Here is a 56,486-nt window from a genome sequence, read left to right as displayed (position 1 = left end):
TTTCTACAAGATCGAGACGAGTTATATCCACGACACGCGCGATCGCACGACCTTCGCCACCCAGGGGCGACGCCACCGCATTGGTCTGGAACTGGCCGTGCCCGGCAGTGATCGGGAGTTCTACAAGCTGACCTATTCGGGCGAGGAGATCTTCCGCCTGTCGGATCGTTATTCCTTCAGTATCTCGGGTGGAATTGCCTACGCGGATGGCTATGGCGGCTCCGAGCTGCCGTTCTATGAACGGCTGTTTGCCGGTGGTATTCGTTCGGTGCGTGGTTACGAGGACAACCGCCTCGGGGATCAGCGCGAGCTGCGCGAATTCCGGGACGAGAATGTGCCTGCGACGCGCGACTCCAATGACGACCCGTATGGCGGCCGCTTCCGTACCACGATCTCAGGGGAGTTGTTCTACCCGCTGCCGTTCGCCGCCGATAACGACGCGGTGCGGATGAGCACCTTTGTCGATGCCGGTAATGTGTTCAACGATCCGGGCGACTGGGACGTCGGCGAGTTGCGGGCGTCCGCTGGCTTCGCGATAACCTGGTTCTCGCCGGTGGGGCCGCTGAGCTTTAGCGTGGCCGAGCCGCTGAACGACCAGCCGGAAGACGATATTCAGCGCTTCCAGTTCCTGCTGGGGGCGTCCTTCTGAGCGCGAGGAGCAAGAACATGAGTCAGCGCAGTGGGACCATGAAGGGCGGCGTCTCCCTGGTGCTGTCCGCCGTGCTGTTGTTGGCGGGCTGGCTGGCCCTCCCGGCCCAGGCCGGGGCTCAGAACGTGGCATTCGTGACGATGAACCGCATCCTGGAGGACTCGCCGCAGGCCGAGCAGGCCATGCGCGAGCTGGAGCGTGAGTTCTCCCCGCGTGACGCCGAGCTGGTGGCCGAACGCGAAGAACTCCAGCGCATGCGTGACCGGCTGGAGCGCGACGGCGACATGATGAATCCCTCCGAGCGGGCCGATCTGGAGCGGGAGTTTTCCCAGCGGTCGCGTGAGTTCCGGCGCGCCCAGGAGAGCTTTAGCGAGGACCTGAACGTTCGCCGTAACGAAGAGCTGTCCCGACTGCAGCGGCGGATCAACGATGCGATTGTGGAACTGGCGCGCGAACGCGAGATCGACGTCATCCTGACCGAACGCAACGTGCTCTACGCCAGCGACCGGGTCGACATCACGGACGATATCCTTGCCGCAATGCAGCGCGACGACTGAGCGGGTGATCACCGCCGGAGACCTCGCCGTACATCTGGGCGGCGAGCTCACCGGGCCGGCCGAGATCCCGTTGCGAGGGCTGGCGACGCTTGCCCGGGCCGGGCCGGCGGATGTGTCCTTTGTTACGAATCCCGATCGCTATCGCGATGCCCTGGACTCTACCGAAGCGGGCTGTGTGTTGGTCCCCAGGGTGGGTGCCAAGTCGGTGAGCACGACAGCGCGTGCCTGGATTGCCGTCGATGATCCCTACCGCGCCTATGGGCAGGCGTCCCGCTGGTTTGGTGCCGGGCGCCGATGCGGTACTCCCGGTGTTGACCCAAGCGCGCGAGTGCATCCTGACGCACGCCTGGCCGCTGATGCGGAGGTTGGACCGGGCGTGGTGATTGGCGCCGGTTGCCGTATTGGTGCCGGTGTGGTGATTGGCGCACACAGCGTTCTGGGCGCGCGAGTTGAGGTAGGGGAGGAGAGCTATCTCTATCCTCGGGTCAGCCTGCTGAACGGAGTGCAAATCGGCAGACGTGCCATCATCCATAGTGGCGCGGTACTGGGTGCCGATGGGTTTGGATTCGCAAGCGGTCCGGATTCCACCTGGGAGAAGATCGAGCAGTTGGGGGATGTGCGCGTGGGCGATGATGTGGAGATTGGTGCCAACTCCACTATCGATCGCGGATCGCTGGAGTCCACGCGGATTGGCAACGGGGTCAAGATCGACAACCTCGTCCATGTTGCCCATAACGTTCAGATTGGCGACCATACGGCCATAGCGGGTTGTGTGGGGATTGCGGGCAGCGCACGCATCGGGGCGCATTGCGCCATTGGGGGCGGGGTCGGGATTCTCGGTCACCTGGCGATAGCCGATCGGGTGACACTGCACGCGATGACGCTCGTCACGCGCTCGATTGATCAACCAGGGGAGTATGCGTCCGGTGTCCCTCACCAGGAGGCCCGGTTGTGGAATCGCATGCTGGCACGGCTGCGTCGGCTCGCCCGGACACGGGATGCATGAAACCCGCTTGTGTTGGAGTCGTCCGTTGGTCTCGGCTCATCAGAATCAGCAAAAAAGGAATGCCGCGTGGATGACTTCAATGTCCAGGAGATCATGCGCTATCTGCCGCATCGATATCCGTTTCTCATGGTCGACCGGGTGCTGGAGTGGGAGGCCGGCGTCTACCTGACCGGGATCAAGAACGTCAGCATCAACGAGCCCTATTTTCAGGGTCATTTCCCGATCAAGCCGGTGATGCCCGGTGTCCTGATCCTCGAGGCGCTGGCGCAGGCCACGGGTCTCCTGGCGTTCAAAACCGAAGAGGCGCGCAACGAGAATCAGGACAAGCAGCAGCTGTACCTGTTTGTCGGCATCGACGAGGCACGTTTTCGCCGCCAGGTGGTACCCGGCGACCAGCTCCACCTGCGTGTGGATCTCAAGCGCACCATGCGCGGCATCTGGCGCTTTGACGCGGTCGCCCGTGTGGGCGACGACGTCTGTGCCACGGCGCAGCTGATGTGTTCCGGGCAGGAAATCCCCTCGTGATCGACCCTCGGGCTGACGTACACCCGAGCGCGGAGCTGGACTCCTCGGTCGAGGTCGGGCCTTTCAGCGTGATCGGTCCGAATGTGCGAATCGGGGCCGGTACCCGCGTGGGTCCGCATGTGGTGATCCGCGGCCCGACCGAGATCGGTCGCGAGAACCGCATCTTCCAATTTTCCTCGATCGGCGAGGAACCCCAGGACACGACCTACAAGGGCGAGCCGACGCGGCTGGTGATTGGGGATCGCAACGTGATCCGCGAATCGGTCACGCTGCACCGGGGAACGGAGAAAGGGCTCGGGGAGACCGTGATCGGTCACGACAACCTGATTATGGCCTACGTGCATATCGCGCACGACTGCACCATCGGCAACAAGATCATCTTCTCCAACGCGACTTCGCTGGCGGGTCACGTCGAGATTCAGGACAACGTGACCCTGGGTGGCTTTACCCTGGTACACCAGTTCTGTCGGGTGGGGACCTTTGCCTTTACCAGCATGGGCGCGGCGCTTAACCGTGACCTGCCGCCCTACTGCCTGGCCAGTGGCAACTACGCGCGGCTGATCGGGATCAACAAGGTCGGGCTGCGGCGCAATGGCTTCTCCAACGAGGCGATCCAGGCGCTGCATCGGGTCTTTATCCTCGGCATGCGTGGTCGCGCCGGCCGCGAGCGCCATCTGGAGACGATGTTCGACGAGACCGAGGTCCCGGAAGTGCGCAACCTGATCGGGTTCGTGCGTAACAGCCAGCGCGGCATACTTCGTGGCGGGCGGCCGCACTAGGGAAACGCTGATCCCCGAGGCCGGATTCAACCTTGGGACAGATGCCCCTGGCTGAGCAGTTCCTGCGCCATCTCGGCGATACGGCGGTCGGCCCCGCCGTCTCCCAGGCGTTCACGGATCGAGGCGAGGGACTCCCGCATCGCGCCGAGCCGTTCCGGGTGCCGCAGCAGGTCGAGCGCGTCTGACGCCAGGCGTTCGGGGTTCGCCTGGCGCTGAAGGTATTCCGGGACCAGTCGTTCCCCCGCGACGATGTTGACCAGGGCGATATTCTCCAGGCGGACCAGTCGCGAAAAGACCGCGTGGCTAAGCCCCCCCATTCGGTAGAACACCAGCATGGGCGCCTGGAGCAGGCCGGCCTCGAGCGTGGCCGTGCCCGAGGCAATCAGCAGCAGATCGGCGCCCGCCATTAGGGCGTGTGCGCCTTCTTCCCCGGAGACAAACGATGTCGGCAGGCCGTCGCGCGGCGCCAGTGCGTCCAGCCGTGACGAGTCCACACCCGGGGCCAGCGCGACCGCGAAGCGCAGCGAGGGATCCTCCGCGTGCATCCGTCGCGCGGTTTCGAGCAGAAGCGGCCAGTGGCGCTTGAGCTCTCCGCTGCGGCTGCCGGGCAAGAGTCCGACCACGCGTTCATCTTCGGCAACGGCGATCCGTTCCGCTAGCGGTACGGTCGGTTCCTGGACCCGGTCCACCAGTGGATTGCCGACGTAGCGCACCGGGACGCCGGCACGCTCGTAAATCTCGGTCTCGAACGGAAACAGCACCGCCATCGCATCGACGCACTGCTGAATCCGGCGGATTCGCCCGGATCGCCAGGCCCACAACTGGGGGCTGACATAGAACAGGACCGGGATACCCAGGCGTCGTGCATGTGCCGCCAGGCGCAGATTGAATTCGACGTAGTCGACCAGGACAAGCAGGTCCGGACGGTTGTGCTCCAGGTGGGTACCCATGCGCCGGAACAGTCGGCGCAGGCGCGGGTAGTTCACCAGGACGTCGACGAGCCCGACGACCGCGAGTTCCTCGACATCGATCAGCGTCTCGACACCCGCGTCGCGCATCTGGGCGCCGCCCATGCCGGAGTATCGGACTTCGGGCTCCAGGATCGCGAGTTCGCGTACCAGCCCGGCCCCCAGGGCATCGCCGGAGCTCTCTCCGGCGCAGATGACCACGTGGCGTCGCATGGGGCCGGGTCTGTCTCGGCGCTTAGGCGAGGGCGCGCCGGATGGTGTCGCAGATCATCTCGATCTGGCCGTCCTCGAGCTCGGGGAACACCGGAAGGGACAGGCAGCGTGCGGTGACGGATTCGGTGACCGGAAGACTCGCAGGCAGGTTCGGCAGATCCGCGAAGGCTTTTTGCTGGTGCAGCGGGACCGGGTAGTAGATCGCGTGCGCGATCTCGGCCTCTTTCAGGGCTTGCATGATCGCGTCACGGTGATCGGTCAGAAGCGTGTACTGGTGGTAGACATGCGTACCGATACCGTCTTCGTGCGGGGTCTGAACTGGCAGGCCCTCCAAGCCCTTGCGGTAGCTGGCGGCGACGCGCCGGCGCTGGGCGTTGTACGCGTCGATGTGCGGCAGTTTCACCCGCAGGATTGCCGCCTGCATCTCGTCCAGGCGGCTGTTGTAGCCCACCTCGTCGTGGTAGTAGCGCTCGCTGGACCCGTGGTTGCGCAGTCGCTTCAGGGCCTCGGCCGAGGTCGGGCAGCTGGTGGTGACCAGACCGCCGTCGCCGAAGGCCCCGAGGTTCTTCGAGGGGAAGAACGAGAAGCAGCCAAAGGCATTGGCGGACCCGGTCTGCGCGCCATCGATGGCGGCGCCAAAGGACTGGGCGCAATCCTCGACGATCAGGAGCTTGTGGCGTTCGGCGATGGCCTGCAGGCGTGGCAGGTCGGCCGGCTGTCCGAACAGGTGCACGGGAATGATTGCCTTGGTGCGTTCGGTGACCGCCGCTTCGACCCGCTCCGGGTCGATGTTGAAGGTATCGGGATCGATGTCCACGAACACCGGATCGGCCCCCACATAGCGAATTGCCTCGGCGGTGGCGATGAAGGTGAATGGCGTGGTGATCACCTCGTCGCCCGGGCCGATGCCTGCGGCGGCCAGGGCCAGATGCAGCGCATCCGTCCCCGAGGCGCAGGTGATCGCATGCTCCACTCCGAGATAGCGCGCCAGCTCGTCTTCCAGCGCCTGGACATTGGGGCCCAGGATGTAGCGGGCCCCGGCCAGGACCTCCTGCAGCGCGGCATCGATTTCGGGACGCAGGCTCTGGTACTGGCGCTGCAGGTCGACCATCGGGATCACGGCTTGACTCCTGTGCGAGTGTTTTCGAGGTGGCTGTGGGGGCCGTCGGCCTGGCCCATCACGTTGAGGTTCTGATAGACGAGCTTCGTGATTTGCTCGGCGGTGGCCAGCGCGCGCTGGCCGTCGCGGCCGCTGACCACGACCGGGCCTTCGCCGCGTACGGCGGCCACGAAGGCGCGGATCTCGGCGAGCAGGGCATCGGCCTCGTCGAAGACGCTCTCGTCCCGGTGGATCTCCGGGGCACCGGTCTCCGGATCGGGCGCGCCGATGTGGTTGAGCGACAGGATGCGGTTCTGAAAGTCCACCGAGGCATAGGCATGCGACTGGAAGATGCGCATGCGCCGCTCGGACTTGTTGCTGACGCGCGAGGAGGTGACGTTCGCCACACAGCCGTTGGCGAACTCCAGGCGGGCGTTGGCAATGTCGATGTCCTGCGTGAGCACACGGGCGCCAGAGGCACGGACCTCGGTTAGCGGTGAGTCCGTCAGGGACAGGATGATGTCGATGTCGTGGATCATCAGATCCAGCACGACCGAGACGTCAGTCGCGCGGGGCTTGTAGGGCGCCAGACGGTGCGATTCGATAAATCGCGGATGCAGCGGATCGTCGGTCAGTCGGCGCAGGGCGGCATTGAAGCGTTCCAGGTGCCCGACCTGCAGCACGACCCCTTTGGCCTCGGCCAGCTGGTTCAGGGCCTCGGCCTGCTCCAGCGTCGCGGTGATCGGTTTTTCCACCAGCACATGGCACCCGGCGTCGAGAAAGTCCCGCGCGATGTCGTAGTGAAGGGTGGTCGGCGCGGCGATCGAGACCGCATCGACCTGGCCGAGCAGTTCGCGGTGATCGGTGACCGCGGCGCAGCCGTGTTCGGCGGCGACACGCTCGGCGGTGGCGGCGTCGGCATCGGCTACGGCGACCAGTTCGGTCTCGGGCAGGGCGGCGTATTTTGCGGCATGCCATTTGCCAAGGTGACCGACGCCGATCGCGGCGCAGCGCAGGGGATTCTGAGACATGGGCGGGCTCGAGGTTCGTGGGGCGTGTGCTAGGATTTCCGGCGCTATTGTAACGGATCGCCCGGACTGCGCATGTCCGCGATCCATTCCCGCTATTGTCCAGGGAAACACGGGTTTCAGTGTTCCCTTGGTGTCCAGGCCCGATCGGGGGTTCGATGTCCGCAAACAGGGTGGCAAACGCTTGGGTCGCGGGCGTCGACGAGGTGGGACGTGGCCCACTGGCGGGGCCTGTGGTGGCGGCCGCGGTGATCCTGCCGGAAGGTTTTGAGGCACCGGGACTGACCGATTCCAAGAAGCTCTCGGCGCGTCGCCGGCAGTCGCTGGATGTCGAGATTCGCGAACGCGCGGTGGCCTGGGCGCTGGGGCGAGCCGAGGCGGCCGAGATCGACGCATTGAACATCCATCGCGCGACCCTGCTGGCGATGCAGCGCGCGGTGGCCGCATTGTCGCAGGTGCCCGATCACCTGCTGGTCGATGGGCGCTTTACGCCAGAGGGCCCCTGGAGCGCCGAGGCGATCGTCGGCGGGGATGGCTCCGTAGCAGCAATCAGCGCGGCCTCGGTCATCGCTAAGGTGGCGCGCGACGCGGAGATGACGGCCCTGCACGAACGCTATCCCGACTACGGCTTTGATCGCCATGCAGGCTACCCGACCGCCTACCATCGCGACGCGCTGGCGCGCCTCGGGCCGTGTGCAGAGCACCGTCGCAGCTTTGGACCGGTGGCGCGGGCGCTGGCCGCTGTTACGGGGGAAGGGGCATGAGCAGCGAATGGCACGACCCCGGCTTTGTGCACCTGCGGGTGCACTCCGAGTATTCGCTGATCGACGGGCTGGTGCGCCTGAAGCCGCTGGTCGCGGCGGTCGCGGAGAAGGGCATGCCCGCCGTCGCGGTGACCGATCACTGCAACCTGTTCGGGCTGGTGAAGTTCTATCGGGCGGCCATTGCCCAGGGTGTGCAACCGATCATCGGGGCTGATCTGCTGGTGCGGGACGCCCGTGCCGACGGGAGCGTGGCGCGCATAACCCTGCTGGCGCAGAACGACCCCGGCTACCGCAACCTCACCCGACTGATTTCGCGTGCCTGGCAGGAAGGGCAGGAAAAGGGCATCCCCAGGATCGACGCCGAATGGCTGGACAGCGCGGCCGAGGGCCTGATCGCCCTGTCGGGTGGCATCGATGGTCTGTTCGTGAGCGGCTCCGGGGTGGCGCGCGCACTGACCCAGGATGAGCTTGGCCCCTGGCTGAAGCGTTTTCCCGGGCGCTTCTATCTGGAGCTGACGCGCACCGAGCGCCCGGGCGAGGAGGCCTGGATCGAGCAGGCCCTGACAGCGGCGGAGCAGTTCGATCTGCCCGTGGTGGCGACCAACGACGTGCGCTTTCTCAAGGCCGAGGATTTCGAGGCCCACGAGGCGCGTGTCTGCATTCATGACGGCACCACGCTGGATGACCCCTCGCGTCCGCGGCGCTACTCGGAACACCAGTACCTTGCCAGCCCGGAGGAGATGGCGGAACGCTTCTCGGATATCCCCGAGGCCCTGGCAAACTCGGTGGCAATCGCGCGGCGCTGCAGCGTGAGCCTGACGCTTGGGGAGTCAGTGTTGCCGGATTTCCCGGTACCGGAGGGATACACCGTCGAGGATCACCTGCGGGAGACCTCCGCGAAGGGGCTCGCGGCACGGCTGGAACGTTTCCAGTTCGCCGAGCGTTCGGAGTACGACGAACGCCTGAAGCTCGAACTGGACGTGATTTGCCAGATGGGTTTCCCCGGCTACTTCCTGATCGTGGCCGACTTTATCCAGTGGGCCAAGGACAACGGCATCCCGGTGGGCCCGGGGCGTGGCTCGGGCGCGGGTTCGCTGGTCGCCTATGTGCTGGGTATTACGGACCTGGATCCATTGCGTTATGAGCTTCTCTTTGAGCGCTTTCTTAACCCCGAGCGCGTCTCCATGCCCGACTTCGATGTCGATTTCTGCATGGAGAAACGCGACGACGTGATCGACTACGTGGCCGAGCGCTACGGCCGCGACAAGGTCTCGCAGATCATCACCCACGGCACTATGGCCGCGAAGGCGGTCGTGCGCGACTGTGGCCGCGTACTGGGTTATGGCTACGGCTTTGTCGACCGTATCGCCAAGCTGATCCCGTTCGAGCTGGGCATGACCCTGGGCAAGGCCCTGGCCGAGAGCGAGGACCTGAAGGCGCAGTACGACCAGGACGAGGAGGTGCGCGGGATCATCGATCTGGCGCTCAAGCTCGAGGGACTTACGCGCAACGCGGGCAAGCACGCTGGTGGGGTGGTGATCGCCCCGTCGGCGCTGACCGACTTCTCGCCGCTGTACTGCGAAGACGATGGCGGCTCGCTGGTGACCCACTTCGACAAGGACGACGTCGAGGCCGTGGGGCTGGTGAAGTTCGACTTCCTCGGGCTGCGCACGCTGACGATCATCGACTGGGCGGTCGAGAACGTGCGCAAGATGGACCCGGAGGCCCGCATCGACCTGGATGCGGTCCCGCTGGATGACCCCGACACCTTCAAGCTGCTGAAGGCCTACCAGACCACGGCGGTGTTCCAGCTGGAATCGGGCGGGATGAAGGATCTGATTCGGCGCCTCCAGCCGGACAGCTTCGAGGACATCATCGCGCTGGTGGCCCTGTACCGGCCGGGCCCGTTGCAGTCGGGGATGGTGGACGACTTCATCGACCGCAAGCACGGTCGCGCGCAGGTGGAGTACCCGCATCCGGATCTGGAGCCGATCCTGCAGCCGACCTACGGCGTCATCCTGTACCAGGAGCAGGTCATGCAGATCGCCCAGGTCCTGGCGAACTACACCCTGGGCGGCGCCGACCTGCTGCGCCGTGCGATGGGCAAGAAAAAGCCCGAGGAGATGGCCAAACAGCGCCAGATCTTCATGGAGGGCGCGCTGGGGCGTGGGGTCGAGGAGGGGACCGCGACCTACATCTTCGACTTGATGGAGAAATTCGCCGGCTACGGCTTCAACAAGTCGCACTCGGCCGCCTACGCCCTGGTCGCCTATCAGACCGCCTGGCTAAAGGCGCATTATCCGGCGCCGTTCATGGCGGCGGTGCTGTCCGCGGATATGGACAACACCGACAAGGTCGTGGGCCTGATCGAGGAATGCCGGAACATGGGCCTGAAGGTCCTGCCGCCGGACGTGAACCAGTCGGACTACCGCTTTACCTGCCCCGATGCGCAGACGGTGGTCTATGGCCTCGGGGCGATCAAGGGCGTGGGTGAGTCTGCGATCGACACGCTGTTGAAGGCACGCTCGGCGGACGGGTCCTTCCACGGGCTGATCGACCTGTGCCAGCGCGTGGACCTGTCCAAGCTCAACAAGCGGGTGCTGGAGACGCTGGTGCGCGCGGGTGCGCTGGATGCGATCGGTGCGAACCGCGCGACGCTGCTGAACGACATCCCCACGGCCGTGGCCGCGGCGGAACAGACCGAGCGCAATGCGAGCCTGGGTGTGGTGGACCTGTTTGGCGATCCGGCGGCTGCGGTGGTCCCGGAGAGCGAGACCCTCCCGGAGATGGAGGACGACGATCGTCTGCGCGGGGAGAAAGAGACGCTCGGCCTGTACCTGACCGGACACCCGGTCGAGCGCTATCGCGCCGAGCTCAAGCGGTTGACGGGCAGTACGTTCGCGGATCTGGAGGCGAAGCTGGAGCAGCGGCCCGATGACAGCGGCCAGCAGGGGCGACGCGGGCGCCAGGAGACCGTGCGCATTGCCGGCCTGGTCGTGGGGGTGCGGGTGCGCAACACGCAGAATGGGCGCATGGGCATCGCGACCCTGGATGATCGCAGCGGGCGTGCCGAGATCGTGCTGTTCAACGACGACTTCACCACCTACCGCGATCGGCTGGAGCCGGACACCCTTCTGGTGGCCGAGGGGACGGTGGCGCTGGATGACTATGCCGGCGGCATCCGCATGCGGGCCCGGGCCGTGTACACCCTGGACGAGGCGCGGGCGCAGTGGGCGCGCGCCCTGCACCTGTGCCTGGAGGGGGTGCACGCCGAGCAGGTGCAGAACCTGCGCGGCCTGATGGAGGAATATCGCGATGGTCAGTGCCGAGTCCACCTGTGCTACCGGCGGGATGATTTCGAGGCCGAGCTGAGCCTGCCCGAGGCCTGGGCCATTCGTCCGGACGAGCGGCTATTGCGCAATCTGCAGCAGAGCCTGGGCCCGGGTTGCGAGGCCCAGGTCCTGTACGGCCGTTGATTCGGTCGGCATCTACGCAATTGGGCGTTGTGACCAACAGCCCTGAGCCACCGCATGTCGCTGCACATCCGCCTCGGCCGGTCTCGAACGGGCAGCGAAGTGCGGGGTAATTGGTTACAATTCCGCGCCTGACGCCCATCTTTCCGACGCGGGACCCTGCATGAATCCGGATTTTCTCGACTTCGAACAGCCCATTGCCGAACTGGAAGCCAAGATTCGGGATCTGCGCTATGTGGGTGACGATGCCGAGGTCAACATCCAGGAAGAGATCCAGCGGCTGGAGGAGAAGTGCCGTTCGCTGACGGAGAGCATCTTCGCCAAGCTCACCCCCTGGCAGGTGGCGCAGATGTCGCGTCATCCCAAGCGCCCGTACACGCTGGACTACATCCCGCAGTTGTTTGACGAGTTCGAGGAGCTGCACGGTGACCGGACCTACGCGGATGATCCGGCCATCGTGGGGGGCGTGGCCCGCCTCGACGGGCGCCCGGTAATGATCATCGGCCATCAGAAAGGTCGCCAGACGCGCGAGAAGGTCTACCGCAACTTCGGGATGCCGCGCCCGGAGGGCTACCGCAAGGCCCTGCGGCTGATGGAGACGGCCGAGCGTTTTCGGCTGCCGGTCCTTACGTTCATCGACACCCCGGGTGCCTATCCGGGCGTGGGTGCCGAGGAGCGCGGCCAGAGCGAGGCGATCGCCCGCAACCTGATGGTGATGGCGCGGCTGGATACCCCGATCATCGCGACCGTGATCGGCGAGGGCGGCTCCGGCGGCGCGCTGGCGATCGGGGTCGGGGATGCCACGCTGATGCTGCAGTACTCGACCTACTCGGTCATCTCGCCGGAAGGCTGTGCCTCCATTCTCTGGAAGAGTGCCGAACGCGCGTCCGAGGCAGCGGAGGCGCTGGGCATTACCTCGCAACGGCTGCACGATCTGGGGCTGGTCGATCGCATCGTCTCCGAGCCGCTGGGCGGGGCCCATCGCGATCCGGAGACGATGTCGGCACACCTGCGCTCGGCGCTGCTGGAAACCCTTGATGGCCTGGAGGCGCTGGACCCGGCCAAGCGGCTGGATCGGCGTTACCGCCGCCTGATGGACTACGGTGCCTTCCAGGAAGCCACCTCCTGAGACACCGGGCCGGGTGGGGGATCACACCCACCCGGTGATGGTCGCCATTCGGGCCTTTTTGCAGGACCACCCGGACTTCGCTTCTTTGCGCGTCGCCTTTAGCGGCGGCCGCGACTCCTCTGTATTGCTGCACGCGCTCGCGCGACTGCGCCCTCAAGGGCTTGAGGCCTGGCATGTGAATCACGGCCTGCGACCGGATGCCGATGCGCAGGCGGCGTTCTGTGTGCGTGTTGCCGAGGCGCTGGATGTAGCGCTGACCGTACGCAAGGTGAACGTTCTTGATGATGCCTCCGAGGGGCCGGAGGCCGCAGCGCGCCGTTCACGCTACACGGCCCTGCGCGAGGGCCTCGGGGGGCGGGACCTGATCCTGACCGCCCAGCATGCCGACGACCAGGCCGAGACCTTTCTGCTCGCCGCGCTGCGCGGGAGCGGTCCGGAGGGCCTTCAGGGCATGCGGGTACTGCGTCGCGAAGGGGACACCTGGTTGGGGAGGCCGTTGCTGGAGGTCCCGGGCGAGGCCATCGCGGACTACGCAGAAGCGGCGGGGCTCGGTTGGTACGACGACCCAAGCAATGACGACACCCGCTTCGATCGCAATTTCCTGCGCCGCGAGATCCTCCCGCGTCTGGCGGAGCGCTTCCCTGTTCATGCCTCCCTGGCGCGCAGCGCCCGCTGGCAGCGCGAGGCCGTCGACCGCCTGGAGAGCCTGGAGGATGAACGCATTCCGGATGAGGCCTCGCTCGAGCTGGCCTCGCTGGCCGAGCTGGACCGGCCCGCTCGACGCGCGCGATTGCGGGCCTGGCTGCGCGCGCAGGGCCTGCGACCGCCGGGCCATGCGCGGCTGGAGGAGTTCTGTCGGCAACTGGAGGTCCACGCGCCGGACCGGAATCCGGAGCTGCGCTGGGCGGATGGCTGGATGGGCGTTTATCGCGGAACGATTTGCGTCGATGCCCCGGATGCAAAGTCGGCCGCGCCAGGCGACGTGATGCCCTGGCCGCCGGGGCATGCGCGCCTGACGCTCCCGGATGGTCGCATGCTGGAGCGCGCAGCGCTGGCGGCCCTGGGTGTGGACGCGCAGGAGGCGCTGGAGGTCGGTTTTCGCCGGGGTGGGGAAACCGTGGTGACGCCAGCGGGCCGCCGACCCTTGAAAAAGCGGCTTCAGGAGCGGGGGATCCCGCCATGGGAACGCGAGCACCTGCCGTTGGTCAGGCGGCGGTCGGATGGGCTCGTCGTGGCCATTCTCTGGTCGGATGGAGACCTGAGTCCCTGAAGGTGGCAGGTCTGATGGATGGTGATCCGTTCAAAACCTGTAGTCCCCTTGCAGTTGACGGGGCGAGCGGAAAAGCCAATGCTTGAACTTCGTCATACTTTTGAGGGGCCGGGGTGTGAGAACCATCAGCCGGCAGACCAGGGCGTATGTCCGGGGTATCGCTTGTGTGTTCGCGTTGCTGGGTATGGCAACGGCACAGGGCGGAACCCTCAACCTGGCCACCGAGAGTTATCCGCCATTTAACTTCGAGACGCCGGAAGGCGGGCTTGACGGTATCTCTGTGCGCGTGATGAACCAGCTGCTCGAGGAAACCGGGATCGAGGCGGAGATCCGTTTGCTGCCCTGGAGTCGTGCCTACGCCGAGGCGCAGTCGAACCCCGATACCTGCGTGTTCTCCACGACGCGGACCCCGGAACGCGAAGAGCTCTTCGAGTGGGTAGGCCCGCTGGTGGAGAATCAGTGGCATGCCTATGCCCTTGAGGGCTCCGACGTCGCAGCGGAGTCGCTCGATGACCTTCACGACTATCGAGTGGGTGGTTATCGCGACGACGCCGTTGCGTTGTATGTCGAGGCCCGGGGGATTGAGATCGATACCGCCCCCAATGACCGCCTGAACGCGCGCAAGCTCGCGGCCGGCCGGATTGACGTCTGGGTCAGTGGCGAGCACCTCGCACCCTGGTACGCGCGTCTGGAAGAGATCGGCGAACTGCGCTCGCTGTTTGCCTTCAACGACACGGTGATGTCGCTCGCCTGCCACCCGGATACCGATCGCGATCGGCTGGACCGCCTCCAGGCCGCGCTGGATGCCATGCGCGAGGATGGCCGCTACGCAGCGATCGTCAGCGAAGTACTCGAACGTAACGGAGACGCGAATGACTGAGTTCGCCACGCAGCGCGAAGCGGATCGCGGTGGCCTGATCGCCGAGGAGGTGCTGGATTTTCAGCGCAACATGACCCGGCGCGGCATCATCTTTTCGTTCACCGGCTATATCTCCGAAGGCATCCTGAAGGCGCTGGGCGACGCCCTGCGTCAGAAGATCCGGCTGGAGTCGACGGACAACAAGACCGTAAACCGAGTGTTCTCGGTGTTCGTCGAGCAGGTGCAGAACATCATTCGCTACTCGGCCGAACGGATCGAGCACGCGGCGGAACCCCCGGTGGAGCTGAGCTCCGGCATGATTACGGTCGGCTCCGAAAAAGGCCGGTTCTTCGTGATCTGCGGCAATATCATCGCCCGCGAAGACGCGGATACTCTGGGCAGCCGGCTGAGCGAGCTTCAGGGGATGGACAACGAGGCCCTGCGGCGCTTCTACAAGGAAAAGCTGCGCGAGCCGCCGGACGAGGGCAGCAAGGGGGGCAGCATCGGGCTGATCGAGATCGCCCGCCGAGCCAGCGAGCCGATCCAGTTCGACTTCGAGCACCTCTCCGACGCGTATTCCTACTTTGTACTGAAGGCCTACATCTGATGGCAGCACTGGACCCCATTCGACACGAGGCAACGGACCGCACCCCGGAGGTCCTGTTCGATTTCGCGGCGGGGCATTACCGCATTTCCGGCGAGTCCTACCCGGAAGACGCCGCGAGCTTCTATGGACCCCTGACCCAGGGCCTGCGACAGGCGGTCCAGGAGCGGGCCAGCGAGTCGCTGGAGTTCAGCGTCGAGATGATCTACTTCAACAGCTCGACCGCGAAGGCGCTGATGAACCTCTTTCAGATCCTCGAAGACGCCGCCGAGGCCGGCATCAACGTGCGCATCAACTGGTGCTACCACGAAGACGACGAGACGATGGAAGAATTCGGCGAGGACTTTTCCGAGGACTTTGCCCACGCGGACTACCGCATGTGCCCGACATCATGAACGCCTCTCACGACCCCAAGCAGCCAGTGCCGGTGCCAGCGACCGCACGCGACGGCGACGATCCGGAAGCGCTTGCCGACTTCTCTCTGTTCGAGCAGGAGAAGCAGATCATGCAGCGCTCCGAGCAGATGCTGGAAGCGCTGGACGATGTGGCCGAGGGCGTGCGCATGCTCGCCAAGGCCTATTCAGAGAGTTATCGCGTTCAGCGCCGCATGATGCGCATGAGTGATCGGATGCAGCTGGACCTGCAGGCCGCCAACCGTCAGCTGCGCGAGCAGGCCACCCACCTGGAGCAGCTCAACGGTGCACTGTCCGACGAGGTGCGCGAGCGCGAGCGCCTGACGGCCGAGCTCGAGCGCCTGGCGCTGGAGGATGCCCTGACCGGGCTGTTCTCGCGGCGCCGGGTAATGGACTGTGTCGAGGGGCTGGCCGAAACGGTGGGCGATCAGGCCCGCTCGCTCACTGTGATGATGCTCGACCTCGACGACTTCAAAGCCCTGAATGACACCCATGGCCATGCCGCCGGGGATTACGCCCTGCAGAGCTTCGCCGAGATCCTCCGCGGCGAGCTCGGCGCCGATCAGTACGCCGGGCGCATGGGGGGCGAGGAGTTCCTGGTGGTGGCCGCGGACCTCGAGCTTGATGCGGCCATGAGCTTGGCGGAGCGCATCCGCACCACTGTCGAGCAGACGATCCCGCGCTGGAAGGGCGAACCGCTGCATCTGGAGGTCTCGATCGGTCTCGTCGTGACGACCGAACGCTGGCCGGATGCCGGGGCGCTGGTCGCGGCGGCGGATGATCTGCTTTACCGCGCGAAAAACGAAGGCCGTAATCGCGTCGAGGTCCAGTTCCACGGCGAGTCGGTATGACAGAGCCCGGCCCGGCGCGCAGCCGCAGCCTGGTCGCGAAGCTGGCGCTCGCGACCCTGCTGGTTGCACTGGCGCTCAGCCTGCTGGCGAGCGCCTATGTGATCGCGGCCGACTCGCGTGCCTTTCGCGCGGACACCCTGGAACAGATCGAACGGCTGCAACGGCTGGTGGCCCCTCCCGCGGCCGAGGCGGCCTATCAGCTGAATGCCGATCAGGCGGAATCACTGGTGGCGGGCCTGCAGGCCTTTGACGAGATCCACCGCGCCGAGATACTCGACGACTTCGGGCGCACCTTGGCCGAGGTGGAACGCGAAGGTGGCGGCGCCTCCTGGCTTGGGGAACGCCTGTTCGGGGCGGATCGCCAGCACGAGCGCGAACTGCTCCACCCGGACCTGCGCGAAACCAATGGTGCAGTTGGGATGCTGCGTGTGGAGCTCGCCCCCGATGTGCTGGCTGCAGCCCTGATCGAGCGTCTGCGCAATAGCGTGATCACCAGCGTGGTGCAGGCGGTGATCGTCTCGCTGGTCGTCGTACTGCTGTTCTACGGCCTCATGCTGCGCCCGATGCTGCGCATCTCCCGAGCCGTGGCGGGTACCGATCCCGACCATCCGGCCCAGTGGCCGCGCCCCAGCATGGGCCACCATGCGGATGACGAGCTCGGTGCCCTGGACCGCTCGCTCGACCGCCTCCTGAATGCCTTTCAGCAGGGCCTTGATGCGCGGGATGGTGCGCGGGGCGAGCTGAAGGCCCTGAACGAGGACCTGGAGCGCCGCGTGGTCGAGCGTACCCGCGAGCTGGAGGCCGAGAAGCTGGAGACGGAACGTGCGCTTGCGCGGGTCGATGAGGCCAACCGCGAACTCGAGCGCAGCAACCGCCTTGTGGTGGAGAGCATCCGCTATGCGCGGCGCATCCAGACCGCGATGCTCCCGGACAAGCACGCCCTGGACGGACACCTGGACGAGGTGCAGGTCTACTGGGAGCCGCTGCACCTGGTTGGTGGCGACTACTTCTGGCTGGAGGCCATCGACGGGCGCAGCGTGCTGGTGGCCGCGGACTGTACCGGGCATGGCGTCCCCGGGGCATTCATTACCCTGGTGCTGGCCTCGGCGCTGGATCGCATCCTGCATGAACACCGGCTCCTGGAACCGTCGGCAATCCTGCGCGAGATGGATCGGCTGGTGCGCTCGCGCCTGCGCCAGGACGGTCATGACTCGGATTCCGACGACGGATTGGAGGCGGCGGTGTGCGTCTATGACCCGGATGCCCGGACCCTGACCTTTGCCGGCGTGGGGCTGCCGCTGATCATGGATCGTGCGGGACAGGTGGAAGAGATTCGCGGCGTCCGCGGTGGGCTGGGGTATCGCAGCCTGGAGCCCGCGCAGCCGGTGGATCATGTGGTGGCGGTCGAGCCGGGCATGGAGTTCTTCCTGATTACCGACGGAGCCCACGACCATGTGGGTGGCGAGCCGCCCCGACTGTTCGGGCGCCGTCGCCTGCGCCACGTGCTGGCGGAAAAGTCCCCGCGTGACCTGGCCGCCAAGATCGATTCCGTGGTCCGCGTACTGGAGGATTATCGCGGCGGCGAGCCACGGCGTGACGACATGACGCTGGTGGCCTTCCGGCCGCTCGCGGCGGACGCGCAAAACATTCCGCGTGGTGCGGCGGCCGATTGAGCCGTCAGGGGCTCTCTGGTAGCATTTCGGCCGATCTGAGCCGCCCGTGAGCCGTATGAGCGGGGCTACCGTAATTCCCTAGCCAGGTTTCCCGCATGACGCGTTATGTATTCATTACCGGAGGCGTGGTTTCGTCTCTGGGCAAAGGCATTGCATCCGCCTCGCTGGGGGCTATCCTGGAGGCGCGCGGCCTCAAGGTGACGCTGCTCAAGCTCGACCCCTATATTAACGTCGATCCGGGCACCATGAGCCCGTTCCAGCACGGCGAGGTCTTCGTGACCGATGACGGCGCGGAGACGGACCTGGACCTGGGGCATTACGAGCGCTTTGTGCGCATCCGCACCTCGCGGCGCAATAATTTCACCACCGGGCAGATCTACGAGAACGTGATCCGCAAGGAGCGCCGCGGCGACTACTTGGGCGGTACGGTGCAGGTGATCCCGCATATCACCGACGAGATCAAGCGCTCGATCCGCGAGGGTGCGGGCGATGCCGACATTGCGCTGATCGAGATCGGCGGTACGGTGGGCGATATCGAGTCCCTGCCATTCCTCGAGGCGATCCGCCAGATGGGTGTGGAGCTGGGACACGAGAATGCCCTGTTCATGCACCTGACCCTGGTGCCCTTTATTGCCGCCGCCGGCGAGATCAAGACCAAGCCCACGCAGCACTCGGTCAAGGAGCTGCGCTCGATCGGGATCCAGCCGGATATCCTGCTGTGCCGTTCGACCCAGGCGATTCCCGAGGGCGAGCGGCGCAAGATTGCGCTGTTCACCAACGTCGAGGAGAAGGCGGTCATCTCCGCGGTGGACGTGGACAATATCTACAAGATCCCGCTCTGGCTGCACTCGCAGAAGCTCGACGAGATCGTGCTGCGCAAGCTGCATATCGAGGCGCCGCAGGCGGACCTGTCGGACTGGAAGCACGTGGTCAACGCCATGGAGTTCCCGGAGTCCGAGGTCACCGTCGGCATGATCGGCAAGTACGTCGATCTCACCGAGTCCTACAAGTCCGTGAACGAGGCGCTGACCCATGCCGGCGTACAGGTCGGGACGCGGGTGCGTATTCGCTATCTCGATTCGGAAAAGCTCGAAGGCGCGGATGCCGAGATCCAGGGGGAGATGGAAGGTCTGGACGCGATCCTGGTGCCCGGTGGCTTTGGCGAGCGCGGTGTGGAAGGCAAGATCGCGGCCGTGCGCTATGCGCGCGAGCACGGCGTGCCCTACCTGGGTATCTGTCTGGGCATGCAGGTTGCGGTGATCGAGTTCGCCCGTGATCAGGCCGGGCTCGAAGGCGCGCACAGTACGGAGTTTGCCCCGGATACCCCGCACCCGGTGATTGCCCTGATTACCGAGTGGCAGGACCGCGAGGGCCGCATCGAACGGCGCGATGCCGAGAGCGATCTCGGCGGCACGATGCGTCTGGGGGCACAGTCCGCGCGACTGGCCCCGGGTTCGCGGATTGCGGAGGCCTATGGCCGCGAAGATGTCAGCGAGCGCCATCGCCACCGCTTCGAGTTCAACAACGCCTATCGCGAACGGCTGGAGGCAGCGGGCCTGCGCATCTCGGGTGTGTCCGAGTCTGGCGAACTGGTCGAGGCGGTGGAGCTGCCGGGCCACCCGTGGTTCATCGGTTGCCAGTTCCATCCGGAGTTCACCTCGACCCCGCGCGACGGGCATCCGCTGTTTACCGGTTTCATCCGTGCCGCGCGGACCTATCAGGACGAGCGCGAGCCGGAGACCACGACGGCGCTGACGGACTAGCGCGCCGTACGATGACGCTTTGCGGCCGTACCCGGAGGGTGGCGTCCGCCAGACAGGACATTGCATGCAGCTTTGCGGTTTTGAAGTCGGCCTCGACCGGCCCTTTTTTCTGATTGCCGGCCCCTGCGTGATCGAATCCGAGGCGATGGCCCTGGAGACCGCGGGTGCGCTCAAGGCGATCACCGACGAACTGGGCATCCCGTTTATCTACAAGTCCTCGTTCGACAAGGCCAATCGCTCGTCGACGAAGAGTTTCCGTGGTCCGGGCATCGAAGAGGGCCTGCGCATCCTGGAACAGGTGAAGCAGCAGTTGGGAGTCCCGGTGCTGACCGATGTCCACGAGGACACCCCGCTGGACGAGGTCGCGGCCGTGGTGGACGTGCTGCAAACGCCCGCGTTCCTGTGCCGGCAGACGAACTTCATCCAGAATGTCGCGCGCCAGGGGCGCCCGGTGAACATTAAGAAGGGCCAGTTCCTGGCGCCCTGGGATATGGGCAATGTCGTGGACAAGGCGCGCGAGGCCGGCAACGGCCAGATCATGGTCTGTGAACGCGGCGTCTCCTTCGGCTACAACACGCTGATCTCGGACATGCGGGGTCTGGCCCAGATGCGCCAGACCGGTTGCCCGGTGGTGTTCGACGCCACGCACTCGGTCCAGCAGCCGGGCGGGCAGGGCGCGACCTCTGGTGGGCAGCGCGAGTATGTCCCCGTGCTGGCGCGGGCGGCCGTCGCCTCCGGGGTGTCGGGTCTGTTCATGGAGACCCATCCGGATCCCGAGCGCGCCCTCTCGGATGGGCCCAACGCCTGGCCGCTGCCGCGCATGGCGGAGCTGCTGACCACGCTCAAGGCGCTGGATACGGCCGCCAAGGCGCAGCCGTTTGCCGAGGCCGAGTACGGGCTGGGTTGATTCGCGCAGGATTATTTAAGAGTTTCATTTAAGTTCCGCCTCCAACCTTTGGGGCGGATGAGTTTATTTTTCAAGGAGAAAGCATGTCCCAGATTGCGGAGATTCATGCCCGCGAGATCATCGACTCGCGGGGCAACCCGACGGTCGAGGCCGACGTTGTCCTGGATTCCGGCGCGATGGGTCGTGCCGCGGTGCCGTCGGGGGCCTCCACGGGGGCCCGCGAGGCACTGGAGCTGCGCGATGACGAGCCGCGCTATGGCGGCAAGGGCGTGCAGAAGGCCGTGGGCCATGTGAATGGCGAGATCCGCGACGCCCTGCGTGGCATGGAGCTGGACCAGACGGCGGTGGACCGCCGCATGCTTGAGCTGGACGGCACCGAGAACAAGTCGCGCCTGGGTGCGAACGCGCTGCTGGCAGTCTCGATGGCGGCCGCGCATGCACAGGCGGCGGATCGCGAGCAGCCGCTGTTCGAGTCCATGGGCGGCGAGCAGGCGACCCTGCTGCCCGTGCCGATGATGAACATCATCAACGGCGGCGCCCACGCCGACAACAGCGTCGACATGCAGGAGTTCATGATCCTGCCGGTGGGCGCGGACTCCGTGCGTGAGGCCGTGCGCTACGGCGCCGAGGTGTTCCATGCCCTGAAGAAGGTGCTGGGTCAGCGCAACCTGGGGACGGGCGTTGGGGACGAGGGCGGCTTCGCCCCGGATCTGCCGTCCAACTCGGCCGCGATCGAGGTGATCCTCGAGGCCATCCACAAGGCGGGCTTCAAGGCCGGGCAGGACATCTGGCTGGGCCTGGACTGTGCCAGTTCCGAGTTCTATCGCGATGGCCGTTACCATCTTGACTCCGAAGGCAAGGCCTTCTCCGCCGACGAGTTCAGCGAGTACCTTGCCCACTGGGTCGACCAGTACCCGATCCTGACCATCGAGGACGGTATGGCCGAGGACGACTGGGACGGCTGGAAGACCCTGACCGAGCGAATGAGTGATCGCGTGCAGCTGGTCGGCGACGACCTGTTCGTGACCAACACGCAGATCCTGCAGGAAGGGATCGACAAGGGCGTGGCCAACTCGATCCTGATCAAGCTGAACCAGATCGGCACCGTAACCGAGACCCTGGAGGCCATCGAGCTGGCGCGCCAGGCGAAATACACGGCGGTGATCTCGCATCGCTCCGGCGAGACCGAGGACGTGACCATCGCCGATCTGGCGGTAGCCACCGGGGTTGGCCAGATCAAGACCGGTTCGCTCTCGCGCTCGGATCGCGTGGCCAAGTACAACCAGCTGATCCGGATCGAGGAGCATCTGGGATCCCGGGCGCGTTATCCCGGCATGGATGCCTTCAACATCCGGCGATAATCCGCGATTGTTGCGTTTGTCGCGGGTTGGGTTCTCAGCCTGCAGAGCGTCTCCTGTGCCCGGCGGCCAAGGGGCCGTAGAATGCCGGGCATGGAAGCTCGACTCTCTCCCTGGCGGCTGGCCGTGGCGACCGGCCGCGGGAATCGCTGATGCGCTGGTTGCTGATCGGTCTGGCGGTGCTGCTACTGCTGTTGCAGTGGCCGCTGTGGCTGGGAGAGGGCAGCTGGCGCGATGTACGCGACCTGCGCGAGCAGGTAGAGGAGCAGCGTGCGGCCAACGCCGAGCTGGAGCAACGCAATCAGGCGCTGGAGGCCGAGGTACACGACCTGCGTACCGGTACCGATGCGGTGGAAGAACGCGCCCGCCGCGACCTGGGCATGATCCGCGAAGACGAGATCTTCTTCTTTGTGGTCGGCGAGGACGACGACCGGCGTCCAGTGCCGGAGCCGTTGCCAGACCCGGCGCGGGATGTGTCCCCGGGGCCCGCCGAGATCCCGGACCGCGAACGCGAGCCGGCAACCGATACGCTGCCACCCGAGGATCCGTTTGATGGCTGATCCCGACACCAACAACCCCTCCGCGGAACCCGCCTACTGGGCCCTGATCCCGGCGGCCGGCGTGGGCCGCCGCATGGGCTCCGATCGACCCAAGCAGTTCCTGACGCTGGGGTCACGCACCATCCTGTCGCATACCCTGTCGATCTTTCTGGAGCACCCGCGCATTCGCGGTGTGGTCCTGGTGCTGGGGCCGGATGTGGACCCGGACGCGCTGGATCTTCCAACGGCGGGCGGGCGCCTGTTTCGCGTGGCCGGCGGGGCCGAGCGGGCGGATTCGGTCCAGAACGGACTCGACTTCCTGCAGGAACGCGTGGCCCCCGATGACTGGGTGCTGGTGCACGATGCCGCGCGCCCCTGTCTGCCACGCGCGGATCTGGACCACCTTCTGAACGAGCTGCGGGACGATCCGGTGGGCGGTCTGCTGGCCACGCCCAGCACGGATACGGTCAAGTGGAGTGACGAGGATGGGCGCGTCGAGCGCACGCTGGAACGCGCGCGCGTCTGGCGCGCGCTGACACCACAGATGTTCCGCCTGGGCATGCTGCGGGAGGCGAATCGCGCCGCGCGCGAGGCCGGTCACCCGGTGACCGACGAGGCCAGCGCCATCGAATGGCATGGCGCCCGTCCGCGTCTGATCGAGGGCTCGATGATGAACATCAAGATCACCCGGGCTGAGGATCTGGAGCTGGCTCAGCTGTACCTGATGCAGCAGGGGCGACTGGACGGGGGGTTCCGGCCATGAGCCGCATGCGCGTGGGGCAGGGCTTCGACGTGCACGCCTTCGGGCCGGGCGATCATCTGATCCTGGGCGGTGTGCGCATCCCGTTCGATCACGGCTTTGTCGCGCATTCCGATGGCGATGTCCTGCTGCACGCGATTTGCGATGCCCTGTTCGGGGCCGCGGGCCTGGGGGATATCGGCCGCCACTTTCCTGATACCGACGAGCGCTTTCGCGGGGCGAACAGCCGCGACCTGCTGCGCGAGACCCTGCGTCGGATCCAGGAGGCCGGGTGGCGTCCGGTGAACGTGGATGCGACCGTGATCGCACAGGCGCCCAAAATGGCCCCGCATGTCGCGGCGATGGAGGACCACATCGCCGCGGACCTGGGGCTTGCGGCCGATTGCGTGAATGTGAAGGCGACGACCACCGAGCGCCTGGGCTTCACCGGGCGCGGAGAAGGGGTTGCGGCGCAGGCGGTGGTGCTGCTGGAGCCTTCTTCGGGGCTGATGCAGGTATGACGGCGGCTCGATCCCCCAGTGTGCTGGGTCTGGATCACGTCAGTGTCGTGATCGCCGATCTGGAGGCGTCCGCGCGGTTCTATGGCGAGATCCTGGGGCTGCGCCCCGTGGAGCGTCCGGATCTCGGTTTTCCGGGGCTTTGGTATGACCTGGGTGGCGGGCAGACCCTGCACCTGCTGGGTGTGCCCAACCCGGACGCCACCGAACGCCGCGTGCGCGGCGGTCGCGATCGCCACCTGGCGCTGCGCGTGTGTGGTCTGGAAGCTTTGCTGCAACGCCTGGAGAACGCCGGGCATTCGGCCGAGCGCAGCCAGTCGGGGCGACCCGCTGCGTTCGTCCGCGACCCGGACGGCAATACCGTCGAACTGATCGAGGCGGGCTGACACCGCGCGGGTGCGCCGCGCCGGGGCCCCCGCTGCACGAGGAGGGAGCATGGACGGCGAGTACATCCTGGCCCTGGACCAGGGCACGACCAGCTGCCGGGCGATCCTGTTCGATCGTGATGCGTCGATCATCGGCGTAGCCCAGCGCGAGTTTACCCAGCACTATCCGCAGCCCGGCTGGGTCGAGCACGACGCGATGGAGATCTGGGGCACCCAGATCGGGGCGGCGCGCGAGGTGCTGGAGACCCGCGGTATCAAGCCGGCCCAGCTCGCGGCCATCGGCATCACCAACCAGCGCGAGACCACCGTGGTCTGGGACCGCGAGACGGGCAAGCCGATCCACCCGGCAATCGTCTGGCAGGACCGGCGCACCGCCGGTTTCTGCGACGAGATGAAGGCGCGCGGGCTGGAGGAGACGGTCCGCAGCCGCACCGGGCTGGTGGTCGATGCCTACTTCTCCGGAACCAAGCTGCGCTGGCTGCTCGACCATGTAGACGGTGCGCGTGAGCGCGCGGAGCGCGGCGAGTTGCTGTTCGGCACCATGGATACCTGGCTGATCTGGAATCTCACCCGCGGCGAGCGGCATGTAACGGATGTCTCCAACGCCTCGCGCACGCAGTTGTTCAACATCCACGAACTGGACTGGGATGACACGCTGTTGGATGAGCTGGGAATCCCGCGGGCCATGCTGCCCGAGGTCCGTGCCTCCAGCGAAGTGCTGGGCCATACGGGAACCGAGATGTTCGGTGCCAACGAGATCCCCATCGCGGGCGTTGCCGGCGACCAGCATGCGGCGCTCTTCGGGCAGACCTGCTTCGAGCGCGGCATGGCCAAGAACACCTATGGCACCGGCTGCTTTCTGCTGATGAACACCGGCACCGAGCCGGTCACTTCGCACTCGGGCCTGCTCACGACCGTTGCCTGGAGCGTCGATGGCCAGGTCGAGTATGCGCTGGAGGGCTCCATTTTCATCGCCGGTGCCGCGATTCAGTGGCTGCGCGACGAGCTCAAGCTGATCGACTCGGCCGAGGACTCGGAGTACTACGCGAGCAAGGTGGAGGACTCCGATGGTGTGTATGTCGTCCCCGCATTTGCGGGGCTCGGGGCGCCGTACTGGGACATGTATGCCCGCGGGGCCATCTTCGGGTTGACGCGCGGTACGCGCAAGGAACACATCACCCGCGCCACGCTTGACTCGCTGGCCTATCAGACGAAGGACGTGATCGACGCGATGGAGCAGGACTCCGGCATCGCGCTGAAGGGCCTGCGGGTCGACGGCGGTGCCGTCGCCAACAACGTGATGATGCAGTTCCAGGCCGACATGCTCGGGGTGAATGTCGAACGCCCGATGGTCACGGAGTCCACCGCCTTGGGGGCCGCCTATCTGGCCGGTCTGGCCGTGGGCTTCTGGACGCGCGACGAACTGGAGCAAAACAGCCAGCTGGACCGGGTATTCGAGCCGCAGATGGATGCGGCCACCCGCGACCGCTACTACCGGGGCTGGAAGAAGGCCGTAAAGCGTACGATGGGCTGGGCGCGCGAGGACGGCAACGAGGCGAGTGACTAGCGGGCGGGTGACTGGGCCGGCGTGGGCAGGGGCTTCGCCGCCAAGGCGGCTCCCACAGGGGGCAGTGGGTAGAGCGATGACTTTTACCCGGCGCTACCCTGAAGTCTGTGGGAGCGGGCTTGCCCGCGAAAGCCCCTGCCAGAGTCAGACCCTGCCGGATCAGTCGATGCTGGCCGGTTCGGCCGCGAGCTGGCCGGACTGGTAGTCGCTGATCGCCTGCTCGATCTCGTCGGGGGTGTTCATCACGAACGGGCCGTAGTGGGCGATCGGTTCGCCCAGCGGGCGGCCCTTGAACAGCAGCACTCGCGCGTCCTGCTGTGCGATCAGGTGGATCTGCGTCTGCCCGCTCCAGGTGCCCATTTGGCCCGTCTTCAGACCAGTGAGCTCGCCGTCATAGACATAGGCGAGCACCCGGTCTTCCAGCTGGACGGCCAGCGACAGGCGGTAGCCCGCGGGCAGGCTCAGGTCCGCCATGGCCGCACCTTCGCCGATCTGATCCAGCGGGCCTTCGGTATCCCCGGCGCTGGTTTGCCAGGAGCCAGCGATCGCCTTGAAGTGCAGCGGGCCGTCGTCTTCCGGCAGGTGGCGCATCGCGTCGGCGCGCACGTCGCGGTAACGCGGCGGGTCCATCTTGCGCCGTGCCGGCAGGTTCACCCAGAGCTGGAAGCCGTGCAGCCCGTCCGAGTCCAGCAGGGGCATCTCGGAGTGGATGACCCCGCGCCCGGCGCTCATCCACTGCGCCTCGCCGGCCTCCACACGACCCTGGTTACCCATCGAATCTTCGTGGGTCAGGCCGCCATGGACGAGGTAGGTCAGCGTCTCGAACCCGCGATGCGGGTGGGAGGGGAAACCACCGATGTAGTCCTCCTTCGCACTGGCCTTCAATTCGTCCAGCATCAGGAAGGGATCCAGGCCGCCGCGAAAGTCATGGATGCGGCGAATCTTCACACCCGCGCCGTCCTGGGTCGGGTGGGCTGTGCGTACGCTGTCCGGCGGTGTGGGGGTCATGACTTCTCCTAGGGAAACACTGATGAATGTACACGCTCGCGCTCGAGTCGCTTTTGCGTGCGAACAAGGCGCGGTGACCGCCGTGCAGTCATTCTGCACAAGGGAGCCGCAACGCCGTGCGCGCGCAAAAGCGGCCGAGCCCTTGCATTCAATGGCTTGTGGGGTTGGCACCCCAGGTTCCCCGATCCTGCGTTGCGGCCCTTGCCGGTAGAACAACTACCGGCTGCGCACCGCGCCTTGTCTCGGAGAACCTGGGGTGCCAACGCGAGTGTGTACATTCATCAGTGTTTCCCTTAATGAACCCTGCAACCATACCGACCATAAAAGCAAAAGAAAATTGCAGTCAGGGCCTGTCATGGGGCGGCTGCAGCGATGTCAGTTCGAGCCAGCTATCAGCAAAGAATTCAAGACTCTCGACGAAATCCGGGTCGTGTTCCTGGCGGTTGATGGTCAGGTGCAGCATGACCGCCTCCGGCTTCGGCGGATGCCCGGTCGTCAGGGTCCAGGCGAGGGCGTTCGGGCAGCTCGGCAGGGTGAAGCGCACACCGCCATTGATGCACTCGCGCCGGACACGAAACTCGCCCCACAGGCAGTAGACGACGCCGGCATCGGGCCCGGTCTCTTCAACAAGGGCGTCAATGGCGGGGCAAAGCCGGGGCAGGGCCGGTACGGTCAGCTCGGCCTGCAGGGAATCGGCGACAGCTTGCAGGGGCAGGGTGCGAAAGAATTCCACCGGGATTCCTCGTTACGGGATGGTCGGCATGAAGACCGGCTGGCCGTCGATCACGCCGGTGCTCAGTGGCTGGTTGTACAGCCGTTCCAGCGCGGAGGGCACCAGCATGGTTCGGGTGGGGCCCCAGCAGGCCTTGCCGTCGGGGAACATCAGCAGCAGGTGATCGCAGTAACGTACCGCCAGGTTCACGTCGTGCAGCACCAGGATCGCGGCGCGGTCATTCCGGGCGATGCCGCGTATATGGTCCAGCACCGCCACCTGGTGGTGCAGGTCGAGCTGGCTGGTGGGCTCGTCCAGCAGCAGGAGCCGCGGGTTCTGGGTGAGTACGGTGGCGATGGCCAGGCGCTGGCGCTCGCCACCGGACAGGGTATCCACCAGGCGGTGCTCCAGTTCCGCCAGATCCATGCGGGCCAGGGCGGCGCGGGCCTGGGCGTAGTCCTCGGCGGACTCGATGTCCCAGGGCCGCAGGTAGGGGTGGCGGCCGATCAGAGCCGTCTCCAGTACTGTTGCAGGGAAGCCGTCGTGGTGCTTCTGAAACACCAGGCCCAGTTCGCGCGCCAGATGCGCTCGCGAGTATTCAGGGAGCGGGCGGCCTTGCACATGGATCTCTCCGGTGCGGGCCGCGCGCAGCCCGGCCAGGGTATGCAGCAGGGTGCTCTTGCCCGCGCCGTTCGGGCCGAGGATGCCCCAGCACTGTCCCGGGTTGATGGTCAGGTCCAGGGGTGAGCCGCTGGCGCGTTCCGGGATGTCGATGACCAGATCGTGGGTGGCCAGCAGGGTGTCCGGCCCTGGCACCTCGTGCACGCTCTCGGCACCCGGCGCATGGGGGTCGCCGTGACGTTGGGGGTCGGCAGTGTGCGGAGGCATCAGCGGCTCCGGTACAGCAGGAACAGGAATACGGGGACGCCCAGCATCGCGGTGATCACGCCGACGGGCAACTGCTCCGGGGCGATCATCGTACGGGCGAGGGTGTCGGCCAGCGTCAGCAGGATGCCGCCGCCGAGTGCCGAGGCCGGCAGGATCACGCGCTGGTCGTTGCCGAAGATCAGCCGGAGCATGTGCGGCACGATTAGTCCGACGAAGCCCACCGCACCGACCTGCATGACCGCCGTGGCGGTGATCAGTGCCGCCGCGACGTAGATCGTCCATTCCACCGGCCGCACGGCCACGCCCAGTGCGGCCGCCTGCATCGGGCCGCGCGCCAGCACGTTCAGCGTCCGTCCCAGCGGCAGGGCCAGCAACACGACCAGCACCAGCACACCCCAGGCGGGGTAGGGGTTGCGGGCGTGGGAGACATCGCCCATCAGCCAGTACAGCATCCCGGGCAGCTCCGCGGTTGGGCTCACGGCGAGCAGGAAGCTGATCACGGCGCCCCAGCCGGCCGCCACGACCACGCCGGTCAGCAGCAATCGGGTCGGCGTCCAGCTGCCGGTGCCGTGCGCCAGGCCGAACACGATCACCGTGGACAGCAGCGCGCCTGCGAATGCGGCGACCGAGACCGAGAACATCGACAGCCCCGCGAGCATGGCCAGCAGGGCACCCACCGAAGCCCCGCCGGAGAGGCCCAGCACATAGGGATCGGCCAGCGGATTGCGCAGCAACACCTGCATCAGGGCACCGGCGACGCCCAGCAGCCCGCCGGCGGCGAATGCGGCCAGGGCGCGTGGCAGGCGCAGTTCCAGTACCAGCGTGTTGTGCAGGCGGCTCCCTTCGCCCTGAATCACCGCGAGCAGGTCGCCGGGAGCAATGGCGACGCTGCCATAGGCCAGCGCGATCAGGATCGCAAGCAGCGACGCCGGGAGCAGGACCCCCGTGGCGAGGAGGAAGGAGCGCGTCACGGCTGGTCAGTCGTCCCGGCGTGAACGGGCCCGTTCCAGCTCTTCGCACATCAGCCGGGTCCCTTCGGCAATCCGCGGGGTGTGACGCTGGAGCAGCGACGGCGGGATAAAGAACAGGTTGTCGCGCTGCACCGCGGTCATGTCCTCCCATTGTTCCCAGGCAATCACCCAGTCCGGCCGGTCTTCGCCCATGCCGCCGCCGATGATTACCTCCGGATCGGCCTCGATCACGGCCTCGCGGTCCATGCGCGGCACCAGGCGGTCCAGGTGACCGAACACGTTCTTGCCCCCGCACAGGCGGATGGCCTCGCCGATCAGGTGATCGTCGTTGACCGTCATCAGGGGCTGTTCCCACACCTGGTAGAACAGCGGGATCGGGTCGCGGTCGGCATAGTCGAGCCGCAGCGTCTCGATCTCGTCGAGAAAGGCCTGCACCGCCTCCTCGCCGCGTTCCTCGGTACCGGCCAGCTGCGCCATGCGACGCATGCTGGAGGCCACGCCCTCGAAACTGCGCGGTTCCGAGACATAGACGTTCAGCCCCAGATCGCGCAGGCGCTCGATCTGCGAGCTGGAGTTGCCACTGCGCCAGGCGACCACCAGGTCCGGGTCCATCTCGACCACGCGTTCCAGGTCGATGCGGCTGTAGCCACCGACTCGCGGGATCATCTCCGCCTCCGGCGGGAAGTCGCTGTGCTGCGTGACGCCGACCAGCTGCTCTCCGGCGCCGACGGCGAACAGGACTTCCGTGATGTGCGGGGCCAGGCTGACGATACGTTCGGCGGGCCGGTCGAGCGTGACCTCGCGATCGTCATCGTCGGTCACCGTGACCGGTTCGGCCAGTGTCGGCCCCGCGCACAGGAGTAGCGCGGCAAGGGCCGTTAACTGGCGTTTGAGGGAAGTGAAAGTCATTAAAAATCCGACTGTTGTGGATTGTTCATAACGTAAACAATACCGTGTTTTCGGGGCGCCGCACGGGCAGCGAAAGCGCCTCATCATAGCAGCAAGGGCAAGATGGTTTGGTGCCCAAATTGGTCGGGGGCACCCTGAGCGCGTATCATGCTCCGCTTTCGTCAGGTGCCTGCAGTTGGCAGGTGAAACGGGAAGCTGGTGCAAGTCCGGCGCTGCCCCCGCAACGGTAAGCGAGCGGTAAATCGCTCGGCAGACTGGCCACTGGGTCCTGTGCCCGGGAAGGCGTCTGCCGGTCGGCATCCTCCGACGCTCGCAAGCCCGGAGACCGGCCTGGCGGTGATTCATCCTGCGACCGTGCGGCGGGCAACGGTCGAGGGCGCAGGTGCGTTCCTAAAAGCCTGTTCCTTCGTGTCTTCGCCGCGCCGTCGCCTCGACGGAACCTCATGACGGCCCCAGCTCCCAACCAGTCAGAAGAGAATCCGAACGCGTTCGCCTCGGCGGAGCGCGCAGCGGTCTATCGCGTGATCGGCGAGCGCCGGGACATGCGGCATTTCCGCCCGGACCCGGTGGACCCCGATACCCTGCGGCGCCTGCTGGAGGCCGCGCACCAGGCGCCCAGCGTGGGCTACATGCAGCCCTGGCGCTTTCTGCGGGTGACCGACGCGCGGCTGCGCGATGCGTTGCACGGGCATGTGGCGGCGGAGCAGACACGCACGGCCGAGGCCTGCGGCGAGCGTGCCGCCGAGGTGCACCGGCTGAAGCTCGAAGGTATCCGCGATGCCGGCGAGCTGCTGGTGGTCGCGTTGACCGATGGGCGCGAGCGCTACGTGCTGGGTCGGCGCACCATCCCGGAGATGGACCTGTGCTCCGCCGCGTGTGCGATCCAGAACCTGTGGCTCGCGGCCCGGGCCGAGGGCCTGGGCATGGGCTGGGTGTCGCTGTTCGACCCGGACTGGCTGGCCGGCGAGCTGGGGATGCCGGAAGGGGCGTGGCCGATCGCGATCCTTTGTCTGGGTCATGTGGATGCGTTCTACGAGCGGCCGATGCTGGAAACCGAGGGCTGGGATCAGCGACGGTCGCTGGACGAACTGGTGTTCGAGAATCGCTGGGGCAGCCGTACCGACGCACCCGGCGGTTCCTCAGCGAGTGGATGACCCGATGCTGATCGCGTTCCTCACGCTGCTTGGTGCGCTGGTGCTGGATCGCCTGATCGGCGATCCGCGCCGCTGGCACCCGCTGGCCGGGTTCGGGCTGCTGGTCCAGCGCCTGGAGGCTCGGTTCTACCGCGATGGTCGGGCCCGCGGCGCGCTGCTGCTGGCCGTCCTGGTGGTGCCCTTTGTGCTGCTGACGGTCTGGTTGCAGCAGCTCCTGCCGGTCTGGCTGGTAGGGCTGCTGGTACTGGCGTTGGCGCTGGGCTGGCGCAGCCTCGACGAGCACGCCGAGCGCGTGGCCCGGGCGCTGGAGGCCGGCGATCTGGGCCAGGCGCGGCAGCAGGTGCAGATGCTGGTCAGCCGCGACAGCGAGGCCCTGGATGTGGCCGGGGTCAGCGGCGCGGCGGTGGAGTCGGTACTGGAGAACGGCAACGATGCCTTGTTCGGCACCATTTTCTGGTTCCTGGTGGCCGGTGCGCCGGGGGTGGTGCTGTATCGCCTGGTGAATACGCTGGATGCGATGTGGGGCTACCGCAATGCGCGTTACACGCGCTTTGGCTGGACCGCGGCGCGGCTGGATGACCTGCTGAACTGGATCCCGGCGCGCATGACCGCGCTGGCCTATGCCCTGGCCGGGCGCACTCGCGATGCCCTGCAGTGCTGGGGCGAGCAGGCCGCGGCCTGGAAGAGCCCGAACGCTGGGCCGGTAATGGCCGCTGGGGCGGGCGCACTGGGGCTGGTGCTGGGCGGTGCCAGCCAATATCACGGCGAGCGTCAGTGGCGTCCGCGCCTGGGGATGGGCGCGGCACCGGATGCCGCCGGCATCCGTGCGGCGATGGGGCTGGTGGATCGGGCGCTGGCGCTGTGGATGGGCGTGCTTGTCATCGGGGTGAGCCTTGCGATCTTCTGAGCTGAACAGAGCGCGGCCGGCACCGACCGGGGCCGTGCTAACCCAGGTGCATGGTGGCGGACTGCGCGCAGCTGCCAGGCATTACGGGGTGGCGCCGGAGCAATGGCTGGACCTGTCTACCGGCATCAACCCGCACGGCTATCCGCTGCCCATGCCCCCGGCGGACGTCTGGGCGCGCCTGCCGGAGCCCGACGACGGTCTGGAGGCGGCCGCGGCGCGGTACTACGGCTGCAAAGGGCTGTTGCCCCTGGCGGGCTCGCAGGCGGCCATCCAGCTGCTGCCACAGCTTCGCCCAGCGGCTGCTCGGGTTGGCCTCCTCGCGCCCAGTTACAACGAACACGCGCGGGCCTGGCGCATGGCCGGGCATCGGGTCGAGGCGCTTCCTGCGCTTGGCGACGCGGCGCCGGCCGCGATCGAGGCACGCCTGCCGCAGCTGGATGTGCTGGTACTGGTCAATCCGAACAACCCGACTGGACTGCGCGTGACCGTGGAGACGCTGCTGCGCTGGCATAAGGGGCTTGCGGCACGCGGCGGCTGGCTGGTGGTGGACGAGGCCTTCATGGATACCAGCCCCCGGCACAGCCTGTTGGCGGCCGACCCGGGCACGGACCTGGGCCCGGGGCTGCTGGTGCTGCGGTCGCTGGGCAAGTTCTTCGGTCTGGCCGGGGCGCGGGTCGGATTCCTGGCGGCGGAGCCGGCGCTGCGGGCGGCGCTGGCGGAGCGGCTGGGTCCGTGGGCGCTGTCTGGCCCGGCGCGCTGGGCGGCCACCCGAGCGCTGGAGGATCGCGCCTGGCAGGAGCAGACGCGCGCGAACCTGACCGCGGCGGGTGCGCGGTTGGAAGAGCTGCTGCGGCGGTACGGAATCGCTACCGAAGGTGGCACCGCACTGTTTCGCTGGGGGCGCCGCGATGATGCGGTCGCGGTTCAGGATGCGCTGGCGCGACAGGCAATCCTGGTGCGGCGTTTCGACGACCCCGCCAGCCTGCGTTTCGGGCTGCCGGGCGACGAGGCCCAATGGCACCGCCTGGAACAGGGACTGGAGGCGTTGTGAGCGCGACCACGCTGATGGTGCAGGGGACCACCTCGGATGCCGGCAAGAGCGTGCTGGTGGCCGGGCTGGCGCGGGTGCTGCATCGCCGTCGGCTGTCGGTGGTGCCGTTCAAGCCGCAGAACATGGCGCTGAACAGCGCGGTCACGTTGGACGGCGGCGAGATCGGGCGCGCCCAGGCCCTGCAGGCCGCCGCCTGCGGCCTGGAGCCGCATACCGACATGAATCCGGTGCTGCTCAAGCCCAGCTCCGATCAGGGGGCGCAGGTGATCATCCACGGCCGTCCTGCGGCCGAGCTGGATGCTCGTGCCTACCATGACTACAAGCCCGTCGCCCGCGAGGCCGTGCTGGCCTCGCATCGACGGCTGACCGCGCAGTATGCGCACGTGCTGGTGGAAGGGGCGGGCTCGCCGGCAGAGATCAACCTGCGCGCAGGCGATATTGCCAACATGGGGTTTGCCGAGGCGGTGGACTGTCCGGTGATCCTGGTCGCAGATATCGACCGTGGCGGCGTGTTCGCGCATCTGGTCGGTACGCTGGCGTTGCTGAGCGCGACGGAGCGCGCGCGGGTGCAGGGCTTCGTGATCAACCGCTTTCGCGGCGATATCTCGCTCCTGAAGCCGGGGCTGGACTGGCTGGAGCAGGAGACCGGCAAGCCGGTGCTGGGCGTGATCCCGTATCTGCACGGGCTGTACCTGGATGCCGAGGACGCCCTGCCGCGCGAGGCGGTGCCGGAGAAGCGTGCGGATGCCCTGAAGGTCGTCGTGCCGGCCCTGCCGCGCATCTCTAACCATACCGATTTCGACCCGCTGCGCCTGCACCCGGGTGTGGACCTTCGCTTCGCCGGCCCGGGCGAGTCGCTGCAGCCGGCGGACCTGGTCATCCTTCCGGGGTCCAAGTCCGTGCGCGACGACCTCGCCTGGCTGCGCGAGCAGGGCTGGGAAGACGAGCTGCAGCGCCATGTGCGTTATGGCGGCAAGGTGTTCGGGATCTGTGGCGGCTTCCAGATGCTGGGCCGTGCCGTGCACGACCCCGACGGTGTCGAGGGCCGGCCGGGCTCCACGCCGGGGCTCGGCTGGCTGGACATCGAGACGCATCTAGCACCGGAAAAGCGCCTGGAACGTGTTCACGGGGACCGTGTGCTGGGCCGGGAGGCCCGCGTGGAGGGCTACGAGATCCATGCAGGAGTGACGACCGGCCCCGGACTGGATCACCCGCTACTGGAGCTGCAGCATGGCTCGGACGGCGCGCGCAGCGAGGACGATGCGGTGGCGGGGACCTATGTCCACGGGGTATTCGATACCTCCGCTGCCGCCGAGGCTTTGCTGCACTGGGCTGGCATGCGCAATGGGAAGGAGCACGGCGAAGACCTGGCGACCGCACGCGAGCGCGGCCTGGAACGCCTGGCCGATACCCTGGAGGCGCATCTGGACCTGGGGCGCATCCTTGCCCTGCTGCGGACAGGGAAGACGGAGCCTGTGACATGAAGACGCTGGTGCTCGGCGGCGTGCGTTCCGGCAAGAGTCGGCTGGCGGAGCAGCTGGCCGATGCCAGCGGCCTGCACGTGACCTATGTCGCTACCGCGCGTGCCGACGACGCCGAGATGGCACGCCGCATCGAACGCCACCGCGCCGACCGGCCCGGTGACTGGGACCTGATCGAGGCCGATACCGGCCTGGCCGCCGCGCTGGAAGAGGCCGCAAGGCCAGATGAGTGCCTGCTGGTGGATTGTCTGACGCTGTGGCTGACCCAGCTCCTGTGCACCGAGGACGAGGCCCTGATCGAACGCGAGCGGGAGGCCCTGATCGCCACCGTGCCGCGCCTGCCGGGCACCCTGGTGTTCGTCTCCAACGAGACGGGCATGGGCATTACCCCGATGGACGCGCTGTCCCGCCGCTTCGCCGACGAGGCGGGCTGGCTGCACCAGCGCCTGGCCCCCACGATGGACCGCGTCGTGCTGACCGTCGCCGGCCTTCCTCATGTGCTCAAGGGTGAGCCGCTGGAATGAATAGACCAACGCGCGAAACAGGCACCGTCATTGCGAGGCGCGCAGCGTCGAAGCAATCGGCCCGGGGTGAACTGACGGATTGCCACGTCGCCTTCGGCTCCTCGCAATGACGGGCGTCATTGATGAAGAGTGTTGGTTTCAACATCGGAGGAACACGTGACCGAAGACTGTGACTGGCTGCAGGTGCCGCCGGCGTCCCTGAGTGCCGACGCGCGCCAGGCGGCCGCCGAGCGGCAGGCCCAGCTGACCAAGCCGCCGGGTTCGCTCGGGCGGCTGGAGGCGATCGCCGAGCGCCTGGCCGCCATGCAGGGCGTGGGCCAGCCCACGCTGGAGCGGGTTCATGTCGCGGTGTTCGCCGGCGATCACGGTGTGGTGGCGGAAGGCATTTCGCGTTTCCCGCAGGCCGTGACCGCGCAGATGGTCGCGAACTTCGCGAACGGCGGCGCTGCAATCTCGGTGCTGGCGCGGTACCTGGGCGCGTCCATCGAGGTGATCAACCTCGGTACCGTGGCCCAGCCTCCGGCCGTCAGCGGCGTGCAACAGCTGAACCTGGGCCCCGGCACCGCAAACCTGGCCCGCGAACCCGCGATGACGTCGGCGCAGCTGGAACGCGCGCTGAACGCCGGCCGCCAGTGTGCCGAGCGCGCGCGGCGGGGCGGCACACAACTGTTCATCGGTGGCGAGATGGGCATCGGCAACACGACGGCTGCCGCCGCAGTCGCCTGTTCGCTGCTGGGTCTGCCGCCGGTGGACCTGGCCGGGCCTGGCACGGGTCTGGATGCGAATGGCGTGCGCCACAAGGCCGAGGTGATCGAGCAGGCCCTGCGCACCCACGCCGCGGTGCGCGGCGAGGCACTGGGCAGCCTGCGTTGTCTGGGGGGCTTCGAGATTGCGGGGCTGGCCGGCGCTTACATCGCCGCGGCGCAGATCGGGCTGCCGGTGCTGGTGGATGGTTTCATCAGCACCTCGGCGGCGCTGGTGGCCGAACGGCTGTGCCCGGGCACGGCAGACTGGTTCTTCTACGCCCACAGCTCGGCGGAGCCGGGGCACCGGCGACTGCTGGAATCGCTGGCGGCCGAGCCGCTGCTGGATCTCGGCATGCGCCTGGGCGAGGGCAGTGGGGCGGCCACGGCCGTGCCCCTGCTGCGCCTGGCCTGCGAGCTTCACGCCGGCATGGCGACCTTCGCCGAGGCTGGCGTGTCGGGCGATACCCCATGACCAAATCGGTCCGTATCGGTCTGCTGCGCCACGGCGAGACGACGGGTGCCGGCTTTCGCGGGCGCGGCTGCGATGATCCGCTGACCCCGGAAGGCGAGCGGGCGATGCGTGCGGCGTTCGAGTCCTCCGGCGAGTGGGATCGCGTCGTGTGCTCGCCACTGCAGCGCTGTCGACTCCCGGCCGAAGGCTTCGCCCGCGCGGCCGGGCTCCCCGTCCAGTGTGATCCCCGCCTGCAGGAGCTACATTTTGGTGACTGGGAGGGGCAAACAGCCGAGGCCCTGATGCAGACGGACGCCGAGGCGCTGGGTCGGTTCTGGGAAGACCCATTCGGCTACCCTCCACCCAACGGCGAAGACCTCGGAAGCTTCCGCGACCGGGTGCTGGCCGGCTGGGAACAGAGCGTAGTGGCGCCGGGCGGTCGTGTCCTCGTCGTCACCCACGGCGGGGTGATTCGCCTGCTGCGCGCACAACTGGAGGGCTGGCCGTTGGAGAAGCTATTGTCGATCGAAGTGCCGTTGGCCTCTTTGCACGTTGTCGAGCCGGGCCAGCGCGAGGAGATGCCCTCGTGATCAAGCAGAACAAATGTAGGAGGCCAGCCCTCTGGCCGATCGGGAATATGGCAACGCCCCATCGGCCAGGGGGCTGGCCTCCTACAGCAGAAATGGAAGGGGGGGCGCAATGAACTCCGTGTTTGCGCCCTTCTGGCTGGCCTTGCAGTTCCTGACCCGCGTGCCGACGCCGGCACAGGAACCACGGCCCGAGGACCTCGGCCGTTCGGTCCTGGCCTATCCGCTGGTGGGGCTGATCCTGGGTCTGGTTCTGGTGTTGGTGGGGATCGGTCTGTCCGCGATCCCCGGGGCGCCGGTGTTGCTGGTCGCGGCGCTGGTGCTGACATTCTGGGTCGCGCTGACCGGCGCGCTGCACCTGGATGGGCTGGCGGACACGGTGGACGCCTGGGTGGGCGGCCAGCGGCACCCGGAGCGGGCCCAGGCCATCATGAAGGACCCGGCCTGTGGCCCGATGGCGGTCGCGGCGCTGATCCTGATCCTGTTGCTGAAAGGTACGGCGCTAGTGGCGGTGGTCGAGACCGGCGCCTGGGTCGCGCTGCTGCTGGCGGTGCTGCTGGGGCGCGTGGTGCCGCCGGTGCTGTTTCTGACCACGCCCTACGTGAACCCCGTCGGATTGGGCGCGGACATGGCCAGGCACCTTCCACGCAGCGCCGCCATCGGCGTTGTCGCAGTCTCGGCTGCCGTGGTGCTGGTGCTCGGCCTGCTCTCCGGCCTTTGGGGGGTGATTCCGGCTTTGCTCGCCGCCGGGCTGACGCTGTGGGCTGCAACGCGCGTACTGAGACACTGGCTGGGCGGTTTCACCGGCGATACGGCCGGGGCCACGCTGGAGCTGGTAGAGACCCTGACCCTCGTGATTCTGGTGCTGGCACTCGCGGGCTAAAGCCGGGTCGATCAGGCCAGGTTCAAGGCAGGCGCTGTCACGAAAGCGTCACGGGATTGCCACATACTGACCGGATGAGCTCATTTCCCTCCCGTCTGAATCCGGGACTTCTGGTCCTGCGCACGCTGACGAGCCCCCTGCGGGCGGTACTCGAGGTGGCCGAACTGGAGACGGCCCCGCCCTGGTGGCAGACCTTTCTGCGCCTGGCGTTCCCCGTGCTGCTGGTCAGCGTGATCGCCAGCCAGTGGCTGTACCAGGTCATCCCGACCGGGCTGCCGCCGGAGGCGATGCCGGGGGCCTGGGGCTTCGGCGTCTACAGCGTGCTGGCGATGAGCATCGGCGTACTGGGTCTGGCCTGGTCCGCGCACTACCTGACCGAGCTGTTCCAGGGCTACTCCCATCCGGACCGGGCGATGCTGGCGGTGACCATCGGCCTGCTGCCCGCCTGGGTAGGCAAGGTGGCCGCCGCCTTTCCCTGGCCCTGGGGCAACACCGTCGGCCTGCTGCTGATCTTCTACAGCCTGTGGCTGCTCTACTGGTCGCTGCGCGGCATCCTCGGCCTGAAGCGCGGCAACCGCATCGGCCTGTTCGTGGCCACCGTCTTCTGTGGCGCCTTCATCACCCTCATCTTCGGCTGGCTGCTGATGGACCTGATCCCCGGCGCCACCCCAGGGACCCGCATCGGGACTACCTGGCTGATCTGATTCACCCCGTACCTGTAGGAGGCCAGCCCTCTGGCCGATGGGGCGCTGCTAAACCCGAATCGGCCAGAGGGCTGGCCTCCTACAGGGGGCAATCGGGCAACTGGGGGCCGCTTTGGTTTTCGTTGCCCAAGATCCGTATCTCTGAGGGTCCAGGCCGATTGCTGGGTGGTCTTGCTCCTTAGCAATGACGGTAGTAGTGGCTTCGGACCTGACACAGTTTTCTCGCATCACCTGGGTGCGTCAAAGCGGTTGTTCAGGACCACGGGGATGTAGCTGGCCTGTGTCCCCTGTGGCGCTGTGCGGCTTCGTATTGGCCGTGGCTGATGAGTGGTGTGGGCCGAAGCGCTGGGGGCGGTGAGAGGGCAGCGTGGCGGACACGTTCAGGCGGGCGGCAAAATTTTTCCGGGATCGGGTTAAAGGATTCGGTCGAGCGGTCGTTACTGTCCTCGAAGGCGCACGAGTGTTCGCCGAGGAAGCCGACCAAGGTGGTTCGGCATGACGCTACAGGAGCGTAATCATGTCTCAAGTCATCAATACCAATATCCTGTCCCTGAATGCTCAGCGCAATCTGAGCAATTCCCAGGGCGCGCTGGCTCAGAGCCTGGAGCGACTGTCCTCCGGCCTGCGTATCAACAGCGCCAAGGATGACGCCGCCGGTCTGGCGATCTCCGAACGCTTTACCACCCAGATTCGCGGCCTGAACCAGGCCGTGCGCAACGCAAACGACGGCATTTCGTTTGCGCAGACCGCCGAGGGTGCGTTGAGCACCGTGGGCGATGCGCTGCAGCGTATCCGCGAGCTGTCCGTCCAGGCGGCGAACGACTCCAACTCCGCCTCCGACCGCGAAGCCCTGAACAACGAGGCCCAGCAGCTGATCGCCGAGATTGGCCGCGTGGCCAACTCCACCGAGTTCAACGGCGATGCCATCCTGGATGGGGCGCTGCAGGATCTGTTCTTCCAGATAGGCGCGAATCAGGGGCAGAACATTGCCGTTTCTGGCGTGGACTCGCGTACCACCGAACTGGGCCGAGCCATCGCGATGGGTGAAGAAGGCCTGAGCCAGGAACAGATCAATGACGTCGGCATCACCCAGATCAGTAACATTACGATCAATCTGGACGAAGTCGGAGTGCTGGAAGGGCTTGATATCGACATCACAGTTAACCTGAGTGAGGTTACGTCGCTTGAGGATGCCGTCCGCGAGATTAATTCCTCTATCGCCAATTTCACCGGCGATGACGAAGACGTTGCCGCTGTGCGCAATGCGGGTTTGAGTGCGGCACTCGTGACCGACAATGACGGTGAAACGACCATAGCGATCCGCGGTAACTTTGACACGGACTTCGAAGTGGATGGCGGCGAGGTCACTCTTGATGCCGAGGACGGTGACGGCAACGCCATCACCATTGACTTGTTCGACGAAACCGGCTCGGAGGCCAAGAACCTGACGGACGTAGATATCGCGAGCCGCTTTGGCGCAACGGAAGCTCTGGCCATCGTCGACGGGGCTCTGAACCAGGTGAATTCCCTGCGTGCCGATCTGGGCTCCGTCCAGGTGCGCTTCGAGAACACCATCGCGAACCTGCAGGTGTCGTCGGAGAACCTGGAGGCGGCCCGTTCCCGGATCCGCGATGCGGATTTTGCCTCCGAAACGGCCGAGCTGACCCGGGCGCAGATCCTGCAGCAGGCGGGTACCTCGGTGCTGGCCCAGGCGAACGCGACGTCGCAGAACGTGCTGGCCCTGTTGCAGTAAGTTGAACCGGTAAAAGGCCATGAGACGGGCGGGTGGCCAGACGGTCACCCGCCCTTAATGGCGAGGGAAGCAAGATGAGTGATTCAATTGGCAGTATCACTTCATTGGTGTTTCAGCCTGCCCGTCAGGGGCAGGGCGATGCCTCGATGTCGGTTGCCAAAGGGTTGACCGATACTGCGAGTTCTCGGAATGCCAGTTTCGGGGATGTGCCGGCACGCCCCGATGCTCCTGAACGGGGGCTGGATGAGTCGACCCAGTCTGTGGATTTGGGAGAGTCGGAGGGCATGGAGCAAGTGGTGGAGTCGATCAACGCCTATTTGCAATCGTCCAAGCGTGCGCTGGAGTTCAGTGTGGATGATTCCAGCGGCCGGACGGTGATCACGGTCAAGGATGCCGAGCAAGACGAGGTGATCCGGCAGATTCCGCCGGAGGCAGTGGTGGCCCTGATTCGTCATTTCCAGGAACAGCAAGGCCTGGATGGTACGGGGGTCGAGGAACGGGCCTGACTGACCCGGGACATTGTCAACCACAGTGACTTTCGGCCGGGCTTGTCCCGGCTTTTTTCTGTCTGGCGACTTGGGTGTGCACCTGATGCGAGGGCTCGATAGAAGCAGTTGCGGACCCGACAGAGACACAATGACAAGAAAATCGAAAATTTGTGTTAAAGCTCACGGATAGCTTGTCGTTAACGGCCCTGAGAGCGGTTGAATGCCGCCATCGTGATCGCCCGAGGCGGTCTAAAGCTATGCCGTAAGGAGACGTAATCATGTCCCAAGTTATCAACACGAACATCCTGTCCCTGAATGCTCAGCGCAATCTGAGCCAGTCGCAGGGTGCCCTGGGCCAGAGCCTCGAGCGGCTGTCCTCGGGCCTGCGAATCAACAGCGCAAAGGATGATGCCGCCGGTCTGGCCATCTCCGAGCGCTTCAGCACGCAGATCAACGGTCTGAACCAGGCCGTGCGCAACGCCAATGACGGTATCTCGTTCTCGCAGACCGCCGAAGGTGCGCTGAGCACCGTGGGCGATGCGCTGCAGCGTATCCGTGAACTGTCCGTGCAGGCGGCGAACGACTCCAACTCCGCATCTGACCGTGAAGCTCTAAATAATGAGGCTCAGCAGTTGATCTCGGAAATTAGCCGAGTGGCGAACGAGACGGAGTTCAACGGTGACGCCATCCTTGACGGAGCGCTGAACGACATCTTCTTCCAGATCGGAGCCAACCAGGGTCAGAATATCGCGGTGTCAGGGGCAGATGCGCGGGCGACTGAGCTGGGTCGAGCTATTGCGATGGGGGATGCAGATGAAGACCAGAACGGTCTGACGCAGGAACAGCTTAATGACGTGGGTATTGATGAAATAGACGACATCACGATTAATCTCGACTCGGTTGGAGTTCTGGAAGGTCTGGATATCGACATTGAGGTGGCCCTAGCCGAAGACGATAGTGAGGGTGTCGAGGGCGTGACCTCTCTGGAGGATGCGGTCCGAGAAATCAACAGCGCGATTTCCTCTTTTGAAAGCGAGGACGAGGCAGAGGTGGAGGCGGTCCGAGCCGCGGGCCTCAGTGCAGCGTTGGTGACGGACAATAACGGTGAGACGACGATCGCTGTTCGAGGAAATTTCGACACATCCTTCGACGTGGACGGTGGTGAGGTGACCCTCGATGATGCTGATGAAGATGGTAACAACGCTTCGACGGTGGAGCTTTTTTCTGATACGCCCTCTGATGCCAAGAACCTGACGGACGTTGATATTGCGAGCCGATTCGGTGCGACCGAGTCCTTGGCGATCGTGGATGGAGCGCTCGATCAGGTGAACTCCCTGCGAGCCGACCTGGGCTCGGTGCAGGTGCGTTTCGAGAACACCATCGCCAACCTGGAGATCTCCTCGGAGAACCTCGATGCGGCCCGCTCCCGGATCCGGGATGCCGACTTCGCCGAGGAGACCGCGGAGCTGACCCGTGCCCAGATCCTGCAGCAGGCGGGGACCTCCGTACTGTCGCAGGCGAACGCCACGTCGCAGAACGTGCTGGCACTGTTGCAGTAAGCCAAGGATTCCAGTGAGTCCGAACGGCGGGCAGTCGCAAGGCTGTCCGCCTTTTTTGTGGCCAGGGCTGCGGAATTTGCGGATATGGACCAGAATAGAACCGAGTGCCGAACGCCCGTCATCACGATGTGGTCATGCGGGGCTCAAGAAATCGGTTTTCCGGTCGTTATTCTGCATAACGACGTGATCAAGGGCCTGGGTACCCGGGCCGCTAGAGGTAGCATCAGATGGCGATCAGTTCTCTCGGAGTCGGGTCCGGCCTGGACCTCAATCAAATCGTCGGGCAGCTCGTGGCGGCGGAGCGCGAGCCCAAGGAACAGCGCCTGAACCAGCGCGAGGAGCGCATTGACGCGCAGATCTCGGCATTTGGCGAACTGACTAGCAGCGTGGATCAGGTTGGTTCGGTGCTGGGCGATCTTTCCGGTTTCGAACCGGAGCAGTCGGCCAGCGTCAGCGACGAGGGGGTGGCCAATGTGACGGTCACCGGAGATGCCGATAACGGGGACTTCTCGCTGGAGGTCAACCAGCTGGCGCAGTCGCAGATTGTGGCCTCGGCACCGGGCGATTTCGACAGCGCGGATGACGCGGTTGGTGCGGGCGAACTGACGATCCAGGTTGGTTCGGGCGCCGCGGTAACGCTGGACGTCGAGGAAGGGATGACGCTGCGCGATCTGCGCAATGCGATCAACGACTCCGATGCCGGCGTGCGGGCATCCATCGTGAATGACGGTTCCGGGGCCCGCCTGGTTATGGAGGCCAATGAAACAGGCGCCGACAACCAGATCCAGGTGACCGCCGACGGCGATCCGGGTGGCCTGGGCCGCCTGGACAGCAACAATATGGTCGAGACCCGGGCGGCGCAGGATGCCGAAGCCGTGATTAACGGCCTTGCCGTTACCAGCTCTTCGAACACGCTTTCGGACACGATCGAGGGACTGGAGATCGAGTTGACCGGCGTGTCGAACGGGCCGACCACCGTGTCGGTATCCGAAGACCGGGATGAACTCGAGTCCCTGCTGCAGGGCTTCGTGGAGAACTACAACGCATTGATCGGCCGGACGAGCGAGCTGACCGCCTATGACCCGGAAGAGGACGAGGCGGCGATTCTGGCGGGTGACAGCACCGTTCGCGGTGTCCGCAGCCGTCTGGGCAATGCCCTGATCCAGCCGGCCGAGAACAGCGAAGCCAGCAATCGCACGCTAGCGGAGCTCGGAATTGTGAGCAACCGTGACGGCACCCTGAGCTTTGACAGCACCCGTTTCCAGGAGGCGATGGACCGTGACGGTTTCGAGAACGTCTCGGGCACCGTTCGCGAGATTGCCGGAAACATGCGCGAAGTCACCGACAGCTTTACGGGCCGCGATGGCCTGATTCAGGTGCGCCAGGACGGGCTGCAGAGCGACCTCAGCCGGATCGAGCGGCAGCGTGAAGATCTCGATGCCCGAATCGAACGAATGGAGGCGCAGTGGGTGCGCCAGTTTTCGCGGATGGATTCGATGGTCGCCCAGCTGCAGGCCACCGGCGACCAGCTCATGGGGCAACTGGCCAACACGCCACTGGCCAGGAACCAGTCCAGGTAATCTTGGGGAGAACACGACATGTACGGACCGGGTATGAATCGCGCGGTGAGTCAGTATCGGCAATCGGGCGCGCTGGCCGAGGCCCAGGTGGCCGATCCGCATCGTCTGATCCAGATGTTGTTCGAGGGAGCGCTGGAGCGCATTGCGGTTGCCAAGGGGGCGATGCAGCAAGGCAATGTGTCGCTCAAGGGCGAGAAGATCGGCAAGGCGATTGATATCGTCGAGTCACTGCGTGCGATGCTGGATCACAAGCATCGCCCGGAATTGGCCGGAAACCTGGATGCACTCTATGCGTACATGACCCGGCGTCTGCTGGAAGGCAACGCGCAGAATGACCCGGAGGCGCTGGACGAGGTCGCGAAGCTCCTGCGCGAGATAAAGGCCGGCTGGGACGAGATTCCACCGGAGGAACGTCAGCGCAAGGCCGGTTGAGGCGTCCGATCTTGACCGCGGGATTGCCGCGTGCTGTCGTTCGCCGATCATGACGACAAACGATGCGGGTACAGAGGACTCCGGTGCAACGCTGGAGGATGCGGTGGAGGCCGTACGCGGCCTGATGGACCAGGCCATCCGCGAAGAAGACTGGGACCGCCTGGAAGAGCTCGACCTGAAGGCGCGTGTGCTGGTCGAGCGCGCCTTTGGCGAAGAGCCCGTACCGTTGCGCGATGACACGGGCGAGGCCCTGCGCAGCGCGCTGGAACGCCTGTCGGCGTTCTACGAAGACACCGTTCCGATCCTGACCGAACGCCGCGGCGATGCCAGCCGCCAGTTGCGTGAACTTCGCGCGGGGCGGAAAGGCACCAACGCCTACGAGAATACCCGCCGTAACTCCATGCGCTCCGGGCCGATGAAGCCCGGCGGTTAGGGGCCTGTCCAACGTTGGATCGCGCAGAGGGCTGCGCTCCTACAGGTGGCCGTGTTGGCGTAGGAGGCCAGCCCTCTGGCCGATGCAGTAGTGCTTACGTAGCCGGGGGCTCAGGCTGATGGATTGGGGATGCGGCGCACGGACTGGACGCTGCCGAGGGATTGCAGGCGGTCGAACAGGGTGCTGAGTTCGCCGAGGTCGGTGATCTCGGCTTCGAGTTCCATGTGCACGCTGCGGTCGTAGGGGTCGGTGCGGGTGTTCACGCGCAGCAGGTTGATGCCGCTGGCGGAGAAGGCGTTGCCGACTTCGCCGAGCAGGCCGGCGCGGTCGTGGGCCTCGAGCTCGAGGGTGATGGGTTCACGTTCGGGCTCGTCGCCCCAGGAGACGGGGATCAGGCGGCCGCGCTTCTCCTCCGGCATACGCAGGATGTTGACGCAGTCGCTGCGGTGGACGGAGACGCCGGCCCCGCGTGTGATGAAGCCGACGATCGGGTCGCCCGTTTGCGGGTTGCAGCAGCGCGCGCGGGAGGTCAGCAGGCCGCCGACGCCGCGGATGCGGATCTCGTCGTCCTGGATGCGTTCTTCCCGGCGCGTTTCCGCAGGCCGGGGCGGGGCTGACTCTTCGGCACGGGCCTTTTCCGCCTGGCGCTGCTCGCGCAGTTGCTGGGAGATGCGCCCGGCGATCTGGCTCGTGGTGATATCCCCGGCGCCGAGCGCGATCAACAGCTCGTCGAAAGTCTGGAATTTCATGGCGTCGGCGAGCGCATTGCGGTCCAGATTGGAACCGCAGCCCAGACGCTGACATTCCCGGTCGATCAGGTGTTTGCCGGTGGCCAGGTGTTCGTCCTGGTGCTGCTGGCGGAACCAGGTGCGTACCTTGGAGCGGGCGCGGGCGGTGTTCAGGTAGCCGAGATTGGGGTTGAGCCAGTCGCGGCTGGGGCCGCCCTCGCGCGTGGTCAGCACCTCGACGCGTTCGCCGGATTTCAGCTTGTAGGTCAGCGGGACGATATGCCCGTCCACCTTGGCCCCCCGGCAGCGGTGGCCGACCTCGGTGTGCACGGCGTAGGCGAAGTCCAGTGGCGTGGCGCCCTGGGTCAGGTCCATCACCTCGCCCTGGGGCGTGAGCACGAATACGCGCTGGTGCAGCGGCTCGCTCTGGATCTCGTCGAGCAGGTTCTGGTCGGAGTTGTCCGCGGCCTCCAGCAACTGGCGCAGGCTGCTGATCGCACGGTTGAGTGCCTGATCCTCTCGCCCGCCCTCCTTGTAGCGCCAGTGCGCGGCGACCCCGAGTTCGGCGAAGTCGTCCATCTCGCGGGTGCGGATCTGCACCTCGACGACCTTGCCCTCGGGGCCGACCACCGCGGTGTGCAACGACTGGTAGCCGTTGTCCTTGGGATTGGCGATGTAGTCATCGAACTCGCTGGGCAGGTGGCGCCAGTCGTTGTGCACGATGCCGAGCACGGTGTAGCAGGTGGCGAGCTCATCGACGATTACGCGGGTGGCGCGCAGGTCGTAGAGCTCGTCCAGCGAGGTCTGCTTGCGCTGCATCTTCTTCCAGATGCTGTAGATGTGCTTGGGCCGTCCGAACACGCGCGCCTGGATGCCGGCTTCGGCCAGCCGGTCGCGCAGGGTATGGGCGAAGCGCTCTACATACGTCTCGCGCTCAGTGCGGTTCTCCTCCAGCCCCTTGGCGATCTCGCGGTAGGTCTCGGGTTCGAGGATGCGCAGCGCGAGGTCTTCCATCTCCCATTTCAGCTGGCCCACGCCCAGGCGGTTCGCCAGCGGGGCGATCACGTCCAGGGTCTCCTGGGCGAGCACGCGCGCGCCGTCGTCCGGCTCCTTCACGGTCAGGCGCAGGTGCTGCACCCGGTAGGCGAGCTTGATCAGCACCGCGCGCACGTCGTCGACCATCGCCATCAGCATGCGGCGCAGGCGTTCGGCCTGTTCCGGACGCCCGACCGGGGCCTCGAAGCGACGGCTGACCAGGGCCGCGACGTTGACGGTCAAGCGCGCAATCGAGTCGCCAAAGCGCTCCTTGAGGGCGCGCTCGTCGATCTCTCGGGCCAGATAGGCGCTGACCAGGAGCGCGGCGGTGATGGTCTGCCGGTCCACGTTCAGATGGCGCAGGACCTCGGCCACGTCCAGCGGATGAGACTCCAGGCCGGAGGCATCCACCGAAGCCAGCGCCAGGTCCAGCGCATCCGCCAGCGCGGTTGCCGACGCGGCATCGCCGTTGGGCCCGGCAAAGCGCGCGACCAGCTGGTCGCGGTCCAGGCCCTGCAGCTCGGTGTTGGTGAGTAGCGAATGGCGCATGATCGCTAGGTATTGTACGTCAGCCGTCCGCCGGGCAAAGGCTTTGTCCGAAGGGGATTCATACGACGGCCTACCGGTTTGGCTTGCCATCGGACCCCTGCCGGGTCACGATCGGATCATGCTGAACCTGTTCAAACTGGCGCTGATTCTGGCGGTTGGGTATGCCCTGTTCGTGGGGCTGATCTACCTGACGCAGGACCGGCTGATCTACATGCCCAGCAGCAATGTGGTCGGCAGTCCCGCGAACATCGGGCTGGAATACGAGGATGTGGCGCTCGAGACCGAGGACGGCGTGCGGCTGCACGGGTGGTATCTGCCGGGCCCCGAGGATGATGCGCCGGTCTTGCTATTCCTGCATGGCAACGCGGGGAATATCGGGCATCGCCTGGAGTCGCTCGAGCAGTTCCATCATCTGGGGCTCGCGGTGCTGATCATCGACTACCGTGGGTACGGCAACAGCCAGGGGCGACCTGACGAGGAGGGCACCTATGAAGATGCCCGTGCGGCGTGGAACTGGCTACGCGAGCATCTGGAGTACGAACCCGAGGAGATCGTACTGTTCGGCCGTTCCCTGGGCGCAGCCGTGGCGGCGCGGCTGGCCGAGACCAAGAGCCCTGCGGCCGTTATCCTGGAGGCGGCCTTCACCTCGGCAGCCGATCTCGGCGCGGAGGTCTACCCCTGGCTCCCGGTGCGTGCGTTGATCCGGCATGAATACGACGTGCTCGGACGGGTCGGGGCGATTGAGGCGCCGCTGCTGTTTGCCCATGCGCGCGACGACGAGATCGTGCCGTTTGCGCATGCCGAACGCCTGCTGGAGGCGGGCGGCGATGGGGCACAGTTGATGGAGATGGACGGCGGGCACAATGACGCCTTTCGGGCGACCGGCTCGCGCTACATCGAGGGGCTGCGCGAGTTTCTGGAGGATGCAGGCCTGGAGCTGCGCCCGCGGGATGCGACGAATGGGGACGGGGAGTAGGTGCGGTGCTAGAATCGGCGTCTTTTGTGCCCGTCTTGAACGGCATGGACGCATGAATGCCTCAGCTTGAATTAGGCCCGCCGGGGCTCGCGATCAGCCGGCAGGAAGGCCGGGGTGACGCACCGGTACTCACGCTGCGTTTCGGTCCCGTTACCGGGGCCACGTTGCGCCCGGACGGGATCGATATTGCCCTTGGCCTCGAGCCACTGGAGATCCCGGAAGGCCGCGAGGCGGCGCCCGAGCTCTGGTACGCAGCGGGTGCGGTGCGCACCGAGCAGATCGATGACCTGATGCTGGCGCATGCGGGGGACCGGCTCGTGGGCTGCTGGTATCGGCCGCATGGCGCCGCCGAGGACCCCGGGGCCATCACCGAGCAGGCCTATCATGCGATCCTCGAGGCCTGCCAGGAGCGGGGGTTCGGACACCTGGTGCGGGCCTGGAACTACTTCCCTGCGATCAACCAGGAACTGAACGGCCAGGAGCGCTACCGCAGTTTTTGTGCCGGGCGCGCCCGGGTGTTCGAGGCCCTGCCGGATTTCGAGCGGCACCTGCCGGCGGCGACGGCCATTGGCACGCATGCCGACGGCATGCTGATCTACTTCATCGCCATGCGCGAGGCCACGCTGCGGATCGAGAATCCGCGCCAGGTCAGCGCGTTTCGCTATCCGCGGCAGTACGGGCCGCGCAGCCCGTCCTTCGCGCGGGCGCGGATGAGCCAGGAGGCGTGCGGGGCCGCGGAACTGTTCATCTCCGGGACGGCCAGCATCGTGGGCCACGAAAGCCGGCACGCGGAGGATCTCGAGGCCCAGATCGACGAGAGCCTGCGCAATATCGGGGTGCTGCTGGCGGCGGCCTCCGAGGAGGGCGCTGTGGCTCTGCGCGATCCCGGCGACCTGTCGATGCTGAAGGTCTATCTGCGCCACCGGGCAGACGGTGCTCGCGCGCAGCGGCATCTGCGCGAGTGCCTGGGCGAAGACGTAGACATCCTGCTGTTGCATGGGGATATCTGCCGCAGCGAACTGTTAGTGGAAATCGAAGGGCTGTACCGCGAGGGCTAGCCCGCAGGGCCCCGCCTCTCGCGGGCATTGAACTGGCATTGGGCGCGCGCGGCGCGCAGAAGGGGGAAGTGGATGAATGATCCGGGGTACAAGCCGCATCCGGTATTGAAGGACTATTACGGCGACGAGTCGGAAAAGCGGGCGTTTGTCGATGACCTGTTCGACCGGACGGCACCGCATTACGACCGCATCCTGCGCTGGGGCTTTCTGGGCACCGGCCAGGCGTATCGCCGCTACGCGCTGAAGCAGTCCGGCCTGAAGCCCGGTATGGATGTCCTGGATGTCGCGACGGGCACGGGCCCGGTGGCGCGCGAGGTGCGCAAGGTGGTCGGTGACGAGAACATCACCTGTGTCGATCCCAGCCGCGGCATGATCGACGTGGCCCGGCGCTCGATCAAGGCGCGCTTCATCGAGGGTCTGGGCGAGCAGTTGCCGCTGCCGGACAAACAGTTCGACCGCGTGTACATGGGGTACGGCCTGCGCCATGTGCGCGACCTGCATGAGCTGTTTGGCGAGTACTTCCGTGTGCTCAAGCCGGGCGGTCGCTGCATGATCCTCGAGGTCTCGCGCCCCAGCACGGAGCGCCAGTTCAAGATGGCGCGGTTCTACTTTCGCGACTTCATCCCGTTTCTCAGCCGCCTGCTGACCCGTGACCCGGATGGACATCTGCTAATGCGCTATTTTTGGGACACGATCAACGAGTGCGTGCCGCCGGAGAAGATCATGGGCGTGCTGGAGGATGTCGGTTTCTGCGACGTCGAGCGTGAAGTGCAGCTCGGCGTGTTCAGCGCCTACCTGGCGACGCGGCCGGCCGACTAGGCGGTTTGGCTCGCCTTAGGGTCCGCGTGGCGCCGGGCAGCAAGCGCGATGTTATCGGCCCCTGGATGGGGGATATCCTCAAGCTTCGCGTGCAGGCCCCACCAGAGAAGGGCCGGGCAAACGAGGCCGTTTGCGCCCTGCTGGCAAAGACGCTGGGCTGCCCGGCCCGTGACGTGACCGTCGTGGCGGGTGCGACCGCGCGCGACAAGACCGTGGCGATCGAGGGTTACGGCGAGGAGCAAATCCGCCGCGCGTTATCCTGATCGCCGGATACAATCAGCGTTTCCTCAATGGAGCCGCCAGGGCTCCCGCGACTCTCCCAGGATCCCATGAACCGTCTGACGATTACCCGACCCGACGACTGGCACCTGCATCTGCGCGATGGCGATGTGCTCGGCAGCGTGCTGCCGGATACCGCCCGGCGTTTTCGCCGCGCGATCATCATGCCGAACCTCAAGCCGCCGGTGACGACGGTCGAGGCGGCGGCCGAGTATCGCGAGCGCATCCTCGCGGCGCTTCCGGAGGAAGCGGACTTCGAGCCGCTGATGACGCTTTATCTGACCGAGGCGACCACGCCCGGGATGATCGAGGCGGCAAAGGCCAGCGGGTTCATTCACGGCGTGAAGCTGTACCCGGCGGGGGCTACGACCAACGCAGCCAGCGGCGTGTCGGATATCCGGCGTTGCTACCCCGTGTTCGAGGCGATGCAGCGGGTCGACCTGCCGCTCCTGGTGCATGGCGAGGTGACCGATCCGGAGGTCGACATCTTCGACCGCGAGGCGGTATTCATCGAACGCCACCTGCAGCCCTTGATCCGCGAGTTTCCGGACCTGCGGGTGGTGCTGGAGCACACCACGACCGAATCGGGGGTTGAGTTCGTCGAGTCGGGCCCGGAGAACATCGCGGCGACCATCACCCCGCAGCACCTTCTGTACAACCGCAATGCGCTGTTCGTCGGCGGCATCCGGCCGCATCATTACTGCCTGCCGATCCTGAAGCGCGAGCGCCACCGCCAGGCCCTGTTGCGTGCTGCTACCAGCGGGCACCCACGCTTCTTCCTCGGGACCGACAGCGCCCCGCACCCGCGGCATGCGAAGGAGTCCGCCTGTGGCTGCGCGGGCATCTATTCGGCCCACGCGGCGATCGAGTTCTATGCCGAGGCCTTCGCCTCTGTGGATTCGCTGGACAAGCTGGAGGGCTTCGCCAGCTTCCACGGCCCGGATTTCTACCGCCTGCCGCGCAATACCGATACGATCACGCTGGAGCGGGTGGACTGGACCGTGCCGGAGGCGGTGCTGTTCGGCCATGACCCGGGCGTGCCCTTGCGCGCGGGCGAAACGGTTGCCTGGCAGCTGGCGCGGCATTGATCCCACGGCGTGACCGACACGACAGCGGCGGTGGCGGGTCCGAACCTCAAGCCGTCCCCGTGGTCCCCGGTAGTACAGACATCGTTTGCATTGCGTAGCCAATTTCCGACCCCAGGGAGGGCACATGACCGAACCGGACGTACAACGCGGAACCCTGTGGTTCTGGCTGCTGATCAGTGTGGGGGTAGGCCTGCTGATCATCGCGCTGGGCGTGGGCCTGGAGCCGCATGGCGCGGCTATCCTGCGCGCGCCGCTGGAGTCGCCGGCCGCAGGCGCGCTGGCGTTTGGCATGGTGATGGTCTGGGCCGCCTATGGCTACGCGCTGACCGCGGGGCGTGCCGCAGGCTCGCAGGAGCTGGGCGTGGTGTTCCTGAATCTGGCGCTGCCGGTGGCCTTGATCGTGCTGTGGAGCAACGAGATCTTCGCACTGGCGTTTTTCGTCGCCTTCGGCTGGGCCCTGACGCTCATCGGGATGGCCTTCCGCCTGTTCCGGCGCGAGGCGCTGGCCGGGGTCATGATGCTGCCGGTGATCGGCCTGAGCATGACGGCCATCCTGCTGTCACTGACCCTCTGGATGGTGCCGGCGTAGGGCAGCCATGATCTCGGTAGTACAGGGCGACATCACCACCCTGGAGGTGGATGCGATCGTCAACGCCGCCAACGAGAGCCTGCTGGGCGGCGGCGGTGTCGACGGGGCCATTCATCGCGCCGCTGGCCCCGAGCTGCTGGAGGCGACCCGGGCCCTTGGTGGCTGCCCGACCGGCGAGGCGCGCATCACCCCCGGGTTTCGCCTGCCGGCCGAGTACGTGATCCACACCGTCGGTCCCGTGTGGCAGGGCGGCCAGGCAGGCGAGGACACGCTGCTGGCCTCCTGTTACCGCGCAAGCCTGGAACTGGCGATCGAATATGGCCTGCGCGAGGTGGCCTTTCCCCTGATCAGCACCGGCGTCTACCGCTTTCCCAAGGACCGCGCGGCCGGTATCGCGCTGAAACAGCTGCGGGCGCAGGAGGACCAGTTTCGCAGCCTGCTGGTCTGCGCATTCAGTGCGGCGGATGCGGATGTCTACCGCATCCGGCTCGAGCGGTGACGCATGCTGCTCTCCGAGACACAAGTCGAGGCGAAGCTCGCCGAGGCCGCTCGGCGGGGCGAGTTCGATGATCTGCCCGGGGTCGGGCGGCCGCTGGAACTCGACGATGACCGCGATGTGCCACAGGAGCTGCGGCTGGCATTTCGAGTGATGAAAAACGCAGGGTATGTGCCGGAGGCCGTGCGCCTGCGCGGCGATATCGCCTCGGCGGAGGCCTTGCTGCAAGCCGCTGACGACGCGGCCACCCGCGACCGCGCGGCGCGGCGCCTGCGGATGCTGCTGGATCGGCTGAACCAGTCGGAAGAGGGGCGCGGCCTGATCTCCGAATCCGGGTATTTTCGCCAGCTGTGCGAGCGGCTAGGGAAACACTGATCCATGTACACGCTCGCGTTGGTACCCCAGGTTTTCCGAGACAGGGCGCGGTGCGTAGCCGGTAGTGGTTCTACCGACAAGGGACGCAACGCGGGATCGGGGAACCTGGGGTGCCAACCCCGAAGGGGCTCGGCCGCCCGTTGTTATCAAAAACGGGTGCGCGCACGGCGTTGCGGCTCCCTTGTGCAGAATGACTGCACGGCAGTCGCCGCGCCTTGTTCGCACGCAAAAGCGACTCGAGCGCGAGCGTGTACATGGATCAGTGCTTCCCTTGACGGCCCGCGCCGATGAACCAGCGTGATGGACCGGTTCGTGGCCGCGGCGCGACGATCCAGCCCCTCGCGCGCTTCGAGACCACGCACCGCGAAGCATTTGACGATGGCTGGGTGGGTGAACACGAAGAGCCCCGGCCGCTGCGCACCGAGGTGACACCGGAACGCCCGCGCAAGGTGCTGTCCTGGAACCAATCGCCGGATGTCCCGTTCGAGCTGTCGCTGAACCCTTACCGGGGCTGTGAGCACGGCTGCGCGTACTGTTTCGCGCGACCGGCACATGCCTATGTCGGGCTGTCGCCGGGGCTGGATTTCGAGAGCCGATTATTCGCCAAGTTGGGCGCGGCCGACTGCCTGCGCCGCGAACTGGCACGCCCCGCGCACCGCGTGACCCCGTTGGCTCTGGGCATCAACACGGATGCCTATCAGCCCGTGGAGCGCGAGTGGCGTATTACGCGGGAGGTCCTGGAGGTGCTAGCCGAGGCGCGGCATCCGGTCTCGATCGTGACCAAGTCCGCGCTGGTTGAACGGGACCTCGACCTGCTGGGACCCATGGCGGAGGAGGGGCTGGTTCAGGTGGCGGTCTCCGTGACCACGCTGGATCGGGCGCTGTCGCGCCATCTGGAACCCCGCGCGGCCGCGCCCCAGCGGCGTCTGGAAACCATGCGGCGACTGAGCGAGGCCGGGGTGCCGGTGGCGGTGCTGGTCGCGCCCCTGATCCCGGTGCTGACTGACGGCGAGCTCGAATCGTTGCTGGACGCAGCGCGCGAGGCCGGGGCGAGCAGCGCCGGCTATGTCCTGTTGCGCCTGCCGCGGGAGGTGGCGCCGTTGTTCGAGGACTGGCTGCGCACGTACCACCCGCTGAAAGCGGACCATGTGCTGCAGCGCTTGCGCGAGGCGCACGGGGGCCAGTTGTACGATTCGACCTTCGGCCACCGGATGGTCGGGGCGGGCCCCTATGCAACACTGCTGCGTCAGCGCTTTCGCCTGGCCCGGCGCCGTGCGGGTCTGGCCGGCCGCCTGGCGGAACTGGATACGACGCGCTTCTCCCCGCCGGCAGCACCGGAGGCCGACCGCGGCCCCCAGATGGATCTGTTTTAGGAGTGCGCTACAGTGGTCGTCGAGCACATCGGCAACGGACACAGGACACCACCAGGGATGACCGACAAGGACAAGACAGGGAAGCGGCCGACCTGGTGGGGGCGCTGGTCGTTGCCACAGGGGCGTATCGGACGCTGGTCCGTCGGGCCGCTCGATATCTGGCTCGAACATACCCCGGCGGAATGGCGCCTGGGCCTGGACCGGCCGCGCGACGCCGCCGATGCGACGCTGGATATCGAGGTACCGACCGACGCCGAGTGGCCCGAGTCGCTCTCCGAGCGTCTGCGCTTCGCCGGTGCTACCGGCGACACCCAACCGGAACTGCGGATCGCTCTGGCCGACCGTCCGATGGTCAGTCGGCCGGAAAACCCGTTCTACGTGCCGGCTCAGGGCCGGGTCACGCTGTTTCTCAGTTCGCCTGCCTGGGTGCAGTTCTATCTGGGCGATGCGCGGGCACATGAATTCCCGGTCTATGTGCCTTCGGACACCTGGTTCGGTCCCAGTACGGTCGAGGGGGAGCTGTGCTACGCCACGCGCACCCAGGCGCGGCTGGCTCTGGAGGATGTCCCGGAGCGTCCGCACCGCGTGGTCACGCCGCTGACGATCCACAACAAGGCGCTCGATGCGCTGTTCCTGGAGCGCGTGAACCTGCCGGTGCCGCGTCTGCCGGTCTATGCCGATCGCCACAACCGCCTGTGGACCCCGGCGGTCCGCATGGAGCGCGAGGAAGACAAGGACATGGCGGCGATGAAGATCGATGCCGGGCCGCCCGCTGAGGCCGAGGGGGCCGAGCGGATCGCCGAGCCGCGCGAGGTGGGCGGGCGGCATGTGATGGTGCGGGCGTTTAGCGCCCTGTTTCAATAGGGAAACACTGATCCATGTACACACTCGCGTTGGTACCCCACAAGCCATTTGGTGCGGGGGCTCGGCCGCCCGTTGTTATCAAAAACGGGCGCGCGCACGGCGTTGCGGCTCCCTTGTGCAGAATGACTGCACGGCGGTCACCGCGCCTTGTTCGCACGCAAAAGCGACTCGAGCGCGAGCGTGGACACGGATCAGTGTTTCCCTAGGAGTACGCAATGGACGGCTGGATACAAGGCACCATGGACTTTCTGACCAGCGACGGCTTTCTGGCCGCGCTGCGGGCCTCGCTCTACATCGTCGTCGGGTTGATCGTGGCGCGACTGGTCTCGCGCAACCTGACGCGGGCCTTCGGCCGGCATATGGATGCCCAGCAGATCATGCTGATGCGCCGCATCAGCTTCTACGTGATTATCGTCCTGGCGGTTGTGTCCGGGCTGCGCGAGCTGGGTTTCGATCTCACCGTGCTGCTGGGGGCGGCCGGCATCCTGACGGTCGCGCTGGGCTTTGCCTCGCAGACCTCGGCGTCCAACCTGATCTCGGGGCTGTTCCTGATCGGGGAGCGGCCCTTCTCGGTGGGTGACATCATCAAGGTGGGGGACGCGACCGGGGAGGTGCTGTCCATCGACCTGCTATCGGTGAAGCTGCGTACCTTCGACAACTTACTGGTGCGGGTGCCGAACGAGAGCCTGGTGAAGTCGCAGATCACCAATATGACGCGCTTCCCGATCCGCCGCCTGGACATGCAGATCGGGGTGGCCTATCGCACCGACCTGAAGGCGCTGCGCGACATTCTGATGGACGTGGCGGATCGCAATCCGGTCTGTCTGGAGGAACCCAAACCGCTGTTCATCTTCCTCGAGTACGGGGATTCCGCGCTGAAGATTCAGCTGTCCGTCTGGGCGCGGCGCGAGAAATTCCTGGATCTGCGCAACAGCATGCACATGCAGGTGAAGGGCGCTCTGGACGAGGCGGGTATCGAGATCCCGTTCCCGCAGCGCACGCTGAGCCATATCGATGGCGGGCCGATCCCAGTGCGGCTTATCCAGGACAACCTGAGCGACGAGGAGACGGAGGCCGCCGAGAAGGTTGGGGAAAAAGCCACCGAGCCGGATGTGCTGGTCTAATTTTCGTGGACACCTCGATCGGTGGAATGATTGGGATCTGATCGAGGAGACGATATGGGACGCAGGAATTTTGATCCGGAGTACAAGCTTCGGGTGGCCCGGATGGTGGTGGATGAGGGCCAGAGTGTGCCGCAAGTGGTGCGGGACACCGGGGTGGGCGAGACGGCCGTTCGGCGCTGGGTCGAGCAACTCAAGGCGGATCGTGCCGGGGAGGCCGGCGATGGCCGGCCTTTGACGCCGGAGCAGCGACGGATCCGGGAGCTGGAGGAAGAGAA

Annotated in this window: 58 protein-coding genes and 1 riboswitch (1 of these 59 running past the window's edge); of the genes, 49 read left to right on the top strand and 9 right to left on the bottom strand. The window is 66.2% G+C overall.

The genetic code is table 11. The features are described 5' to 3' along the window. The 5 genes from bamA to lpxA form a co-directional block, all read left to right on the top strand. Positions 1-649, top strand: partial view of an outer membrane protein assembly factor BamA gene (bamA, locus tag F466_RS0112110; RefSeq protein WP_018994237.1) — the 3' end only. The gene continues 1,694 nt to the left of window position 1, outside the view; the window shows 649 of its 2,343 coding nt (coding positions 1,695-2,343); its start codon lies off the left edge, out of view; the stop codon is at positions 647-649. A 17-nt stretch (positions 650-666) separates the two neighbouring features. Continuing rightward, complete coding sequence (locus F466_RS0112105) at positions 667-1,206, top strand: OmpH family outer membrane protein (protein WP_018994236.1); 540 nt, start codon at positions 667-669, stop codon at positions 1,204-1,206. Positions 1,207-1,210: 4 nt separating this feature from the next. Further along, on the top strand, positions 1,211-2,212 hold the full coding sequence (lpxD, locus tag F466_RS0112100; protein WP_018139624.1) for a UDP-3-O-(3-hydroxymyristoyl)glucosamine N-acyltransferase: 1,002 nt from the start codon (positions 1,211-1,213) through the stop codon (positions 2,210-2,212). Positions 2,213-2,278: 66 nt separating this feature from the next. Continuing rightward, positions 2,279-2,737, top strand: a complete 459-nt coding sequence (gene fabZ, locus F466_RS0112095) for a 3-hydroxyacyl-ACP dehydratase FabZ (RefSeq protein ID WP_018139625.1) — start codon at positions 2,279-2,281, stop codon at positions 2,735-2,737. Beyond that, on the top strand, positions 2,734-3,516 hold the full coding sequence (gene lpxA, locus F466_RS0112090; protein WP_017926286.1) for an acyl-ACP--UDP-N-acetylglucosamine O-acyltransferase: 783 nt from the start codon (positions 2,734-2,736) through the stop codon (positions 3,514-3,516). The genes fabZ and lpxA overlap by 4 nt, the downstream gene beginning before the upstream one ends. A 26-nt stretch (positions 3,517-3,542) precedes the next feature. Here lpxA and lpxB read toward each other — a convergent pair whose 3' ends face one another. From lpxB to F466_RS0112075, 3 genes are read right to left on the bottom strand one after another with little or no spacing between them, the layout of a single operon-like run. Further along, positions 3,543-4,697, bottom strand: a complete 1,155-nt coding sequence (lpxB, locus tag F466_RS0112085; RefSeq protein ID WP_018994235.1) for a lipid-A-disaccharide synthase — start codon at positions 4,695-4,697, stop codon at positions 3,543-3,545. Between the two features lie 22 nt (positions 4,698-4,719). Continuing rightward, positions 4,720-5,817, bottom strand: a complete 1,098-nt coding sequence (locus F466_RS0112080) for a DegT/DnrJ/EryC1/StrS aminotransferase family protein (RefSeq protein ID WP_018173959.1) — start codon at positions 5,815-5,817, stop codon at positions 4,720-4,722. After that, on the bottom strand, positions 5,814-6,827 hold the full coding sequence (locus F466_RS0112075) for a Gfo/Idh/MocA family protein (RefSeq protein ID WP_018139628.1): 1,014 nt from the start codon (positions 6,825-6,827) through the stop codon (positions 5,814-5,816). Before F466_RS0112075 ends, F466_RS0112080 begins: the two co-directional genes overlap by 4 nt. Positions 6,828-6,982: 155 nt before the next feature. Between F466_RS0112075 and rnhB the strand changes: the two genes are divergently transcribed. The 17 genes from rnhB (at position 6,983) to glpK (ending at position 25,637) form a co-directional block, all read left to right on the top strand. Then, entirely contained in the window at positions 6,983-7,588 is a 606-nt protein-coding gene (gene rnhB / locus F466_RS0112070; RefSeq protein ID WP_026296460.1) for a ribonuclease HII, read from the top strand. Then, the gene (gene dnaE / locus F466_RS0112065; RefSeq protein ID WP_018994233.1) at positions 7,585-11,064 is read left to right on the top strand and encodes a DNA polymerase III subunit alpha; all 3,480 of its coding nucleotides are present in this window, start codon (positions 7,585-7,587) and stop codon (positions 11,062-11,064) included. Before rnhB ends, dnaE begins: the two co-directional genes overlap by 4 nt. A 160-nt stretch (positions 11,065-11,224) precedes the next feature. Then, a complete protein-coding gene (locus tag F466_RS0112060) occupies positions 11,225-12,190 on the top strand; it encodes an acetyl-CoA carboxylase carboxyltransferase subunit alpha (protein ID WP_018139631.1) in 966 nt (321 codons plus the stop codon). A 13-nt stretch (positions 12,191-12,203) separates the two neighbouring features. Beyond that, positions 12,204-13,460 (top strand): tRNA lysidine(34) synthetase TilS, encoded by a 1,257-nt coding sequence (tilS, locus tag F466_RS0112055; RefSeq protein WP_018994232.1) that lies wholly within the window; start codon positions 12,204-12,206, stop codon positions 13,458-13,460. A gap of 184 nt (positions 13,461-13,644) precedes the next feature. Continuing rightward, complete coding sequence (locus F466_RS0112050) at positions 13,645-14,340, top strand: ABC transporter substrate-binding protein (protein WP_019592657.1); 696 nt, start codon at positions 13,645-13,647, stop codon at positions 14,338-14,340. After that, positions 14,333-14,926: a SiaB family protein kinase gene (locus F466_RS0112045; RefSeq protein ID WP_018139634.1), complete on the top strand. Its 594-nt coding sequence runs from the start codon at positions 14,333-14,335 to the stop codon at positions 14,924-14,926. Before F466_RS0112050 ends, F466_RS0112045 begins: the two co-directional genes overlap by 8 nt. Further along, positions 14,926-15,318 (top strand): DUF1987 domain-containing protein, encoded by a 393-nt coding sequence (locus F466_RS0112040; RefSeq protein WP_018139635.1) that lies wholly within the window; start codon positions 14,926-14,928, stop codon positions 15,316-15,318. Before F466_RS0112045 ends, F466_RS0112040 begins: the two co-directional genes overlap by 1 nt. After that, positions 15,315-16,187, top strand: coding sequence for a GGDEF domain-containing protein (locus F466_RS0112035; RefSeq protein ID WP_051068182.1), 873 nt, complete (start codon positions 15,315-15,317; stop codon positions 16,185-16,187). The genes F466_RS0112040 and F466_RS0112035 overlap by 4 nt, the downstream gene beginning before the upstream one ends. Beyond that, entirely contained in the window at positions 16,184-17,860 is a 1,677-nt protein-coding gene (locus tag F466_RS0112030; protein WP_018994230.1) for a PP2C family protein-serine/threonine phosphatase, read from the top strand. Before F466_RS0112035 ends, F466_RS0112030 begins: the two co-directional genes overlap by 4 nt. Positions 17,861-17,955: 95 nt before the next feature. After that, positions 17,956-19,623 (top strand): CTP synthase, encoded by a 1,668-nt coding sequence (locus tag F466_RS0112025; protein ID WP_018139638.1) that lies wholly within the window; start codon positions 17,956-17,958, stop codon positions 19,621-19,623. Between the two features lie 64 nt (positions 19,624-19,687). Then, positions 19,688-20,530 carry a 3-deoxy-8-phosphooctulonate synthase gene (kdsA, locus tag F466_RS0112020; RefSeq protein ID WP_018994229.1) on the top strand — a complete coding sequence of 281 codons (843 nt, stop codon included), beginning with the start codon at positions 19,688-19,690 and terminating at the stop codon, positions 20,528-20,530. Positions 20,531-20,613: 83 nt separating this feature from the next. After that, positions 20,614-21,891, top strand: coding sequence for a phosphopyruvate hydratase (eno, locus tag F466_RS0112015; RefSeq protein ID WP_018994228.1), 1,278 nt, complete (start codon positions 20,614-20,616; stop codon positions 21,889-21,891). 149 nt (positions 21,892-22,040) lie between these two features. Then, positions 22,041-22,448: a cell division protein FtsB gene (gene ftsB / locus F466_RS0112010; RefSeq protein ID WP_018139641.1), complete on the top strand. Its 408-nt coding sequence runs from the start codon at positions 22,041-22,043 to the stop codon at positions 22,446-22,448. Further along, positions 22,441-23,190 carry a 2-C-methyl-D-erythritol 4-phosphate cytidylyltransferase gene (gene ispD, locus F466_RS0112005; protein ID WP_018994227.1) on the top strand — a complete coding sequence of 250 codons (750 nt, stop codon included), beginning with the start codon at positions 22,441-22,443 and terminating at the stop codon, positions 23,188-23,190. The genes ftsB and ispD overlap by 8 nt, the downstream gene beginning before the upstream one ends. Then, positions 23,187-23,687, top strand: a complete 501-nt coding sequence (gene ispF, locus F466_RS0112000; RefSeq protein ID WP_018862913.1) for a 2-C-methyl-D-erythritol 2,4-cyclodiphosphate synthase — start codon at positions 23,187-23,189, stop codon at positions 23,685-23,687. The genes ispD and ispF overlap by 4 nt, the downstream gene beginning before the upstream one ends. Then, entirely contained in the window at positions 23,684-24,070 is a 387-nt protein-coding gene (locus F466_RS0111995; protein WP_026296459.1) for a VOC family protein, read from the top strand. The genes ispF and F466_RS0111995 overlap by 4 nt, the downstream gene beginning before the upstream one ends. A gap of 49 nt (positions 24,071-24,119) precedes the next feature. Continuing rightward, the gene (gene glpK / locus F466_RS0111990) at positions 24,120-25,637 is read left to right on the top strand and encodes a glycerol kinase GlpK (RefSeq protein WP_018994226.1); all 1,518 of its coding nucleotides are present in this window, start codon (positions 24,120-24,122) and stop codon (positions 25,635-25,637) included. Between the two features lie 159 nt (positions 25,638-25,796). On the opposite strand, the gene F466_RS0111985 is transcribed toward glpK, so the two are convergent. The 5 genes from F466_RS0111985 to F466_RS0111965 form a co-directional block, all read right to left on the bottom strand. After that, on the bottom strand, positions 25,797-26,645 hold the full coding sequence (locus tag F466_RS0111985) for a pirin family protein (protein WP_018994225.1): 849 nt from the start codon (positions 26,643-26,645) through the stop codon (positions 25,797-25,799). Between the two features lie 343 nt (positions 26,646-26,988). Beyond that, positions 26,989-27,378, bottom strand: a complete 390-nt coding sequence (locus F466_RS0111980; RefSeq protein WP_018139647.1) for a hypothetical protein — start codon at positions 27,376-27,378, stop codon at positions 26,989-26,991. A gap of 12 nt (positions 27,379-27,390) precedes the next feature. Next, positions 27,391-28,245 (bottom strand): ABC transporter ATP-binding protein, encoded by an 855-nt coding sequence (locus F466_RS0111975; RefSeq protein WP_018994224.1) that lies wholly within the window; start codon positions 28,243-28,245, stop codon positions 27,391-27,393. After that, positions 28,245-29,216 (bottom strand): iron ABC transporter permease, encoded by a 972-nt coding sequence (locus tag F466_RS0111970; protein ID WP_018139649.1) that lies wholly within the window; start codon positions 29,214-29,216, stop codon positions 28,245-28,247. The genes F466_RS0111975 and F466_RS0111970 overlap by 1 nt, the downstream gene beginning before the upstream one ends. Before the next feature lie 6 nt (positions 29,217-29,222). Next, positions 29,223-30,125, bottom strand: coding sequence for a cobalamin-binding protein (locus F466_RS0111965; protein WP_018994223.1), 903 nt, complete (start codon positions 30,123-30,125; stop codon positions 29,223-29,225). Between the two features lie 146 nt (positions 30,126-30,271). Further along, positions 30,272-30,474: riboswitch (cobalamin riboswitch) on the top strand. A 94-nt stretch (positions 30,475-30,568) separates the two neighbouring features. Here F466_RS0111965 and bluB point away from each other — a divergent pair. The 15 genes from bluB to F466_RS0111890 all read left to right on the top strand — a co-directional run bounded on the left by bluB (position 30,569) and on the right by F466_RS0111890 (position 44,858). Next, a complete protein-coding gene (gene bluB, locus F466_RS0111960; RefSeq protein ID WP_018994222.1) occupies positions 30,569-31,279 on the top strand; it encodes a 5,6-dimethylbenzimidazole synthase in 711 nt (236 codons plus the stop codon). Positions 31,280-31,283: 4 nt separating this feature from the next. Continuing rightward, the gene (cbiB, locus tag F466_RS0111955) at positions 31,284-32,186 is read left to right on the top strand and encodes an adenosylcobinamide-phosphate synthase CbiB (protein ID WP_018139652.1); all 903 of its coding nucleotides are present in this window, start codon (positions 31,284-31,286) and stop codon (positions 32,184-32,186) included. Between the two features lie 88 nt (positions 32,187-32,274). Continuing rightward, a complete protein-coding gene (gene cobD, locus F466_RS0111950; RefSeq protein WP_018139653.1) occupies positions 32,275-33,237 on the top strand; it encodes a threonine-phosphate decarboxylase CobD in 963 nt (320 codons plus the stop codon). Continuing rightward, positions 33,234-34,721 (top strand): cobyric acid synthase, encoded by a 1,488-nt coding sequence (locus F466_RS0111945; protein ID WP_018994221.1) that lies wholly within the window; start codon positions 33,234-33,236, stop codon positions 34,719-34,721. The genes cobD and F466_RS0111945 overlap by 4 nt, the downstream gene beginning before the upstream one ends. Next, positions 34,718-35,242 carry a bifunctional adenosylcobinamide kinase/adenosylcobinamide-phosphate guanylyltransferase gene (gene cobU / locus F466_RS0111940; protein WP_018994220.1) on the top strand — a complete coding sequence of 175 codons (525 nt, stop codon included), beginning with the start codon at positions 34,718-34,720 and terminating at the stop codon, positions 35,240-35,242. Before F466_RS0111945 ends, cobU begins: the two co-directional genes overlap by 4 nt. A 156-nt stretch (positions 35,243-35,398) precedes the next feature. After that, a complete protein-coding gene (gene cobT, locus F466_RS0111935) occupies positions 35,399-36,460 on the top strand; it encodes a nicotinate-nucleotide--dimethylbenzimidazole phosphoribosyltransferase (RefSeq protein ID WP_018994219.1) in 1,062 nt (353 codons plus the stop codon). Next, positions 36,457-37,029: a histidine phosphatase family protein gene (locus tag F466_RS0111930; RefSeq protein ID WP_018139657.1), complete on the top strand. Its 573-nt coding sequence runs from the start codon at positions 36,457-36,459 to the stop codon at positions 37,027-37,029. The genes cobT and F466_RS0111930 overlap by 4 nt, the downstream gene beginning before the upstream one ends. 109 nt (positions 37,030-37,138) lie before the next feature. Continuing rightward, positions 37,139-37,909 (top strand): adenosylcobinamide-GDP ribazoletransferase, encoded by a 771-nt coding sequence (gene cobS, locus F466_RS0111925; protein ID WP_018994218.1) that lies wholly within the window; start codon positions 37,139-37,141, stop codon positions 37,907-37,909. A 74-nt stretch (positions 37,910-37,983) separates the two neighbouring features. Continuing rightward, on the top strand, positions 37,984-38,613 hold the full coding sequence (locus F466_RS0111920; RefSeq protein ID WP_018994217.1) for a YIP1 family protein: 630 nt from the start codon (positions 37,984-37,986) through the stop codon (positions 38,611-38,613). 517 nt (positions 38,614-39,130) lie between these two features. Next, on the top strand, positions 39,131-40,366 hold the full coding sequence (locus tag F466_RS0111915; protein ID WP_018994216.1) for a flagellin: 1,236 nt from the start codon (positions 39,131-39,133) through the stop codon (positions 40,364-40,366). Positions 40,367-40,440: 74 nt separating this feature from the next. After that, a complete protein-coding gene (locus tag F466_RS13865) occupies positions 40,441-40,872 on the top strand; it encodes a flagellar protein FlaG (RefSeq protein ID WP_369773119.1) in 432 nt (143 codons plus the stop codon). 260 nt (positions 40,873-41,132) lie between these two features. Continuing rightward, positions 41,133-42,413 (top strand): flagellin, encoded by a 1,281-nt coding sequence (locus tag F466_RS0111905; protein ID WP_018994215.1) that lies wholly within the window; start codon positions 41,133-41,135, stop codon positions 42,411-42,413. Positions 42,414-42,640: 227 nt separating this feature from the next. Then, positions 42,641-43,993: a flagellar filament capping protein FliD gene (gene fliD / locus F466_RS0111900; protein WP_018994214.1), complete on the top strand. Its 1,353-nt coding sequence runs from the start codon at positions 42,641-42,643 to the stop codon at positions 43,991-43,993. Between the two features lie 18 nt (positions 43,994-44,011). Then, positions 44,012-44,425, top strand: coding sequence for a flagellar export chaperone FliS (gene fliS, locus F466_RS0111895; RefSeq protein WP_018994213.1), 414 nt, complete (start codon positions 44,012-44,014; stop codon positions 44,423-44,425). Between the two features lie 49 nt (positions 44,426-44,474). Then, complete coding sequence (locus F466_RS0111890) at positions 44,475-44,858, top strand: flagellar protein FliT (RefSeq protein ID WP_018173932.1); 384 nt, start codon at positions 44,475-44,477, stop codon at positions 44,856-44,858. 110 nt (positions 44,859-44,968) lie between these two features. On the opposite strand, the gene F466_RS0111885 is transcribed toward F466_RS0111890, so the two are convergent. After that, entirely contained in the window at positions 44,969-47,170 is a 2,202-nt protein-coding gene (locus F466_RS0111885) for a bifunctional (p)ppGpp synthetase/guanosine-3',5'-bis(diphosphate) 3'-pyrophosphohydrolase (RefSeq protein WP_018994212.1), read from the bottom strand. A 118-nt stretch (positions 47,171-47,288) separates the two neighbouring features. Here F466_RS0111885 and F466_RS0111880 point away from each other — a divergent pair, with 118 nt between their 5' ends. The 12 genes from F466_RS0111880 to F466_RS13205 form a co-directional block, all read left to right on the top strand. Beyond that, positions 47,289-48,146, top strand: coding sequence for an alpha/beta hydrolase (locus tag F466_RS0111880; protein WP_018139668.1), 858 nt, complete (start codon positions 47,289-47,291; stop codon positions 48,144-48,146). 164 nt (positions 48,147-48,310) lie between these two features. Further along, positions 48,311-49,204 carry a hypothetical protein gene (locus tag F466_RS0111875; RefSeq protein WP_018139669.1) on the top strand — a complete coding sequence of 298 codons (894 nt, stop codon included), beginning with the start codon at positions 48,311-48,313 and terminating at the stop codon, positions 49,202-49,204. Between the two features lie 72 nt (positions 49,205-49,276). After that, positions 49,277-50,023, top strand: a complete 747-nt coding sequence (locus F466_RS0111870; protein ID WP_018994211.1) for a class I SAM-dependent methyltransferase — start codon at positions 49,277-49,279, stop codon at positions 50,021-50,023. A 5-nt stretch (positions 50,024-50,028) separates the two neighbouring features. Then, entirely contained in the window at positions 50,029-50,286 is a 258-nt protein-coding gene (locus F466_RS0111865; RefSeq protein WP_232196824.1) for a DUF167 domain-containing protein, read from the top strand. Between the two features lie 66 nt (positions 50,287-50,352). Continuing rightward, positions 50,353-51,390, top strand: coding sequence for a dihydroorotase (gene pyrC, locus F466_RS0111860; protein ID WP_018994209.1), 1,038 nt, complete (start codon positions 50,353-50,355; stop codon positions 51,388-51,390). A 124-nt stretch (positions 51,391-51,514) separates the two neighbouring features. After that, entirely contained in the window at positions 51,515-51,979 is a 465-nt protein-coding gene (locus tag F466_RS0111855) for a hypothetical protein (RefSeq protein WP_018139673.1), read from the top strand. A 7-nt stretch (positions 51,980-51,986) separates the two neighbouring features. Further along, positions 51,987-52,478 (top strand): O-acetyl-ADP-ribose deacetylase, encoded by a 492-nt coding sequence (locus F466_RS0111850; protein WP_018994208.1) that lies wholly within the window; start codon positions 51,987-51,989, stop codon positions 52,476-52,478. Positions 52,479-52,481: 3 nt separating this feature from the next. Further along, positions 52,482-52,850 (top strand): DUF1992 domain-containing protein, encoded by a 369-nt coding sequence (locus F466_RS0111845; RefSeq protein WP_018139675.1) that lies wholly within the window; start codon positions 52,482-52,484, stop codon positions 52,848-52,850. 287 nt (positions 52,851-53,137) lie between these two features. Beyond that, on the top strand, positions 53,138-54,223 hold the full coding sequence (locus F466_RS0111840; protein ID WP_018994207.1) for a PA0069 family radical SAM protein: 1,086 nt from the start codon (positions 53,138-53,140) through the stop codon (positions 54,221-54,223). A 57-nt stretch (positions 54,224-54,280) separates the two neighbouring features. Beyond that, positions 54,281-55,087, top strand: a complete 807-nt coding sequence (locus F466_RS0111835; protein ID WP_018139677.1) for a hypothetical protein — start codon at positions 54,281-54,283, stop codon at positions 55,085-55,087. 215 nt (positions 55,088-55,302) lie between these two features. Beyond that, positions 55,303-56,211: a mechanosensitive ion channel family protein gene (locus F466_RS0111830; protein WP_018994206.1), complete on the top strand. Its 909-nt coding sequence runs from the start codon at positions 55,303-55,305 to the stop codon at positions 56,209-56,211. A 54-nt stretch (positions 56,212-56,265) separates the two neighbouring features. Then, positions 56,266-56,486, top strand: a 221-nt coding sequence (locus F466_RS13205) for a transposase (RefSeq protein ID WP_018994205.1), incomplete at its 3' end; no start/stop codon positions are given.

This window comes from Thioalkalivibrio sp. ALgr1 (assembly GCF_000378285.1).
In the GTDB taxonomy this organism is placed as follows: Bacteria; Pseudomonadota; Gammaproteobacteria; order Ectothiorhodospirales; family Ectothiorhodospiraceae; genus Thioalkalivibrio.
Note: the sequence above shows the minus strand (reverse complement) of the source record. Positions and strands in the feature narration are given on the sequence as shown.

Excerpts from the sequence above, each read along its gene's own strand:
- F466_RS0112105 (WP_018994236.1), top strand. The coding sequence starts at position 667 with ATGAGTCAGCGCAGTGGGACCATGAAGGGCGGCGTCTCCCTGGTGCTG.
- lpxB (WP_018994235.1), bottom strand. The coding sequence starts at position 4,697 with ATGCGACGCCACGTGGTCATCTGCGCCGGAGAGAGCTCCGGCGATGCC.
- F466_RS0112075 (WP_018139628.1), bottom strand. The coding sequence starts at position 6,827 with ATGTCTCAGAATCCCCTGCGCTGCGCCGCGATCGGCGTCGGTCACCTT.
- rnhB (WP_026296460.1), top strand. The coding sequence starts at position 6,983 with ATGTCCGCAAACAGGGTGGCAAACGCTTGGGTCGCGGGCGTCGACGAG.
- dnaE (WP_018994233.1), top strand. The coding sequence starts at position 7,585 with ATGAGCAGCGAATGGCACGACCCCGGCTTTGTGCACCTGCGGGTGCAC.
- F466_RS0112060 (WP_018139631.1), top strand. The coding sequence starts at position 11,225 with ATGAATCCGGATTTTCTCGACTTCGAACAGCCCATTGCCGAACTGGAA.
- F466_RS0112050 (WP_019592657.1), top strand. The coding sequence starts at position 13,645 with ATGGCAACGGCACAGGGCGGAACCCTCAACCTGGCCACCGAGAGTTAT.
- F466_RS0112045 (WP_018139634.1), top strand. The coding sequence starts at position 14,333 with ATGACTGAGTTCGCCACGCAGCGCGAAGCGGATCGCGGTGGCCTGATC.
- F466_RS0112040 (WP_018139635.1), top strand. The coding sequence starts at position 14,926 with ATGGCAGCACTGGACCCCATTCGACACGAGGCAACGGACCGCACCCCG.
- F466_RS0112035 (WP_051068182.1), top strand. The coding sequence starts at position 15,315 with ATGAACGCCTCTCACGACCCCAAGCAGCCAGTGCCGGTGCCAGCGACC.
- F466_RS0112030 (WP_018994230.1), top strand. The coding sequence starts at position 16,184 with ATGACAGAGCCCGGCCCGGCGCGCAGCCGCAGCCTGGTCGCGAAGCTG.
- F466_RS0112025 (WP_018139638.1), top strand. The coding sequence starts at position 17,956 with ATGACGCGTTATGTATTCATTACCGGAGGCGTGGTTTCGTCTCTGGGC.
- kdsA (WP_018994229.1), top strand. The coding sequence starts at position 19,688 with ATGCAGCTTTGCGGTTTTGAAGTCGGCCTCGACCGGCCCTTTTTTCTG.
- eno (WP_018994228.1), top strand. The coding sequence starts at position 20,614 with ATGTCCCAGATTGCGGAGATTCATGCCCGCGAGATCATCGACTCGCGG.
- ftsB (WP_018139641.1), top strand. The coding sequence starts at position 22,041 with ATGCGCTGGTTGCTGATCGGTCTGGCGGTGCTGCTACTGCTGTTGCAG.
- ispD (WP_018994227.1), top strand. The coding sequence starts at position 22,441 with ATGGCTGATCCCGACACCAACAACCCCTCCGCGGAACCCGCCTACTGG.
- ispF (WP_018862913.1), top strand. The coding sequence starts at position 23,187 with ATGAGCCGCATGCGCGTGGGGCAGGGCTTCGACGTGCACGCCTTCGGG.
- F466_RS0111995 (WP_026296459.1), top strand. The coding sequence starts at position 23,684 with ATGACGGCGGCTCGATCCCCCAGTGTGCTGGGTCTGGATCACGTCAGT.
- glpK (WP_018994226.1), top strand. The coding sequence starts at position 24,120 with ATGGACGGCGAGTACATCCTGGCCCTGGACCAGGGCACGACCAGCTGC.
- F466_RS0111985 (WP_018994225.1), bottom strand. The coding sequence starts at position 26,645 with ATGACCCCCACACCGCCGGACAGCGTACGCACAGCCCACCCGACCCAG.
- F466_RS0111975 (WP_018994224.1), bottom strand. The coding sequence starts at position 28,245 with ATGCCTCCGCACACTGCCGACCCCCAACGTCACGGCGACCCCCATGCG.
- F466_RS0111965 (WP_018994223.1), bottom strand. The coding sequence starts at position 30,125 with ATGACTTTCACTTCCCTCAAACGCCAGTTAACGGCCCTTGCCGCGCTA.
- bluB (WP_018994222.1), top strand. The coding sequence starts at position 30,569 with ATGACGGCCCCAGCTCCCAACCAGTCAGAAGAGAATCCGAACGCGTTC.
- cbiB (WP_018139652.1), top strand. The coding sequence starts at position 31,284 with ATGCTGATCGCGTTCCTCACGCTGCTTGGTGCGCTGGTGCTGGATCGC.
- cobU (WP_018994220.1), top strand. The coding sequence starts at position 34,718 with ATGAAGACGCTGGTGCTCGGCGGCGTGCGTTCCGGCAAGAGTCGGCTG.
- F466_RS0111930 (WP_018139657.1), top strand. The coding sequence starts at position 36,457 with ATGACCAAATCGGTCCGTATCGGTCTGCTGCGCCACGGCGAGACGACG.
- cobS (WP_018994218.1), top strand. The coding sequence starts at position 37,139 with ATGAACTCCGTGTTTGCGCCCTTCTGGCTGGCCTTGCAGTTCCTGACC.
- F466_RS0111920 (WP_018994217.1), top strand. The coding sequence starts at position 37,984 with ATGAGCTCATTTCCCTCCCGTCTGAATCCGGGACTTCTGGTCCTGCGC.
- F466_RS0111915 (WP_018994216.1), top strand. The coding sequence starts at position 39,131 with ATGTCTCAAGTCATCAATACCAATATCCTGTCCCTGAATGCTCAGCGC.
- F466_RS13865 (WP_369773119.1), top strand. The coding sequence starts at position 40,441 with ATGAGTGATTCAATTGGCAGTATCACTTCATTGGTGTTTCAGCCTGCC.
- F466_RS0111905 (WP_018994215.1), top strand. The coding sequence starts at position 41,133 with ATGTCCCAAGTTATCAACACGAACATCCTGTCCCTGAATGCTCAGCGC.
- fliD (WP_018994214.1), top strand. The coding sequence starts at position 42,641 with ATGGCGATCAGTTCTCTCGGAGTCGGGTCCGGCCTGGACCTCAATCAA.
- fliS (WP_018994213.1), top strand. The coding sequence starts at position 44,012 with ATGTACGGACCGGGTATGAATCGCGCGGTGAGTCAGTATCGGCAATCG.
- F466_RS0111890 (WP_018173932.1), top strand. The coding sequence starts at position 44,475 with ATGACGACAAACGATGCGGGTACAGAGGACTCCGGTGCAACGCTGGAG.
- F466_RS0111885 (WP_018994212.1), bottom strand. The coding sequence starts at position 47,170 with ATGCGCCATTCGCTACTCACCAACACCGAGCTGCAGGGCCTGGACCGC.
- F466_RS0111880 (WP_018139668.1), top strand. The coding sequence starts at position 47,289 with ATGCTGAACCTGTTCAAACTGGCGCTGATTCTGGCGGTTGGGTATGCC.
- F466_RS0111870 (WP_018994211.1), top strand. The coding sequence starts at position 49,277 with ATGAATGATCCGGGGTACAAGCCGCATCCGGTATTGAAGGACTATTAC.
- pyrC (WP_018994209.1), top strand. The coding sequence starts at position 50,353 with ATGAACCGTCTGACGATTACCCGACCCGACGACTGGCACCTGCATCTG.
- F466_RS0111855 (WP_018139673.1), top strand. The coding sequence starts at position 51,515 with ATGACCGAACCGGACGTACAACGCGGAACCCTGTGGTTCTGGCTGCTG.
- F466_RS0111850 (WP_018994208.1), top strand. The coding sequence starts at position 51,987 with ATGATCTCGGTAGTACAGGGCGACATCACCACCCTGGAGGTGGATGCG.
- F466_RS0111845 (WP_018139675.1), top strand. The coding sequence starts at position 52,482 with ATGCTGCTCTCCGAGACACAAGTCGAGGCGAAGCTCGCCGAGGCCGCT.
- F466_RS0111840 (WP_018994207.1), top strand. The coding sequence starts at position 53,138 with ATGAACCAGCGTGATGGACCGGTTCGTGGCCGCGGCGCGACGATCCAG.
- F466_RS0111835 (WP_018139677.1), top strand. The coding sequence starts at position 54,281 with ATGACCGACAAGGACAAGACAGGGAAGCGGCCGACCTGGTGGGGGCGC.
- F466_RS0111830 (WP_018994206.1), top strand. The coding sequence starts at position 55,303 with ATGGACGGCTGGATACAAGGCACCATGGACTTTCTGACCAGCGACGGC.